This is a genomic window from Terrabacter sp. GCM10028922 (genome assembly GCF_042666095.1).
In the GTDB taxonomy this organism is placed as follows: Bacteria; Actinomycetota; Actinomycetes; order Actinomycetales; family Dermatophilaceae; genus Terrabacter.
The window spans coordinates 928-58,598 of record NZ_JBHTFG010000032.1; the positions used below are offsets into that span (position 1 = coordinate 928).

44 protein-coding genes and 1 pseudogene (1 of these 45 running past the window's edge) are annotated in these 57,671 nt (G+C 72.3%); 18 read left to right on the forward strand and 27 right to left on the reverse strand.

Translation table 11 applies throughout. The annotated features are described in order from the left end of the window. From ACFQU3_RS20415 to fdhD, 3 genes and pseudogenes are all read right to left on the reverse strand, one after another. A pseudogene (locus tag ACFQU3_RS20415) lies at window positions 1–354 on the reverse strand (HNH endonuclease); the annotation flags it as partial. Window positions 355–445: 91 nt separating this feature from the next. Further along, window positions 446–784: a YciI family protein gene (locus tag ACFQU3_RS20420; RefSeq protein ID WP_385913188.1), complete on the reverse strand. Its 339-nt coding sequence runs from the start codon at window positions 782–784 to the stop codon at window positions 446–448. Between the two features lie 25 nt (window positions 785–809). Then, a complete protein-coding gene (gene fdhD, locus ACFQU3_RS20425) occupies window positions 810–1,658 on the reverse strand; it encodes a formate dehydrogenase accessory sulfurtransferase FdhD (protein ID WP_385913190.1) in 849 nt (282 codons plus the stop codon). A 37-nt stretch (window positions 1,659–1,695) separates the two neighbouring features. Between fdhD and ACFQU3_RS20430 the strand changes: the two genes are divergently transcribed. Beyond that, window positions 1,696–2,319 carry a molybdenum cofactor guanylyltransferase gene (locus ACFQU3_RS20430; protein WP_385913192.1) on the forward strand — a complete coding sequence of 208 codons (624 nt, stop codon included), beginning with the start codon at window positions 1,696–1,698 and terminating at the stop codon, window positions 2,317–2,319. 222 nt (window positions 2,320–2,541) lie between these two features. Further along, on the forward strand, window positions 2,542–4,599 hold the full coding sequence (locus tag ACFQU3_RS20435; protein ID WP_385913194.1) for a M4 family metallopeptidase: 2,058 nt from the start codon (window positions 2,542–2,544) through the stop codon (window positions 4,597–4,599). A gap of 42 nt (window positions 4,600–4,641) precedes the next feature. On the opposite strand, the gene ACFQU3_RS20440 is transcribed toward ACFQU3_RS20435, so the two are convergent. Then, entirely contained in the window at window positions 4,642–5,235 is a 594-nt protein-coding gene (locus tag ACFQU3_RS20440; RefSeq protein ID WP_385913196.1) for a hypothetical protein, read from the reverse strand. A 328-nt stretch (window positions 5,236–5,563) separates the two neighbouring features. On the opposite strand from ACFQU3_RS20440, the gene ACFQU3_RS20445 reads away from it, so the two are divergent. Next, complete coding sequence (locus ACFQU3_RS20445) at window positions 5,564–7,474, forward strand: N-acetylmuramoyl-L-alanine amidase (RefSeq protein ID WP_385913198.1); 1,911 nt, start codon at window positions 5,564–5,566, stop codon at window positions 7,472–7,474. A gap of 155 nt (window positions 7,475–7,629) precedes the next feature. Here the strand turns inward: ACFQU3_RS20445 and ACFQU3_RS20450 are convergent, their stop codons facing one another. The 3 genes from ACFQU3_RS20450 to ACFQU3_RS20460 are packed head-to-tail and all read right to left on the reverse strand — an operon-like array spanning window position 7,630 to window position 11,218. Beyond that, window positions 7,630–9,555: a penicillin-binding transpeptidase domain-containing protein gene (locus ACFQU3_RS20450; RefSeq protein ID WP_385913200.1), complete on the reverse strand. Its 1,926-nt coding sequence runs from the start codon at window positions 9,553–9,555 to the stop codon at window positions 7,630–7,632. Window positions 9,556–9,590: 35 nt separating this feature from the next. Next, window positions 9,591–10,529, reverse strand: a complete 939-nt coding sequence (locus ACFQU3_RS20455; RefSeq protein WP_385913202.1) for a hypothetical protein — start codon at window positions 10,527–10,529, stop codon at window positions 9,591–9,593. Window positions 10,530–10,585: 56 nt separating this feature from the next. Then, window positions 10,586–11,218: an N-acetyltransferase gene (locus ACFQU3_RS20460; RefSeq protein WP_385913207.1), complete on the reverse strand. Its 633-nt coding sequence runs from the start codon at window positions 11,216–11,218 to the stop codon at window positions 10,586–10,588. Window positions 11,219–11,319: 101 nt separating this feature from the next. On the opposite strand from ACFQU3_RS20460, the gene ACFQU3_RS20465 reads away from it, so the two are divergent. From ACFQU3_RS20465 to ACFQU3_RS20475, 3 genes are read left to right on the forward strand one after another with little or no spacing between them, the layout of a single operon-like run. Then, on the forward strand, window positions 11,320–12,423 hold the full coding sequence (locus ACFQU3_RS20465) for an App1 family protein (protein ID WP_385913209.1): 1,104 nt from the start codon (window positions 11,320–11,322) through the stop codon (window positions 12,421–12,423). 12 nt (window positions 12,424–12,435) lie between these two features. Next, on the forward strand, window positions 12,436–13,296 hold the full coding sequence (locus tag ACFQU3_RS20470; RefSeq protein ID WP_385913211.1) for an Fpg/Nei family DNA glycosylase: 861 nt from the start codon (window positions 12,436–12,438) through the stop codon (window positions 13,294–13,296). A gap of 40 nt (window positions 13,297–13,336) precedes the next feature. Beyond that, window positions 13,337–14,140 carry a hypothetical protein gene (locus ACFQU3_RS20475; protein ID WP_385913213.1) on the forward strand — a complete coding sequence of 268 codons (804 nt, stop codon included), beginning with the start codon at window positions 13,337–13,339 and terminating at the stop codon, window positions 14,138–14,140. 32 nt (window positions 14,141–14,172) lie between these two features. Here ACFQU3_RS20475 and ACFQU3_RS20480 read toward each other — a convergent pair whose 3' ends face one another. Next, on the reverse strand, window positions 14,173–14,820 hold the full coding sequence (locus ACFQU3_RS20480; protein ID WP_385913215.1) for a GntR family transcriptional regulator: 648 nt from the start codon (window positions 14,818–14,820) through the stop codon (window positions 14,173–14,175). Between the two features lie 80 nt (window positions 14,821–14,900). Between ACFQU3_RS20480 and ACFQU3_RS20485 the strand changes: the two genes are divergently transcribed. Then, the gene (locus ACFQU3_RS20485; protein WP_385913217.1) at window positions 14,901–16,229 is read left to right on the forward strand and encodes an amidohydrolase family protein; all 1,329 of its coding nucleotides are present in this window, start codon (window positions 14,901–14,903) and stop codon (window positions 16,227–16,229) included. Between the two features lie 31 nt (window positions 16,230–16,260). Here ACFQU3_RS20485 and ACFQU3_RS20490 read toward each other — a convergent pair whose 3' ends face one another. Further along, window positions 16,261–16,590 carry a rhodanese-like domain-containing protein gene (locus ACFQU3_RS20490; RefSeq protein ID WP_385913952.1) on the reverse strand — a complete coding sequence of 110 codons (330 nt, stop codon included), beginning with the start codon at window positions 16,588–16,590 and terminating at the stop codon, window positions 16,261–16,263. Window positions 16,591–16,642: 52 nt separating this feature from the next. Between ACFQU3_RS20490 and pdxY the strand changes: the two genes are divergently transcribed. The 3 genes from pdxY to ACFQU3_RS20505 all read left to right on the forward strand — a co-directional run bounded on the left by pdxY (window position 16,643) and on the right by ACFQU3_RS20505 (window position 19,904). Beyond that, window positions 16,643–17,491, forward strand: a complete 849-nt coding sequence (pdxY, locus tag ACFQU3_RS20495) for a pyridoxal kinase PdxY (RefSeq protein WP_385913219.1) — start codon at window positions 16,643–16,645, stop codon at window positions 17,489–17,491. Between the two features lie 234 nt (window positions 17,492–17,725). After that, complete coding sequence (locus ACFQU3_RS20500; protein WP_385913221.1) at window positions 17,726–18,946, forward strand: ATP-binding protein; 1,221 nt, start codon at window positions 17,726–17,728, stop codon at window positions 18,944–18,946. A gap of 85 nt (window positions 18,947–19,031) precedes the next feature. Next, window positions 19,032–19,904, forward strand: coding sequence for a peptidoglycan DD-metalloendopeptidase family protein (locus ACFQU3_RS20505; protein ID WP_385913223.1), 873 nt, complete (start codon window positions 19,032–19,034; stop codon window positions 19,902–19,904). A 13-nt stretch (window positions 19,905–19,917) separates the two neighbouring features. Here ACFQU3_RS20505 and ACFQU3_RS20510 read toward each other — a convergent pair whose 3' ends face one another. Beyond that, entirely contained in the window at window positions 19,918–22,332 is a 2,415-nt protein-coding gene (locus ACFQU3_RS20510) for an ATP-binding cassette domain-containing protein (protein ID WP_385913225.1), read from the reverse strand. A 203-nt stretch (window positions 22,333–22,535) separates the two neighbouring features. Next, on the reverse strand, window positions 22,536–23,939 hold the full coding sequence (locus ACFQU3_RS20515) for an alanine--tRNA ligase-related protein (RefSeq protein ID WP_385913227.1): 1,404 nt from the start codon (window positions 23,937–23,939) through the stop codon (window positions 22,536–22,538). 49 nt (window positions 23,940–23,988) lie between these two features. Between ACFQU3_RS20515 and ACFQU3_RS20520 the strand changes: the two genes are divergently transcribed. Then, window positions 23,989–25,014, forward strand: coding sequence for a YdcF family protein (locus ACFQU3_RS20520; RefSeq protein WP_385913229.1), 1,026 nt, complete (start codon window positions 23,989–23,991; stop codon window positions 25,012–25,014). 203 nt (window positions 25,015–25,217) lie between these two features. On the opposite strand, the gene ACFQU3_RS20525 is transcribed toward ACFQU3_RS20520, so the two are convergent. From ACFQU3_RS20525 to ACFQU3_RS20555, 7 genes are all read right to left on the reverse strand, one after another. After that, window positions 25,218–30,755, reverse strand: a complete 5,538-nt coding sequence (locus tag ACFQU3_RS20525) for a carboxyl transferase domain-containing protein (RefSeq protein ID WP_385913231.1) — start codon at window positions 30,753–30,755, stop codon at window positions 25,218–25,220. Window positions 30,756–31,062: 307 nt separating this feature from the next. Further along, window positions 31,063–32,262: a VWA domain-containing protein gene (locus ACFQU3_RS20530; RefSeq protein WP_385913235.1), complete on the reverse strand. Its 1,200-nt coding sequence runs from the start codon at window positions 32,260–32,262 to the stop codon at window positions 31,063–31,065. Then, a complete protein-coding gene (locus ACFQU3_RS20535; protein ID WP_385913237.1) occupies window positions 32,259–34,511 on the reverse strand; it encodes a DUF5682 family protein in 2,253 nt (750 codons plus the stop codon). Before ACFQU3_RS20535 ends, ACFQU3_RS20530 begins: the two co-directional genes overlap by 4 nt. Before the next feature lie 3 nt (window positions 34,512–34,514). Next, window positions 34,515–35,612: an AAA family ATPase gene (locus ACFQU3_RS20540; protein ID WP_385913239.1), complete on the reverse strand. Its 1,098-nt coding sequence runs from the start codon at window positions 35,610–35,612 to the stop codon at window positions 34,515–34,517. Then, window positions 35,609–37,129, reverse strand: a complete 1,521-nt coding sequence (locus ACFQU3_RS20545; protein WP_385913241.1) for a DUF5691 domain-containing protein — start codon at window positions 37,127–37,129, stop codon at window positions 35,609–35,611. The genes ACFQU3_RS20540 and ACFQU3_RS20545 overlap by 4 nt, the downstream gene beginning before the upstream one ends. Beyond that, on the reverse strand, window positions 37,126–38,433 hold the full coding sequence (locus ACFQU3_RS20550) for an SWIM zinc finger domain-containing protein (protein WP_385913243.1): 1,308 nt from the start codon (window positions 38,431–38,433) through the stop codon (window positions 37,126–37,128). The genes ACFQU3_RS20545 and ACFQU3_RS20550 overlap by 4 nt, the downstream gene beginning before the upstream one ends. Before the next feature lie 51 nt (window positions 38,434–38,484). Then, window positions 38,485–39,717 (reverse strand): MFS transporter, encoded by a 1,233-nt coding sequence (locus tag ACFQU3_RS20555; RefSeq protein ID WP_385913245.1) that lies wholly within the window; start codon window positions 39,715–39,717, stop codon window positions 38,485–38,487. Between the two features lie 72 nt (window positions 39,718–39,789). Here ACFQU3_RS20555 and ACFQU3_RS20560 point away from each other — a divergent pair, with 72 nt between their 5' ends. Continuing rightward, window positions 39,790–40,863 carry a LysR family transcriptional regulator gene (locus ACFQU3_RS20560; RefSeq protein ID WP_385913247.1) on the forward strand — a complete coding sequence of 358 codons (1,074 nt, stop codon included), beginning with the start codon at window positions 39,790–39,792 and terminating at the stop codon, window positions 40,861–40,863. Between the two features lie 512 nt (window positions 40,864–41,375). Beyond that, on the forward strand, window positions 41,376–42,341 hold the full coding sequence (locus tag ACFQU3_RS20565) for a hypothetical protein (protein WP_385913249.1): 966 nt from the start codon (window positions 41,376–41,378) through the stop codon (window positions 42,339–42,341). On the opposite strand, the gene ACFQU3_RS20570 is transcribed toward ACFQU3_RS20565, so the two are convergent. The 4 genes from ACFQU3_RS20570 to ACFQU3_RS20585 form a co-directional block, all read right to left on the reverse strand. Then, window positions 42,338–42,580 carry a hypothetical protein gene (locus ACFQU3_RS20570; protein WP_385913251.1) on the reverse strand — a complete coding sequence of 81 codons (243 nt, stop codon included), beginning with the start codon at window positions 42,578–42,580 and terminating at the stop codon, window positions 42,338–42,340. The two genes, ACFQU3_RS20565 and ACFQU3_RS20570, sit on opposite strands and share 4 nt — an antisense overlap. A gap of 91 nt (window positions 42,581–42,671) precedes the next feature. Beyond that, window positions 42,672–43,673, reverse strand: a complete 1,002-nt coding sequence (locus tag ACFQU3_RS20575) for a hypothetical protein (protein ID WP_385913253.1) — start codon at window positions 43,671–43,673, stop codon at window positions 42,672–42,674. Between the two features lie 65 nt (window positions 43,674–43,738). Beyond that, a complete protein-coding gene (locus tag ACFQU3_RS20580) occupies window positions 43,739–44,737 on the reverse strand; it encodes a peptidoglycan-binding protein (RefSeq protein ID WP_385913255.1) in 999 nt (332 codons plus the stop codon). Between the two features lie 105 nt (window positions 44,738–44,842). Beyond that, window positions 44,843–45,814: an ArsR/SmtB family transcription factor gene (locus tag ACFQU3_RS20585; RefSeq protein ID WP_385913257.1), complete on the reverse strand. Its 972-nt coding sequence runs from the start codon at window positions 45,812–45,814 to the stop codon at window positions 44,843–44,845. A 58-nt stretch (window positions 45,815–45,872) separates the two neighbouring features. Between ACFQU3_RS20585 and ACFQU3_RS20590 the strand changes: the two genes are divergently transcribed. Further along, complete coding sequence (locus tag ACFQU3_RS20590; protein WP_385913259.1) at window positions 45,873–47,093, forward strand: MFS transporter; 1,221 nt, start codon at window positions 45,873–45,875, stop codon at window positions 47,091–47,093. Here ACFQU3_RS20590 and ACFQU3_RS20595 read toward each other — a convergent pair. The 3 genes from ACFQU3_RS20595 to ACFQU3_RS20605 all read right to left on the reverse strand — a co-directional run bounded on the left by ACFQU3_RS20595 (window position 47,090) and on the right by ACFQU3_RS20605 (window position 50,997). Continuing rightward, window positions 47,090–50,101 carry an AAA family ATPase gene (locus ACFQU3_RS20595; RefSeq protein WP_385913261.1) on the reverse strand — a complete coding sequence of 1,004 codons (3,012 nt, stop codon included), beginning with the start codon at window positions 50,099–50,101 and terminating at the stop codon, window positions 47,090–47,092. The genes ACFQU3_RS20590 and ACFQU3_RS20595 overlap by 4 nt on opposite strands. Before the next feature lie 17 nt (window positions 50,102–50,118). Continuing rightward, window positions 50,119–50,277: a hypothetical protein gene (locus tag ACFQU3_RS20600; protein ID WP_385913263.1), complete on the reverse strand. Its 159-nt coding sequence runs from the start codon at window positions 50,275–50,277 to the stop codon at window positions 50,119–50,121. A 123-nt stretch (window positions 50,278–50,400) separates the two neighbouring features. Continuing rightward, window positions 50,401–50,997, reverse strand: coding sequence for a LysE/ArgO family amino acid transporter (locus ACFQU3_RS20605; protein WP_385913265.1), 597 nt, complete (start codon window positions 50,995–50,997; stop codon window positions 50,401–50,403). Between the two features lie 70 nt (window positions 50,998–51,067). Between ACFQU3_RS20605 and ACFQU3_RS20610 the strand changes: the two genes are divergently transcribed. Continuing rightward, complete coding sequence (locus ACFQU3_RS20610) at window positions 51,068–52,006, forward strand: LysR family transcriptional regulator ArgP (RefSeq protein ID WP_385913267.1); 939 nt, start codon at window positions 51,068–51,070, stop codon at window positions 52,004–52,006. Here ACFQU3_RS20610 and ACFQU3_RS20615 read toward each other — a convergent pair. After that, window positions 51,912–52,337 (reverse strand): rhodanese-like domain-containing protein, encoded by a 426-nt coding sequence (locus tag ACFQU3_RS20615; RefSeq protein WP_385913269.1) that lies wholly within the window; start codon window positions 52,335–52,337, stop codon window positions 51,912–51,914. The genes ACFQU3_RS20610 and ACFQU3_RS20615 overlap by 95 nt on opposite strands. After that, window positions 52,334–52,831, reverse strand: a complete 498-nt coding sequence (locus tag ACFQU3_RS20620; RefSeq protein WP_385913271.1) for a cysteine dioxygenase — start codon at window positions 52,829–52,831, stop codon at window positions 52,334–52,336. Before ACFQU3_RS20620 ends, ACFQU3_RS20615 begins: the two co-directional genes overlap by 4 nt. Window positions 52,832–53,106: 275 nt before the next feature. Between ACFQU3_RS20620 and ACFQU3_RS20625 the strand changes: the two genes are divergently transcribed. The 3 genes from ACFQU3_RS20625 to ACFQU3_RS20635 form a co-directional block, all read left to right on the forward strand. Then, on the forward strand, window positions 53,107–55,764 hold the full coding sequence (locus ACFQU3_RS20625) for an AMP-binding protein (RefSeq protein ID WP_385913273.1): 2,658 nt from the start codon (window positions 53,107–53,109) through the stop codon (window positions 55,762–55,764). Continuing rightward, window positions 55,761–56,690 carry a DMT family transporter gene (locus ACFQU3_RS20630; RefSeq protein ID WP_385913275.1) on the forward strand — a complete coding sequence of 310 codons (930 nt, stop codon included), beginning with the start codon at window positions 55,761–55,763 and terminating at the stop codon, window positions 56,688–56,690. The genes ACFQU3_RS20625 and ACFQU3_RS20630 overlap by 4 nt, the downstream gene beginning before the upstream one ends. 128 nt (window positions 56,691–56,818) lie before the next feature. Further along, window positions 56,819–57,671, forward strand: the 5' portion of a protein-coding gene (locus tag ACFQU3_RS20635; protein ID WP_385913277.1) for an HNH endonuclease. Its footprint extends 644 nt past the window's final position; the window shows 853 of its 1,497 coding nt (coding positions 1–853); it begins with the start codon at window positions 56,819–56,821; its stop codon lies off the right edge, out of view.

Genomic DNA, 57,671 nt, shown 5'->3' on the forward strand with positions numbered 1-57,671 from the left:
CCGCGACCCGGCGCCGGCCGGGGACTGGGCGTCATCCGGCCCGTCGTCGGTAGCAACAGAGGCCGCGCGGGCCCGCTCCCGGGCGGCCCGCCAACCCTCGAAGTCACCGGCGTCCGAGCACTCCCGGGCCCGCTCCCGCCACGCCTGCGCCACCTGCTCCTGCGAGTCCACGAACGCCGCCGTCACCCGCACCTGCGCCGCCGCAGCCGCCGCCTTGACCCGCTCCAACGCCGCCAGCTGCTCGATCCGCACCGCGTCATCGTCGGCCACGTCACCCGAGCCGCCGACCCGCGACAGCGCGGACACGAGAGCCTCCAGGCCCTCGGTCGCCACCACTGCAGATCGCTCGAACATGTGTTCGACACTATGGCAAAAGGCGCGAAACGGGAATGGCTCCTCCACAGCCGAGCGGCTGCGAGACAGGCGAATTGCCGACGGGTTCCAGCTATCCCGGAGAGTTGGTCGGGTCGGCGACCCACGGCCCGAGCTGCGGGTCCCAGCCTCGCACGACGCGCCGCAGGATGTAGCCGCCGAGCCAGTACGGGTCCTGGTCGAAGGTCTGCGTGACGTCCTCGACGGACTCGCCGGAGTAGACGATGAGCGCTGCGTTGGCGGGCTCCTGGTCGGTCGGCTCGCCCTCGCTCACCTCGTCGATGCCGTCCTGGTACATCCCCGCGACGAGCAGCCCCGGCAGGCCGGTGAGCCACTCGCGGTGCTCGGGCCGGATCGTCAACATCTCGGTGTTGTCGTCGGGGTAGGTGTAGTGGATCGCGAAGATCGCCACGGTGCGGCTCCAGTCGGTCGAGTGGTCAGGTGGTCGTGATCCGGTGCCCACCGGCATACACGTTGAGGCGGCTGTCGCGCACGAAGCCGAGCAGCGTCATCCCGGCGTCGTCCGCGCACTCGACGGCGAGGGACGATGGTGCGGAAACGGCTGCAAGACAGGGGATTCCGGCCATGATCGACTTCTGCGTGAGCTCGAACGACGCCCGCCCGGACACGACGAGCACGCAACCTGCTCCTGGCAGCCGGCCGTTGAGCAGGGCCCACCCCACGACCTTGTCGACGGCGTTGTGCCGGCCGACGTCCTCGCGTGCGACGAGCAGCCCTCCGTCGGCGGTGAAGAGCCCCGCGGCGTGCAGCCCGCCCGTCTTGTCGAACGAGCGCTGCTCGGCCCGGAGGGCGTCGGGCAGCTCGACGACGACCTTGGCGGCGAACTCGGTCGCGTCCGCACGGACGTCGTACGCCGACTGCGCCCTCAGCTGCTCGATGCTCGCCTTGCCGCAGACACCGCACGACGAGCTCGTCAGGAACGACCGCGTGGCCGAGGCGGCGGGAGGGGTGACGCCGGGCGCAAGGGTCACGTCGATGACGTTGTACGTGTTCTCGTCGAAGCCGGTCTCGCCCGAGACGACCGCGCCCTCGCAGTACCGCGCGAGCGCCACGTCGTCGGCGGTGCGGATGAGGCCTTCCGAGAGGAGGAAGCCGTGGACCAGCTCGATGTCGTGCCCGGGCGTACGCATCGTCACGGTCAGCGGGGAACCGCCCACCCGCAGCTCGAGCGGCTCCTCCACGGTGAGCGTGTCGGGTCGCGTCGCGGCCGACGAGGTCGCGACGTCGATCGTCGTGACCTTGCGCCGCACGGTGACCCGTCCCATGGCCTCAGCCTGCCAGAGTCCGTGCCAGACTCCGAGAGTGCAGCCCCGACCGTATGCCGTCGACCCCCTCGTGGTCGTGCTGACCGGTGGAGGGTCGCGGCGCATGGGCTCGCACAAGCCCGCGCTCGACGTCGGTGGGCGGCCGCTCGTGGCCCGGGTGCTGGCGGCCGCCGGCTCGTGGCCGACCCTGGTCGTGGGCGCTGGTGAGGGCGTCCCGGACGGTGTGCAGGTCGCGGTTGAACGCGAGCCCGGTGGGGGACCCGTCGGCGGCCTCGCCGCTGCCGTCACCACCCTTGACACGGACATGTTCCCTCGCGAGACGCCCGAGGTCGTCGTGGTCCTTGCCGCCGACCTGCCGTTCGTCACGCACGCGCACCTCGACCGCCTCGTGCGCGCGCTCAGGACCGCCGACCCCGCAGACGCGCCAGACCTCGCCGTCACCGTCGACCGCGAGGGTCGCACCAACTGGCTCTGCGCGGCCTGGCGCGCGACCGCCCTCCGGGCCCGGCTGGTGGCCCTGGGCGACGCGTACGGCCGCAGCATGCGCGACCTGTGTGACGGCATACGCGCGGTGCGGGTCGACGACCCGCTCGACGTCTCGCTCGACGTCGACACACCCGCCGACCTCGAGCGCGCGCGCCGCCGCGCCGGCGGCGACTGACGCAGTCCGGGGATCGGACAGGCGGCCCCCCGCGGCGAATCCGCCTGCCGCCAAGCGTTACTCATGGTTTGGGACGCATTTGGCAAAGACTTGGTATTCCCCGTTGACCGGCCTTCCGGGCTACTGCGAGCGTCTCGCTGGTTCCGGCCACATCTCAATGGGTGAGATGGCGGGACTCCCCTCCAGGCGGCCCACGCGCCGCATCCTGACAAGGAGTAACCAGTGAATCGACTGAAGTCTGGGCTGGCGACCGGAGGGCTGCTCGCCCTCGCGCTCGCCATCTCGCCGGCGATCCCGGCGGGCGCAGCGACCGGTGCGGGACGCGACACGGCGCCCGCCCCCGAGTCGCAGAGCCTCAAGGCGACTGAGCAGTCCCGAGCGGCATCCGCCGCGAGCGCCCTTGGCCTGGCCAGCGGCGAGAAGCTCACCGTGAAGTCCGTCGTCACGGACCCGAACGGTGCGACCCACGTCCGCTACGAGCGCACCATCGACGGTCTGCGCGTCATCGGCGGCGACTTCGTCAGCCACAAGAACGCGGCCGGCGACGTCAAGAGCGTCACGTGGAACATTCGCAAGAGCGTCAAGCCCTCGACGATGACCCCGACCATCGGCAAGGCGACGGCCCAGAAGGCCGGCCTCGCCGCTGCGAAGGCCGACGACGAGAAGGCCTCAGCGGGCGAGCTCGTCGTCTTCCAGTCGGCCACCGGCCCCACCCTTGCGTACGAGGTGATCACGGAGGGGATCAAGGCCGACCAGACCCCGACCCGCCTGCACACCATCGTCGACGCCACCACGGGCAAGACCCTCACGAGCTGGGACGACATCAAGCACGGCACGGGCAACAGCATCTTCGTCGGCTCGGTGACGATCGGCACGACGGCCGGCACGAGCTACACGATGAAGGACACGCACGGCAACTACGCCACCGACATGAACCAGGGCACGAGCGGCACGGGGACGACCTTCACCGACGCCGACGACGTCTGGGGCAACGGCACGCAGAGCAACCGCCAGTCGGCCGCCGTCGACGCGCACTACGGCGCCGGCAAGACGTACGACTACTACAACACGCAGCTCGGCCGCGCCGGCATCTGGAACAACGGCACCGGTGCCCGCAGCCGCGTCCACTACGGCCAGAACTACGTCAACGCCTTCTGGGACGGCACGCAGATGACGTACGGCGACGGCTCGAGCAACGCGAACCCGCTCGTCGAGCTCGACGTCGCCGGCCACGAGATGAGCCACGGCGTCACCGAGAACACAGCGAACCTCAACTACTCCGGCGACGCCGGTGGTCTCAACGAGGCGACGTCCGACATCTTCGGCACCGGTGTCGAGTGGTACACCAACAACCCGAGCGACGTGCCCGACTACCTCATCGGCGAAGAGATCAACATCAACGGCAACGGCACGCCGCTGCGCTACATGGACAAGCCGAGCAAGGACGGCGCATCGAAGGACTGCTGGAGCTCCAGCGTCGGTGGCCTGGACCCGCACTACTCGTCGGGCCCGCTGAACCACTGGTACTACATGGCGTCAGAGGGCACCGGTAGCAAGACCATCAACGGCGTCACGTACAACACGACGTCCTGCAACGGCACGACCTTCACGGGCATCGGGCACCTCAAGGTCGAGAAGATCTGGTACCGCACCCTGTCGACCTACCTCACGTCCGGCAGCAACTACGCGGCGGCCCGCACGGGCGCCATCAAGGCGGCCAAGGACCTCTACGGCGCCGGCAGCGCCGAGTGCGTCGGTGTCGAGAAGGCCTTCTCCGGCATCTCCGTCCCGGCCGGCACCGAGACGTGCGGTGGCACGACCCCGCCGCCCACCGGTGGCTCGCTGACCAACGGTGGCTTCGAGTCCGGCCAGACCGGCTGGATCGGCACGTCCGGCCCGATCACCAGCAGCACGGGCCGTCCGGCCCACAGCGGCTCGTGGAAGCTCTGGCTCGGCGGCAACGGTACGACGGCCTCCGAGAACGAGTCCCAGACCTTCGCCGTCCCGTCGACGGCCACGGCGCCCACGCTGACCTACTGGATCCGGATCGACACCGCCGAGACGACGACGACCACCCAGTACGACAAGGCGACCGTGCAGCTCAACGGCGTCACGAAGCACAGCTACTCGAACCTGTCGACCCCGAAGGCGTCCTACGTCCAGAAGTCGATCGACCTCACGGCCTACAAGGGCACCAACGTCACGCTGAAGTTCGCCGCGACCGAGGACTCCTCGCTCCAGACGAGCTTCGTCATCGACGACGTCGCGACGAACTTCTGACCGAGTCCGTCCCGTACGTCAACAGGTCGGTGTGCCGCCGGGTCAGCCCGGCGGCACACCGGCTTCGTGCGTGCACCGCGTCAGGGCGGGCACGGAGAGCGTGACGTCGCTGACCAGGGTCCCGACGAGGCCGGCGACCTCCCCGAGCGACGGGTCGCCGAGCGCGAGCTCGCGGGCCAGGTCGTCGGTCACCGAGATCGTGATCGGCTCGCTCTCGGCCTGGTCGGGATCGAGCGGCGGAACGTCGTCGGTCGGCAGGTCCGAGGCAGGGCTGAGCCGCAACGTCGCGAGCAGCGTCAGGAGCTGGCCCTGCTGCGCTGCCGTCAGGGTGCAGACGCGACCGTGGACCGACAGGGTGTCGACCCGGATGCGCCCGTCGGCCTCGAGCACGACGCGGTCGTCGAAGCCCGCGATGCCGCCGGTACGCCGCAGCGTGAGGGGGAACTCGGGGCTGGAGGAGGGGGAAGCGGAGTCTCCGCCGGCAACCAGCCTCTGGGGTGCGCTCGTCGTCGTCGTGGCGACAGGGCCGGAGCCGTCGCCGGACGCATCGGCCGAGGCGGCGGGGGCGGCCGCACCGCACCCACCGACGACGATTGTTGCGATGGCCAGCCCCACCCATCGGCCTGCGCGCCCCATGCCGACCATGCTGACCATGCTGCGCCGTCGCGGTCGCCGATGCACGTGCGACGCGGCGGGGGCGACGCAACTCGTGGATGCAGGTTTCAAGTGGCGGGCCTCCGGGGGCGCGGCAATGCTCGGTGTCAGAGGTGTGTCCGGGCTCGGGGCCGGCCGCACCCGAAACCACAGCGAGGTCGGAGCCGACGCACACGTGTCGGCGCGGATCGCCCTGTGGCCACAGGGAGACGAAAGGGACAAGCGAGTGACATCCAACACCACAGGACACCGAGTACGGGGGGCCCGCCGGGTGCGGCAGTCCGTCGCCGTACTCGCCACCGTGGCCGCCGTGACGGCGGGACTGGCGATGGCCGGCCCCACCGCGCAGGCGGCCGGCCCCGCGACCGCGGGCGTCGGCACCGATACCGGAACCGCCGGTACCGATGCCGGCAGCCGGGAGCGCGCCTTTGCCGCCGCGTCGGCCGAGTATGGCGTTCCGCGCACCGTCCTCGAGGCCGTGTCGTACGCGCAGACGCGCTGGGACTTCAACCCCGGGCACAGCACGTCGGGCGGTTACGGCCCGATGCACCTCGTCGACGCCGATCTCGGCTCGCGTGACGAGGCCAAGGGCCTCGGCGAGGCTCAGGGCGCCTCCGCGGCTCACGGGTCGACCCCGGTCGCCGACACGCTCGGCCGGGCGGCCGGGCTCACCGGCCTCGACGAGAAGGCGCTGCGCACCGACGAGCTCGCGAACATCCGCGGCGGCGCGGCGCTGCTCACCGCCACGCAGCGCAGGCTCGGCCTGCCCTCGGGCGCCGGCACCGACCCGGGCCAGTGGTATGCCGCCGTGGCCGACGCCTCGGGGTCCGCGCAGGAGGACGTCGCGGCCGCGTTCGCCGACGACACCTACTCCGTCATCGCCTCGGGCGCCTCGCGCCACACCGTCGACGGGAAGGACGTGTCGCTCCTGCCGTCGACGACGACGCCGGACCGGGCCCAGATCGGCAGGCTCGGCCTCGTCAAGAAGGCGACGAACCCAGCGGTCGACTGCCCGCCGGGGCTCGAGTGCGACTGGGTGCCGGCGCCCTACCAGGACCTCGGCGGCGGCGACTACGGCAACCACGACCTCGCGAACCGGCCGGCCTCACCGACGATCACGAACATCGTCATCCACAACACCGAGGCGAGCTACGCGACCACGCTCAAGCTCGTCACCGACCCGACGTACGTCTCGTGGCAGTACAGCCTGCGCAGCTCCGACGGCCTCATCGCCCAGCACCTCGAGCCGAAGGACGTCGGCTGGCACGCCGGCAACTGGTACGTCAACAGCCACTCGATCGGCCTCGAGCACGAGGGCTTCGCGGCGACCGGGGCCGCGTGGTTCAGCGAGCCGATGTACCGCTCGTCCGCGCGCCTCGTGCGCTACCTCGCGACGAAGTACGACATCCCGCTCGACATGCAGCACGTCTTCGGCCACGACCAGATCCCCGGCGTCACGCCGGCGAACGTCGCGGGCATGCACTGGGACCCGGGTCCCTACTGGAACTGGGAGCACTACTTCCAGCTGCTCGGCGCCCCGCTGTCGTCGCAGGAGGCCGAGGGCGCGAAGGACCTCGTACGCATCCTGCCCGGCTTCGAGACCAACGTGCAGCCGCTCACCTTCTGCACGACCGGCGTCGCCGACAGCTGTGGCGAGCAGGGCACGAACTTCGTCTACCTGCACACGGCCCCGTCCGAGTCGGCCCCGCTCGTCAACGACATCGGGCTGCGGCCCGGTGGGGCGCCGTCGTCCACCCGGGTCTCCGACATCGGCGCTCGCGCGCAGGCCGGGCTGACGTTCGCCGTGGCGGAGCGCCAGGGTGACTGGACGGCGATCTGGTTCAACGGCGTCAAGGGCTGGTTCCTCAACCCGGCGTCCGCGCCGACGGCGATCCCGGTCGCCGGCTCGTACGTCGTGCCGAAGGCGGGCCTCGCCAAGGCCCCCGTCTACGGCCGCGCGTACCCGGAGGCGGCGGCCTACCCGGCCGGCATCCCCGTGCAGCCGCTCGCGCCGCTCCAGTACACCTTCGCTGCGGGCCAGAGGTATGCCGTCGGGGACCTCACGATCCCCACGAACTACTACCGCGCGGTGACGTACTCGCTCGACACCCCGAACGACCACGTCGACGTCGTCGGGCAGGACCGCTACTACCAGATCTCGTTGGGCCACCGGTTCGCCTACGTGCGCGCCGCGGACGTCGACGTGGTCCCCGCCCAGTAGCCCACCCCCAACCGTCGAGAGGCCAGATTTCGTGGCCTCGCCGACGTCGAAAGGCCACTTCTCGTCAACGAGAAGTGGCCCTTCGACTGTCCCGGACCCGCAGTTAGTGGCCTTTCGACGGTTGAGAGGCCGCAGATGGTGGCCTTTCGACGGTGCTAGCGCAGGTCGTACGCCTTGAGGAAGCTGAGGATGAACGGTGCGGACCCGGTCACGCCGTTCTCGCCGACCTCGTTGTAGGCCGCGATCGCGATGTCGCCGCGGCCGGCGACCATCCAGGTGTGGGTGTCGGGCGGGCTCTTCGTGCCGAACTCGGCCGTGCCGGTCTTGGCGAACTCGACCCCGACCTGCTTGAGGATCTTGCCGGAACCCTCGTTGACGACGGCCCGCATCTCCTGGCGCAGGACCCCGGCCTCGGTGGGGTCGAGCGGCGTCGCGGGGGCCGGCAGCGACTCGTCGCCCGCGATGAGCCGTGGGCGCACCGTCTGGCCCTTCATGACCGAGGCGACGACGACGGCCATCGTCAGCGGCGAGGCCTGGACGCGGCCCTGCCCGATGAAGGACGCCGCGTGCTCGACGACGTCGTCGGTCGCCGGCACCGAGCCGGTGAAACCGGTGAACGGCAGGTCGAGCTTCTCCCCCATGCCGAGGGACTGCGCGGCCGTGACGAGGTCGGCCTGACTGACCTTCTTGTACTGGCTGATGAAGGCCGTGTTGCACGAGTACGCGAGGGCGGTCTGGAGCGGGATGTCGCCGAGCTTGTCGGACGGGTAGGTCGTGTAGTTGCTGAAGCGGCGCCCGTTGACCGAGAGGGTCGGCGTGCAGGGCAGCTTCGTGTCGGCCGTCGCGCCCTTGCGCACGAGCGCCAGCGAGCTGACGATCTTGAACGTCGAGCCGGGCGCCTCCTTGCCGGCGAGGGCGAGCGTGGAGCCGTCCGCCCCGGGTCCCACTGCGGCGGCGAGGATCTCGCCGGTCGACACCCGCACGGCGACCAGCGCGGTCGGATGCTTCGTCTGCCTGGCGAGGGCGGCCTCGGCGGCGCTCTGGGCCCTCGGGTCGAGGGTGACCGTGAGGGGCTGGCCCTCGGTCGAGACCTCGGCGAAGAGCTCGCGCTTCTCGAGGGCACTGCCGTCGGCGCCGCGCTTGACCGCGTGGACGGCGAGCCCGGCAGTGCCTCGTAGCTGCGCGTCGTAGCGGTACTGCAGGCCGTTCTTGCCGACGGTGTCCCCCGCCTCGAGCGCACCCTTCGACGCCTGGATCTGCTCGGCCGTGGCCTCGCCGACAGTGCCGAGGATCGGGGCAGCCCAGGTCCGGCTCGGCCCGAGCACCTGGAGGGCCGGCACCGCGAGCGCACCCTTGACCTTCTCGATGGCCGCGCCGTTCTTCTCGAGGACCGGGTCGGTCTGGCGCAGCGTCAGGCCCTCGACGAACGCCTTCGACCCCGCGGCGGCCACCTTCGCGGCATACCTCGTGGCATCGATGTCGAGGAGCGCGGCGAGCCGCTTCGCCGACGCGGCGACCTCACCGCCCGACACCTTCGTCTTGTCGATGCCGACGACCGACACCTCGCGCTCGGTCATGATCTTGGCGCCCGACGCGTCGACGACGTCGGCACGCTTGGGCCACTTGCGGGCGATGTCGAGCGTCTCGTCAGCGGCGAGCTGCGGGGCGACGAGCCCGGGGCTCCACGTGACCTGCCACCGGTCGTCGACGAGTGCGAGGTTGACCTGGGTCTCGTACGTCCAGTCTGTCGAGGACTTCGACACGTCCCAGCGGCTGAACAGCGTCGCGGTGGCGTGGTCGGAGCCCTCGTTGTGGCTGAGGTCGCTGAGCGACACCTGGGGCCTCAGGGTGCCGAGGTCCTTGTAGGCCGTCCTGACGAAGGCGGTCGCCTTGGCCGGCGTCGTGCCTTTGAACGTCACCGCGCCGAGGTCGGCCTTGACGAGCCCTGCCGCGAGGGCCCGGGCCGTGTCGTCCGGCGCCGGCGGCGACTCGAAGAGCGAGCACCCGGCGCCGAGGGTGCCGACGAGCACCCCCGACAGCGTGACGGCGACCAATGACCTGAGCCGGGATCCCCTGAGCATGCCCCCACGGTACGTGGCCCGGGTCGCCGGCCCAGTCATCGCCCAGCCCGCCACAGCACGGCCGAGCCGAACGCGCCGACGAGGACGGCGACGGCGTACAGGGGCCAGGACTGGTTCTCCGGGCGCAGGGCGAGCAGGAAGACGTCTCGCCCCGCCTCGACGTGCTCACGCAGCCCGTGGGGCAGGCCGGAGCGCGGTCGCAGCAGCGAGGCGAGGTGACCGAACGCGGTCTGGCCGGCGGTGCACACGGCGACGACCGCGAGCGCGACCGACCACGCGACGGCGCGTCCGACGGACCGCAGCCCGAGCCCGGCCAGGGCCAGCCCCACGACCACGGCGCCGACGAGTGGGGTCCACGGGAGCAGCTCGCGGGACCGCTCCGAGCCCCGCAGGGCGACGAGCAGGGCGCCGACCCAGCCGCTGAGGGCGACCGCGAGCGGCGCGGCGGCGACGGCGCGCAGCACGGGACCGGCCCGGACCACGACGAGGCCGAGCGCGAGTCCGAGGAACGTGCCCGCGACCGCGACGGCGAAGACCCCGATGAGCACCCGGTCGTCACGGTCGAACTCGGTGCCGAGCTGGCGGGTGGCTCCGGCCGACTGGGAGATCGTGTACGCGGCCGCGCCCAGGGCCCCCAGGACGGCAAGAGCGCTGGACGCGAGTCGGCGGCCCCCGAGTGGATGTACCCACAGGGTGGCGGAGGCCGCGACGGCGCCCCCGACGAGGGTGAGGGTCAGCAGCAGCCCGAGCCGTGAGGTCGTGAACGGGAGCAGGCTGAGGTAGCCGTCGGTCACCGACCCCGTCACGACGTCGGCCGGCCAGGTGCGCGGCGACCGGGCGCCGAGGCCGTCGACGATCCAGGGCAGCGCGCCGACGACCCACCAGCCCACCGCCGCGAGCGGCAGCACCGGCCAGACGAGGGTGCGGGCCCGCCGTCGATGTGCCTCACTGCCGAAGCCAACGCCGTTGTCCACGCGCAGATCCCAGCACGTCGGTCCGACAGGCGCCAATCGTGGGGCCCTCGTGACCGCTACCGTTCGGGACGCCAGAGCTGCACGGACGCAACGGGCTCGAACCCCGCCGACAGGAACGCGCGCAGGGCCCGCGCGTTGCCCGGCGCGCATGCCGCGACGACGACGTCGCCCTCCGGAACGAGGGTCAGCGCGTCACGGACGAGGTGGCCGCCGCCGTGGTCCTTCGCCGGGTCCGTCTCGACGCCGACCTCAGGCAGACCACCCAGCCCCGTCGAGAGGGTCACGAGCGTGTGGTCGTCGGGGGCGGCATACCCGAACGTCGCGACGTCGCTGCGGACCGATGTCGCGTGCTGGGCACGCGGGTGGTTGCGCAGGTCGCTGCGTGGGACGAGGGTCGGCTCGCCGCCGGCGCCCCGCGCGACGAGGACGATGTCGAGGGCGTCGATCCAGCCGCGACCGGCCAGCCGCGACACGACCCGGGGGTTGCTGGCGCCGCCGTAGCCGTCGGGGCCGAGCGAGACGAGCGTGCCGTCCGAGACGCTGTCGTCGACGGCGAGGTAGGCGTGCCCCGTGAAGGCGACGACGCCCTCGACCCCGGGACGCCACGGCTCGATGCGCTGCCAGCTGCCGTCGACGGCGGGGAAGTCGCCGCCTGCGGCCTTGCTGAGGACTTCGGCAATGGGGTGCACGGCGTCCATACAACCCGCCGGCCGTCGCGCACGCCCGCCGAGGTCCACCTGTTGGCACGCCGCCTGCCCCTCGTCGCCGCGTCGGCGGGTAGGTTGTGGCCATGTCACGACCGCACGCGGCCGCCATCGTCGAGGACGCCTTCAACCAGCAGGTCGAGCGCGTCCTCCGCCGCCGGGGGTGGAGCAACAAGGTCGTCACGCACATCGGCTACGGGTCGTCGTCGTTCGTCCGCGTCTTCGCCCGGATCCTCTTGCAGCGCAAGGGCCAAGAGGGCCCGCCGAGCCGGCAGGACGCCACCGGCGCGCTTGCGCCCCCGCGCTACGACCGCGGCTGGCGCGTCTTCGTCAGCGCCCACGCGAGCGGGGTCCCGGTGACGGTGACCATCGGCGACCGCGAGGTCTTCGGCCGCTCCGACCGCAGCGGCCACATCGACCTCGTCGCGCACGACCACGGCCTCGAGCCCGGCTGGCAGCAGGTCGTCGTCAAGGCGCAGGGCGCCGACCCGGTGCCGGCCGACGTCTTCATCGTCGCCGACGACGTGACGCACGGGATCATCAGCGACATCGACGACACCGTCATCACCACGATGCTGCCGCGCCCCATGATCGCCGCCTGGAACACCTTCGTGCTGCGGGGGAAGACCCGTCGCGCCGTCGCGGGCATGGCCCCGATGTACCGCCGCATCCTCTCGGCCCACCCGGGCGCGCCGATCGTCTACGTCTCGACCGGTGCCTGGAACACGACGCCGACGCTGACCCGCTTCCTCCTCGAGAACGGCTTCCCGCTCGGGCCCCTCCTCATGACCGACTGGGGCCCGACCAACACCGGGTGGTTCCGCAGCGGCCAGGACCACAAACGCACGTGCCTGCACCGCCTGGCGCGCGACTTCCCACGCATCACGTGGCTGCTCGTCGGCGACGACGGCCAGCACGACCCGGCGCTCTACTCGGAGTTCGCCGAGGCCCGACCCGACCACGTCGACGCGGTCTGCATCCGCCACCTCTCACCGACCGAGCAGGTGCTGTCCAACCCGATCAAGCTCGACCCTCCGCTTCGGCCCTGGGCCGCGCGGTCGGTGCCGACCTTCTCGGCGCCCGACGGGTACGGCCTGCTGCGGGTGCTCGAGGAGGCGGGCCGGGTCGGCGACCCGGTGGCGCCCGAGGAGCAGCCGTCGCGACCCGGCCGTCCGGTGGGCGCTGGATGACACACTGAGGCCATGCCTGAGCTGCCGGAGGTGCAGGCGCTCGTCGACTTCCTCGCCGCGCGGACGGACGGTCTTGCCATCACGAGTGTCGAGCTCGCGTCGTTCAGCGTGCTCAAGACGTTCAACCCGCCGCCCCAGGCGCTCGAGGGGGTCCCGGTCGACGGCGTCCATCGGCACGGCAAGTTCCTCGACATCGACGCCGACGGCACGCACCTCGTCTTCCACCTCGCCCGGGCCGGCTGGCTGCGGTGGTCCGACCAGCTGCCGTCGACGGTCCTGCGCCCCGGCAAGTCGCCGATCGCCTTGCGGGTGCGGCTCTCCGACGGCTCCGGCTTCGACCTGACCGAGGCGGGCACGAAGAAGTCACTCGCCGCCTACATCGTGACCGACCCGGCGCAGGTGCCGGGCATCGCGCGCCTCGGCCCCGACCCGCTGGCCGACGACTTCACCCTCGACCGCTTCAGGGCGATGCTCGACGGCCGGCGGACCCAGATCAAGGGCCTGCTGCGTGACCAGGAGTTCATCGCGGGCGTCGGCAACGCCTACTCCGACGAGATCCTGCACGTCGCGAAGATCAGCCCGTTCGCCATCGCCGCCACCCTCGCACCCGAGGTCGTCGACCGGTTGTACGCCGCCCTGCGCGAGACGCTCGCGAGTGCCGTCGCGACGGCGTCCGGCAAGCCGGCGAAGGAGCTCAAGGACGCCAAACGGGCGGGCATGCGCGTGCACGCCCGCACCGGCGAGACATGTCCCGAGTGCGGCGACATCGTGCGTGAGGTGTCCTTCGCCGACACGTCGCTGCAGTACTGCGCGACCTGCCAGACGGGCGGCAAGCCGCTCGCCGACCGCCGGATGTCCAAGCTGCTCAAGTGAGCGGCAGCGAATTCGTCCGGAATGCAACGGTTCCGGCGTCGTGGTTGTCTTCCCCATCATGAAGTCGTTGACGCGCCGCGCCCCGCGCGGTCCCCTCCACCCGGTCCCTCCCGTTGTCGCACGCGCCGCCGTGGTCGCCGCCGCGGCCGTCCTCGCCACGAGCGGGTGCGGTCAGGCGTCGTCCCCGTCGGGCACCTCCACCCCGGCCGGCGACGCCAGCGCGAGCAGCGCCACGAGCAGCGCCACGAGCAGCGCCCCGGCGGTCGAGCAGACCGTCACCTCCGCCGGCGTGCGCCTCGAGGCGTCGATGGCCGTCGGGCTGCCGCAGCACCCGGCTGGCAACGGCATCCGCCGGATGCCGGGCCTCGTCGTCGAGTACACGCTGACCAACATCGGGGCCAGACCGCTGGTGGCCCACGACGTCGTGCCGGAGGACCTCGGCAGCGCCACCGTGCCTCAGGACGTCAACCCCGAGCACGCCTGGGTCTATGTCGAGTCCGGCGTCCTGCGTCTCAGCAAGCAGGGCTTCGCACCGGCTCGGGGTGTCCGTTTCGCTGCAGCGCCGGTGACCGGTGCCCGTGCGCTCGACGCGGGGTCGAGCCTCACCGGCCGGGCGTATGCCGTGTCGCCGCCGACGCTCGACGTGCCCGGCGACTCGTTCGAGGCCCCGCGTGCCGCGGTGGACGCAGGAGTCAAGCAGTGGCAGTTCTGCGTGCAGGTCGGCGAGCGCACCGGACCGCTACGCGCCGCCCCCGTGGGTGGCGACGTGCTGCAGGCACCGACTGCCGCGCCGACGGGTGGAGACCTGGTCTGCACGGAGCCGGGGACGATCCCCGTGGCCTGAGACCCGGCACCTCCGCACCGGCCTCACTGGCCTCACTGGCCCGGGTCGAGGCGCGCGACCGCGGCCCTGCTGCTCGCGAGGTGCTGGGCGAAGACCGCCGCCGCCCGGTCGGCGTCACGCGAGCGCAGGGCCTCGACGATCGACCGGTGCTCGGCCACCATGGCTGCCGGCTCGGTGTGCTGGTTGAGCAGCCAGGCCATGCGGCCCGCGACGGGCTCGATGATCGAGCTGAGCACGCGGCTGCGGGCGAGGTCGACGAGGGCGGTGTGGAACTCGGCGTTGGCCCGGACCGCCTCGCTGTGCCGCCCGGCGCGGTCGTGGGCGTCCGCGCTCGCGACGAGCCCGTCGAGGGTCGCGAGCCCGGTGTCGTCGAGGACGTCGACGAGGCGCCGCGACAGCACGGCCTCGAGCGACTCGCGCACGGCGAAGAGCATCTCGACGTCGTCCGAGTCGAGCCGTCGCACGACCATGCCGCGGGTCGCGCGCTCCTCGAGGAAGCCCTCGCGCTCCAGCATGCGCAGCGCCTCACGCACGGGCACGCGTGACACACCGAGCTGGTCGGCGACCTGACGCTCGACGACCCGGCTGCCGGGTGCGAGGTCGCCGGAGACGATGCGCTCGCGCAGGGTGTGCGTGACGGAGTCGCGCAACGAGCCGACATGTTCCTCACCAGTAGGCATTGACCCCTCCCTTCAATTTGGTATACCAAGTTGGTATACCAAATCTGGCTCAGGCCGAGCCTAACCCAGGAGGACCCCCCATGTGCCTGCACGACCACGACGCCACGCCGACCCTGCCGCCGTCGGCGCTCTCCCGCCGCAACGTCCTCGCCGGGGCGGCCGTGCTCGCCGGCGTCACGGCGAGCGGAGTCGCCATGGCGGGCGCGGCCCACGCCGCTGACGACGGTGCCTCGGGGCAGGCCGGCTCGGTCCGGCCGAGCACGGCCGCCCCCCTCGTCATCGAGGGCGGGTCCGTCGTCGACCCCCTGACCGGTCACGTCGTCGAGGACGGCGTCGTCGTCCTCCGCGACGGTCGCGTCCTGGCCGTTGGCTCACGCGACACGACTCGGTACGCGGTGGCCTCCGTCGGTGCGGCCGCGCGCCGCATCGACGCGTCAGGCCGCTGGGTCGTGCCCGGCCTCGTCGACGTCCACGTGCACGCCAACGCGCTCGCCGACGCCCGCGCGATCGTCCGTGCGGGTGCCACGTCGGTGCGCAGCGGGTCGTCGACGTTCTACCAGGACGTCGCGATGCGCTCCCTGCCCGGCTGGGCGCCCGGGCTCGCGCCGCGGATGCGTGCCGCCGGCCTCTTCGTCTCGCCGCAGCTCGGCGACTCGGTGCTCGCCGACCCCGACCTCGCCCCTCTCGCGGCCCTGCCCGGAGGCGTGACGTCGACGACCGACATCGCCCATGTCACCAAGGTCAACGTCTCCCGCGGCGTCGACGTCGTGAAGACGCGCGCCAACCCGCGCGCCGGTCTCGCCGAGCAGGACCCGACGGAGCTCGTGTACGACCGCGAGCAGCTGTCGGCAGTCGTGCGCGCCGCGAGCGGGCGACCCGTCCTCTGCCACGCGTACAGCGAGGAGGGCATCGACGGCGCCGTGCGAGCCGGGGTCCGCAGCATCGAGCACGGTGTCTTCGTCGGGGACGCGACGATCTCGGAGATGGCCCGCCGCGACACCCACTTCACGCCGACCCTTGCCGCGATCACCGGCATGATCGGCTCCAGCAACCCGGTGCTCGACGCCCGCGGTCGCGAGTACGCCCCGATCCTCATGGCGGCCGTGCGCGAGGCCCACGAGCGCGGCGTGACCATCGTCGCCGGCACCGACTCGTTCGGCACCGACGTCGACCCGATCGGCTCGGAGGTGCGCCTGCTCGTCGAGGCCGGCCTCAGCCACCTCGAGGCGCTCCGCGCGGCGACGACGTATGCCGCTCGCCTCCTCGGCTGGTCCCGCGAGGCCGGGCGGCTGGTGGCGGGCGCCTTCGCCGACGTCGTCGTCGTCGACGCGAACCCGCTCGAGGTCGCCGACGCGCTGGAGCAGGTGCGCGTCGTCATCGCCCAGGGAGCAGTCGTGCGCGAGGCCTGACCCGCCGCGCGCGTTGCTCGACGCGGCTGGCTCAGATGATGTCCGGGTCGCCGTCCGCGGCGAGCTGCTTGCCGGCGCGCTGCCACTCGAGCATCCCGCCCTCGACGTTCGCGACGTCGTAGCCCTGGTGCACGAGCCACTGCACGGCGCGGGCCGAGCGCCCGCCCATCCGGCACACGACCGCGACCGTGTCGTCGGTCTCGGGCAGCTCGTCGAGACGCGACGGCAGCTCGCCCAGCGGGATGTGGATGGCGTTGGGCGCGTGGCCCGCAGCCCATTCGTCGGCCTCCCGGACGTCGACGAGGACGGCGTCGTCGGGCAGCTCTGACACGGTCGTCGTGGGGATGCTCATGCCCTCCATCTTGTCAGCCCACCTCGGTCGAGCCGCCACGGCATGGTTCTAGGGTGGCGGGGTGAAGATCCTGTCGATCCAGTCCCACGTCGCCTACGGTCACGCCGGCAACTCGGCCGCAGTCTTCCCGCTCCAGCGCCTCGGGCACGACGTGTACCCCGTGCTCACGGTGACCTTCTCCAACCACACCGGCTACGGCTCGACGCGCGGGCCGCTCATCGCGCCCGCCGACGTCGCGGCCGTCATCGACGGCGTGGAGGAGCGTGGCGTCTTCCCGGCCATCGACGCCGTCCTGTCGGGCTACCAGGGCGCCGAGGCCGTCGGCGAGGTCGTGCTCGACGCCGTCGCCAGGGTCAAGGAGGCCAACCGCGCGGCGGTCTACTGCTGCGACCCCGTCATGGGTGACGTGGGCCGTGGCTTCTTCGTCCGCGAGGGCATCCCGGAGTACCTGCGTGACCACGTCGTCCCGCAGGCTGACATCGTCACGCCGAACCAGTTCGAGCTGGCGTTCCTCGTCGGCCGAGAGGTGGCCACGCAGGCCGAGCTCGTCGCGGCGGCTCGCGAGCTGCTCTCCCGGGGTCCGAGCGTCGTGCTCGTCACGAGTGCCCTGACCGCCGACACGCCGCAGGGCTCGATCCAGATGGTCTGCGTCACGGCCGACGACGCCTGGGTCGTGACGACCCCGCTGCTGCCCATGACAGTGCGCGGAGGCGGTGACGTGACCGCTGCGGTCTTCCTCGCGCACTACCTCACCGACGGTCCGCAGGTGGCGCTGAGCCGGACGGCCGCCACCATGTACGCCGTGCTGGAGCGCACGCACGCGAACGGGGCCGAGGAGATGCGGCTCGTCGCCGAGCAGGACGCGATCGCGAGCCCCGACGAGGTTTTCGAAATCTCGTCGATCACTTGACCGTTTCTCGGGCCGGAGCGTTATAGTCGCAAGGCGCCGTTCCGCATGACCACCCCTGACCGTGCGGAACGGCGCTTTTTCATGTCCACTTTCAATGGAATTCGCCTCAAATGACTGGGGATTCGGTCGAGCGTCTGAGGTGGGCTCTTCCATCGGTCCCCTGCAGGCGACGCGCCGATGGCGCCCTATGTGGATGTCTCAGGTTTCCGGTAGAGACACGTATACCCTCCGAGCGTGGACCCGATCACGAATCCGTACGCGCCGGGCGCGGGCCAGCGCCCACCTGAGCTCGCCGGTCGCGACGAGCAGCTGCGCACCTTCGACGTCGTGCTCGAACGCATCGCGCGCGGCCGCGCCGAGCGCTCGATCGTCCTCACCGGGCTGCGCGGCGTCGGCAAGACCGTCCTGCTCAACGCCCTGCGCAGCTCCGCGGTGCGGGCCGACTGGGGCACCGGCAAGTTCGAGGCGCGCCCGGACCAGCGCCTCCGGCGTCCGCTCGCCGCCGCAGCCCACCAGGCCGTGCGCGAGCTCGGCCACCCCCGCGCAGACGACGTCGACCAGGTGCTCGGCATCATCAAGTCCTTCGCCCTGCGCGACGCGCCCTCCGGCGCGAAGCTGCGCGACAAGTGGCAGCCGGGCATCGACGTGCCGGCCGTGTCGGGTCGCGCCGACTCGGGCGACATCGAGATCGACCTCGTCGAGCTCTTCACCGACATCGGCGGCCTCGCGGCCGACGTCGGCAAGGGTGTCGCCTTCTTCATCGACGAGATGCAGGACCTCGACCCGGAGGACGTCTCGGCCCTCTGCGCGGCGTGTCACGAGATCTCCCAGTCGGGCCTGCCGGTCATCGTCGTCGGCGCCGGTCTGCCGCACCTGCCTGCCGTCCTGTCAGCCTCGAAGTCCTACTCCGAGAGGCTCTTTCGCTACTCCCGCATCGACCGGCTGCCACGCGAGGCCGCCGACCAGGCCCTCGTCGGCCCTGCCTCGGAGGAGGAGTGCGAGTTCACTCCCGAGGCCCTCGACGAGATGTATGCCGTCACCGCGGGATACCCCTACTTCATCCAGGCGTACGGCAAGGTCGTCTGGGACGTCGCCCCCACGTCACCCGTCACGGCCCAGGACATCCGGGTCGCCGTGCCCGAGGCGGAGTCGGAGCTCGCTGTCGGCTTCTTCGGCTCGCGCTTCGAGCGGGCGACGCCGGCCGAGCGGGAGTACCTCCGCGCGATGGCCGACGCTGCTCTCGTGAGCTCCCAAGAGGAACAAGGGGACTCGGCGGCTGAGGAGCGCGAGGCGGTCCCGACCTCAGCCGTGGCGGACGTCCTCGGGCGCAAGCCTCAGTCGCTCTCACCGGCGCGCGACGCGCTCATCAAGAAGGGGCTCATCTACTCCGGCGAGCGAGGGCTCATCGCCTTCACCGTGCCGCACTTCGGGCGCTACCTCCGCACCCAGTCCTGAGCCTCGGCGGGGTGACACGCGATGGGGAGTGCTCCCCATCGCCTGTCACCCCATGGACGCTGCTCGTGCCCTAGCGTGACGCGCCATGAAGAAGAAGACCTTTGCGCTGGTCGCAGCTGCAACCACTGTCGTCGGTGCGCTGTTGGCGCCCGTGCCGACCGCGCAGGCGGCCACGGCGAAGAACGGCGTCTGCGAGGCGGGCGAGTTCTGTCTCTACTACAACTCCGACAACCAGGGGTCGCTCGTCGACCTCGCCAACAGCCAGTCCGACTACGGGACGGGCGCAGGCTGTGTCGCGTTCGTCTCCGCCGGCAGCGGCAGCGGGCAGTGCGTCAAGAACAACGCGGCCTCCGTATGGAACCGGGAGGGCGCCGTCGCGACGGTGTTCTACCGGAGCGGCTGGTCCGGGGCCATCGACTCCATCGAGCCGGGCGTCAAGGCGAACCTGCGTCCGGAGCTGAAGAACGAGAACGCCGGCCACCTCGTCGGCGTCGCCACCAACGACGACTTCGAGTACGGCGTCTACCACTCGGGGTCCGCCCGGGTCACCGCGTGGTTCGACGGGTACCTGAACACCGCGGGTCGGCACGAGGGCATCGACGTCGCGTACCAGTCGGGCGCCGACGTCTACGCCGTGCTCGGTGGCACGGTGACCCGCGTGACCGAGGGGAGCGACGCGACCGACGCCCTGTCCACTCTCGCGGTCTACAACGCGACGTACGACAAGACCGTGGTCTATCTGCATCTCAATCCCCTGAGCTTCTCTGTGGGACAGGCGATCTCGCGGGGTCAGAAGATCGGCGACGAGGCGGCGCGCGGCGCCGCCGGCTCGCACACCCACGTCGAGATGCGGCCAGGGCGCCAGACGGCCGCAACGTTCAGCAGCGACACGACGCTCGTGAACCCCGTGCCCACCCAGTTCTGGATGGACCGCGGCTTCAACGCCTGCTGCCAGTGAGCGCGCCCCCGGTTCAGGCCCCGACGTACTCGGCGAGATGCTTCCCGGTCAGCGTCGCGCGGAGGGTGACGAGCTCGGCGGGCGTGCCCTCGAAGACCACCTTGCCGCCGTCGTGCCCGGCCCCGGGTCCGAGGTCGATGATCCAGTCGGCGTGCGCCATGACGGCCTGGTGGTGCTCGATGACGATGACCGACTTGCCCGAGTCGACGAGGCGGTCGAGCAGACCGAGGAGCTGCTCGACGTCGGCGAGGTGCAGGCCGCTGGTCGGCTCGTCGAGGACGTAGACGTCGCCCTTCTCGGCCATCTGGGTGGCCAGCTTGAGCCGCTGGCGCTCCCCTCCGGACAGTGTCGTCAGCGGTTGTCCCAGGCTGACGTACCCGAGCCCGACGTCGGCGAGTCGGCGCAGGATCGTGTGCGCGGCCGGCGTGGCCGCGTCACCGCCACCGAAGAACTCCTCGGCCTCGGTCACGGGCATCGCCAGCACCTCGGCGATGTTCCGGCCGCCGAACGTGTACTCCAGCACCGACGCCTGGAACCGCTGGCCCTCGCACTCCTCGCAGACGGACTCGACCGTCGCCATCACACCGAGCTCCGTGTAGATCACGCCGGCGCCGTTGCAGGCGGGGCAGGCACCCTCGGAGTTGGAGCTGAAGAGTGCCGGCTTCACGCCGTTGGCCTTCGCGAACGCCTTGCGGATCGGGTCGAGCAGTCCCGTGTACGTCGCAGGGTTGCTGCGCCGCGAACCGCGGATCGCAGCCTGGTCGATCACCACGACGCCGTCACGGCCGGCCACCGAGCCCTGGACGAGCGAGCTCTTGCCGGAGCCGGCGACCCCCGTGAGCACGCACAGCACGCCGAGCGGGAGGTCGACGTCCACGTCCCGGAGGTTGTGCGTCGACGCGCCGCGCACCTCCAGCGCACCGGAGGGCGAGCGAACCGATTCCTTGAGCCTGGCCCGGTCGTCGAGATGGCGACCGGTCGTGGTGTCACTCGCCCGCAGCCCGTCCACCGTGCCCTCGAAGCAGATGGTGCCGCCCCCCGTCCCGGCGCCGGGGCCGAGGTCGACGACGTGGTCGGCGATCGAGATGGTCTCGGGCTTGTGCTCCACGACGAGCACGGTGTTGCCCTTGTCCCGCAGCTGCAGCAGCAGCGCGTTCATCCGCTCGATGTCATGGGGGTGCATGCCGATCGTCGGCTCGTCGAAGACGTAGGTGACGTCGGTGAGCGAGGAGCCGAGGTGGCGGATCATCTTGGTGCGCTGGGCCTCTCCCCCGGAGAGCGTGCCCGACGGGCGGTCCAGCGAGAGGTAGCCCAACCCGATCTGCGCGAACGCGTCGAGGAGGTGCTGCAGGCCGGTGACGAGCGGAGCCACCGACGGTTCGTCGAGGCCGCGGACCCAGTCGGCCAGGTCGGTGATCTGCAGCGCGCAGAGATCCGCGATGTTCTTCCCGCGGATCTTGGAGGCCAGGACCTCCTTGGTGAGCCGGGTGCCGTCGCACTCGGGACAGGTCGTGAACGTCACCGCTCGCTCCACGAAGGCGCGGATGTGCGGCTGCATCGCGTCGACGTCCTTGGAGAGCATCGACTTCTGGATCTTCGGGATGATGCCCTCGTAGGTCAGGTTGATGCCCTCGACCTTGATCTTCGTGGGCTCCTTGTAGAGCAGGTCGTGCAGCTCCCTCTTGGTGTACTTGCTGATCGGCTTGTCCATGTCGAAGAAGCCGGAGCCGCTGAAGATGCGGCCGTACCAGCCCTCCATGCTGTAGCCGGGGATCGTGAGGGCTCCCTGGCTGAGCGCGAGGCTGTCGTCGTACAGCGCGGACAGGTCGAAGTCGGTGACCGCGCCCATGCCCTCGCAGCGCGGGCACATTCCGCCCAGGTAGACGGCGTCACGCACCACGCTCTTCTCGACGCGGCCGCCCTTGTCGGTGCTCATGACCCCGCTCGCCTTGCGCGTCGGGACGTTGAACGAGAAGGCCGTGGGCGGCCCCACGTGCGGCCTGCCCAGGCGGCTGAACAGGATCCGCAGCATCGCGTTGGCGTCGGTCACCGTGCCGACCGTCGAGCGGGGGTTCGCGCCCATGCGCTCCTGGTCGACGAGGATCGCGGTGGTCAGCCCTTCGAGCACGTCGACCTCGGGCCGCGCCAGCGTCGGCATGAAGCCCTGCAGAAAGGCGCTGTAGGTCTCGTTGATCATCCGCTGGGACTCGGCGGCGATCGTGTCGAACACCAGCGAGCTCTTGCCCGAGCCGGAGATGCCGGTGAACACCGTCAGCCGGCGCTTCGGGATCTCGACGCTGACGTCCTTGAGGTTGTTCACGCGAGCACCCTGCACGCGGATCAGGTCGTGGCTGTCGGCGACGTGCAGGGCAGCTGACGCCGTCTCGGTCCTCGGGGCCATGGTTCTCGTGTCTCCGTTCCTGGACATGGCACTCACGCTAGAGCGGCGGCGCCGTCGGGGCTTCTCCATTCCTGACGGGGTCCGGGCATGGCGAAAGGGCCGGGCCCCACCTGACCGCCAAGCCGTGAGGGAGGGGTGGAGTGGCAGTCATCCCGGCCCTTCCAGCGCGAACGCTACGGGATGCCCACGTCGCGCGGGGTCATAGGGTCCGACGAGTCGGGCGTTTCGCGTCATTCGACCTGATTCTCCCGCGAAGCCAGTTGCGAGCGGGCGCGTTGCGCAGCCATCCGCTTGTCGAACTCCTCGCGCCAGGTGCCGCTGACGGCGATGCCCTGGGCGAGGGCCTCCTCGGTGGCCAGCTCGACCGGGAAGCCGTAGGTGTCGTAGAGGATGAAGAGCTCGGCCCCGGTGACGCCGGTGTCGCGGTAGGTCTCGAGCTGACGCAGTCCCTTGCTCAGGGTCCGCCGAAACGCCCGTTCCCCCTTGGAGAGGACGGCCACGACGAAGTCGACATGCTCCTTCACCTCTGGATAGTGGACGTCGTAGATGCCGACGACCGTCGGGATGACCTGCGGGAGAAGGCTTTCCTCGAAGCCGAGCCCCAGCGCGAAGCGGACGGCACGCCGGATGAGCCGGCGCAGGACGTAGCCCTGCGCCTTGTTGCCGGGTCGCACGCCATCGACGGCGAGGAACGTCGCGCCCTTCAGGTGGTCGGCGATGACACGCATGGCCACCGTCTCGTCGTCGTAGCTGCGCCCTGACAGCTCCTCGAGCTTCTCGATGATCGGCCACAGCAGCCCGATCCGGAACACGTCGGGGGTGTCGAGTGCCGCCGCTGCGATCCGGGCGAGCCCACCGCCGTAGTCGACGTTGCGGCGCGGCAGCGGCTCGAAGCCGGTGACTGTGCGGCGGTACTCCATGAAGACGGAGTTGCCGAGCTCGATGAACCGCCCGCAGTCACAGTTCTGGTGGCAGTGCTCGCCGTAGGAGGGGTCGTGCTCGACGTGGGGAAAGAGGTAGAACACCTCGGTGTCGGGCCCGCCCGGCTCGCCGACGGGCATGTCGTCGGCACTGCCGCCCCGGCACCACCAGTTCTTCTTGCCGTAGAAGGCTATTCGGGCGCCACCGGTCCCGACAGTGGCTGCGTGCTCTTCAGTGTCGAGCTCGACCTGGCCGGCCGTGAGGCCCGCGCTCGTGAAGAGCCCGGCCCAGATCGCTGCCGACTCCTCGTCCCTGGGTATGCCGTTCGCCGCGTCCCCGATGAAGCACGAGACGTAGAGCCGGGCGGGGTCGAGCCCGACCCGCTCCGTGAGGAACGTCCAGAGCTGCGGGATCTGCTGCTCCTTGAAGTAGTGCCCGAGGCTCCAGCTGCCGAGCATCTCGAAGAAGGTCGTGTGACGGTTGTCGCCCACCTCCTCGATGTCCTGGACGCGCAGACAGGTCTGGCTGTCGGCGAGTCGCGCACCGGCCGGGTGCTCTGCGCCCAGGAGGTAGGGCAGCAGCGGCTGCATGCCGCTGCCGGTGAAGAGCGTGGTCGGGTCGTCCCGAGGCACGAGCGGCGCTCGCGGGATGACGACGTGCCCCTGCTCCCTCATGTACGTGAGGAAGGCGCTCCGGATCTCGTCCGCGTCCATCACCCGATTGGACACCGCGACCCCGACCCTGTCGAGGCATGCTCGGGGCATGGTCCCGATCGTGCTCGCCGCCGTCGCGCTCGTCGCGGGGGCCGCCTTCGTCCGCGCGTCGCGCACCGAGCCCCGGCGCTGGCGCAACGGCGTGCTGCTCCTCGTCGCGGTGTGGACCGGCCTGGCGGCCGTCGAGGTCCTCGTCGAGCCGGACCTCGTCGACCTCGCCGACGGGATGGTGGCCCTCGTCGTCGTCCCGTGGGCCCTGGCCGCGGTCCTCGGCCTGCTCTGCGTCGGCAACGGGCTGCGCGTGCTGACCCGCGAGGGGCGCGGTGTCGGTACCGTGATCTCGCTCGTGCTCGGCCTGGGCATGCTCGTTGCGACCGCGGTCGGGTTCGGGCTCGTCCGTGCCGGTGAGCCCGCCCTGTCGGTCGTGGGTCTCGTGGTGCTCCTGCTGCCCGGCTACCCGGCACTCGCCTTCCTCAGCTACCTCCTCTACTGCCTGCTGTACCGCCGGCACCGGCCACGCCGCGCGCCCGTCGCCATCATCGTGCTGGGCTCAGGGCTCGTGCAGGGCACCGTGCCACGCCTCCTCGCCCGCCGCCTCGACGCCGGCCTCACCGTATGGCGCGCCGAGCACTCACGGGGCCACTCGCCGCTCCTCGTCCCGAGTGGCGGCCAGGGCGCGGACGAGCCGGTGGCCGAGGGCGTGGCCATGACGGCATACCTCGTGGAGCGGGGGATGGCACCCGGCGACGTCCTGACCGAGGACCGCGCGAGGACGACCGAGGAGAACCTCCGGCTCGCCCGTGAGCTCCTCCGGGGGCGGGACGTCCCGGTCGACGGGCGGCACGTGCGCGTCGTGACGAGCGGCTACCACGTCGGCCGAGCGGCCCTCATCACCCGGCGGCTGGGCCTCGACGCGGACGTCACCGGCGCCTGGACCGCGTGGTACCTCGTGCCGAGCGCGTTCCTGCGTGAGTTCGTCGCGGCGGTGACGCTCCACCCGTGGACCGTCCTCGTCGGACTCGCGGCCTGGGTCGTGTGGACGGCCCTCGTCACGTATGCCGTGGTCGTGCGGTGACGGGCGCGAGGCCGGGCACGTCCGCTGAGCAGCCTTGACCGAAAAAACGCGCAACTCGGTCACACAACCCGGTTCCTGGGTCCACACTGGAAGAACGGAGCCAGGTCGCGTTCATGCACCGGCTCCCGGGGCCTTTGACCCCGACTCGGGGGAGAACCGAGGGCGTATGCCGCTGGGTGGGCTCCCGGCATACGCCCTCGGTTTCACCCCTGCAGGCCCGCCTCCACCGCCGCGATGATGCGCGGCCGCAGCTCGTGCGCACCGATGACGGCGTCGACCGAGCCGACCGACACGGCACGGTGGATGCTGTGCACGGCATCGAACTCGGAGGCCACCTGGCTCAGTTTCTCCGAGCGCACGGAGGTCCGCAGCTCGGCGAGCTCGGTCGCGAGCCGGGCCCGCTCGACGCCGGACGCCGCGGCGACCCGGCCCTCGAGCTCGGTGACGCGCGGGTCGGAGGCCGTCCGGGCGTCGACGTCGCGCGAGAACACGACGGCCGCGGCGGGGGCGCCGCCGAGCACGGACGCGAACGAGCCCTCGACGGCGAGCACGGTCAGGCGCGGGTTGAGCGTCTTGGAGAACACGACGAACGCACCGCCGTGGTACCGCGAGACCACCGTGAAGACGATCGGGCCGTCGAAGTTGACGATGGCCCGGCCGATCTCGGCGCCGTACTCAAGCTGGAGCGCGCGCATCGACTCGGGTGAGCCGTCGAAGCCCGACAGGTTTGCGAGCACCACGACCGGGCGGTTGCCGCTCGCCGCGTTGAGCGCGCGCGCCACCTTCTTGCTCGACCGCGGGAAGAGCGTGCCCGCCGTGTAGGTGTCGGGACCATCGGTGGGCGGGAAGCCGCGTCGCGGCACCGACTTGCTCTCAATGCCGATGAGGCACACCGGGATGCCGCCGAGGTGCGCGTCCTGGACGACGGCGGTCTCGGCGTCGGCCATGCCGGCCCACCGTTCGAGCGGCTCGTGGTCCTGGTCGCTCACCGCGCGCATCAGGGTGCGGATGTCGAACGGCTTCTTGCGGTCGGGGTTGGTCAGCGACGAGAAGATCTCGCCGACGGTCTTGAAGTCCGAACCGGCGGCGTCGTGCGGGTGCAGCGTCACGTCGCGGTGTGCCGGGTCGGTCGTCGGGGCCCGGCGCGGGCCGGTCTCGCCGGGGGCGACGTACGCGTGGTCGTAGTGCCGCATCAGGATCTCGCGGGCGCCCGCGAGATCCTTGGCCCAGTACTGGGCCTGGCCGTTGGGGCCCATGACGCGGTCGTAGCCGCCGATGCCGAAGTTGTCCTCGGCCGAGACGCCGCCGGAGAAGTCGAGCGACTGCTTGCCCGTCAGCACCATGGCGCTGTCGGGAGTCATGACGAGGATGCCCTTGGTGTGCATGAGCATCGTCGCCTCGGCGTTCCAGTAGGGCTGGGCGCCGACGTTGATCCCCGCGACGACGATGTTGATCTCGCCGCCGGCCTGGGTGAACTCGATGATCCGCTTGAGCGCCCGGGCGACCCAGTCCATGTTCTCGGTGCCGGAGTCCATCGAGATGCGCGCGCCTGCCGAGAGCGAGTACCACTCGAGCGGCACCTGCATCTGCTGCGCGAGGTCGATGGCCGCGATGACGCGGGCGCACTCGGCCTCCGCGACGGACCCGAGCGAGCGGAGCGGGTCGCCGGACAGCACGACGCGGGTCACTCCCTCGGGGTGGCGCTCGGTCGGGGTCGTGACGACCGCGACGATGATGCCGGCCTTGTTGAGCCCCTGCGGCCGGTCGACCGGCACGAGCACGCCCGTGTCGTCGAGGTCGTGCTCGACGACGGTGCCGCCGGTGCCCGCGATCATCGACTGGAGCTCGTAGGGGTACACGAGCCCGCGGCGGCGCGCGCGGACCACCTTCGACGCGTAGTCGTCGAGCGGCTTGAGCCGCTCGGTCGGTGGCGCGCCGACGGAGCCGACGACCCCCGAGCCGGGCTGGAAGTGGAAGCGCCCCGTGATCGCCATCGCCGCCTCACCGGGGGCGACCGCGACGTTGGCCTGCACGAGGACCTCCTCGATGCCGGCACCGGCCGTGACGGGGGCGATCTTGCTCTGCAGCGCCGTGAGCTGGCCGAGGTCGGCCTCGATGGTCGGCCAGATCTGGACCCACACGTGGTTCATGTCGAGCTTGGAGGCCTTCGTGCCGCGGCTCGCACGCACGCGGCGGATGGCCTCGAGGCAGTTGGCGATGGCGCGCTCGACGTGCGGCAGGCCCGACACCTGGCCCGACTCGTCGCGCACGACGACGATCTGGCGCACCTGGGCGAGCGCGACGAGGCGGTGGTCCTCGGGGTTGTCCTTGGCCACGCACTCGTAGAGCAGGACGTCCTCGGGGGCGTCGAGGCGGGTCACGTCGAACGACGTGAGGCGCCACAGGTTGAGGCGCCGGCCCACCATCGGGTGAACGCCGCGGACCAGTCGGTCCTCAACGAGCCGGCCCTCGACGGGGCGGAAGGTGAAGTAGCCGACCGGGCGGCCCTGCCCGGCACTGACGGCCACGGCCACGCGGCGTACGTCCTGGGTGAAGGGCAGCTGCTGCATCATCGCGACGAGCTGGTCGCTGGCGTCGTCGGGCGACTCCGGCTCCTGGCTCCAGCGCAGGTACAGGTCGACGACGGACTGGTGCTGCTCGGGCCGGGCCCAGACGTCGTTGGACACGGCCTCGTCGAGCGGGCTGCCCGGCGCGAGCTCGTCGACCGACCCGATCGTCGACGTGAGGTGGGTGGGACGGCCGTCCAGGGTGTAGTCGGCCGTCGCGAACGGACGGCCGCCCTCGGTGAAGGTGTGCAGGCCGTGCAGCTCGTGCTCGCGGTAGTGCCGCTTGATGAGGACCTCGAGCATCGGCTCGTGCTCGGGAAGCCGCTCGGGCGCCGCCTCGTGGAGCCGCTCGGCGAGGAACCGCACGATCTGCTCGGGGATCGCGGCGAGCTCGTCGACCCGCTCGGTGTGGTCGGGTGCATCGGGCTCGGCCGCGAGGGCCGCGAGCTGGTCGCGCACGCCGGCGAGCACGCTCTCGCGCTCCTCGTCGACGAGCGGCTGGTCGAACCAGCGGAAGCGGACGCTGCGGGCGAGGTCACCGATGACGGGGAACCGCAGCTGCGTGGCGACGACGAGGCGGTCGAGGGCCTCGCGGGCAGCGGTGTCGAGCGGCGGCGCGGGGATCGGCTCGGCGAGCCACCTCTGCAGGAGCGAGGTCGCGAGCTGCACCTCGGGCGCCGAGCGCTGCTGTGCCAGGAAGATCCGGAAGACGGCCTCCTCCAGGTCGGGCGTGCGCTCGAAGTCGGTGACGCCGTAGTGGCGCAGCACCCGGGCGAGCTTGTCGCGGAAGTCCGCCGACAGCCCCGCGCGCTCGACGTCGAGGCTCTGGAGGTAGGAGTGGAAGTGCTCACGCGGGCTGTGCACGAGCAGCTCGGTGTGGCGCTCCTCGGCGGCCGGGCGGTTGCGGCTCAGCTCGGCGAAGTCGGTGAGCAGGTCGAGGATCTCGATCTCCTCGGCGAGCGGGATGGTGCCCTCGGAGGCCAGCGCGTCGCGGGCGTCGAGGTAGCTGCCGAGCACCCGCCGGTCGCCTCTCGGGTCGCCGTCGAAGCCGAGGACGCTCGCCGACAGGTCCGCGATGCCGCGGTCGACGCGTTCGCGCACCGTCGCGCTCCCGGCGCTCGAGTCGGGCAGGTCGAGGTCGACGCCCTCGGTCGCAGCCGTGTCGGCGACCTCGGCCTCGTCGCCCGTCGGCTCGAGGCGGACGAGCGGCGCACCGGTCTCGACCTGGCTGCCGACGGCGACGAGCAGCTCGCGCACGCGTGCCGAGAACGGCGCCGGCAGGACGGTCTCCATCTTCATCGACTCGAGCACGAGGACGGGGGCACCGGCGGCGACCTCGGCGCCGACCTCGACCGGCGTCGCGACGACGAGCGCGGGCGCGGGCGAGCGGACGACGCCGCCCTCGTCGCGCGTCACGCGGTGCGTCACGCCGTCGACCTCGACGAGGTGTACGGGGCCGTGCGTGGCGGTGATGAGTCGGTGGGGGCGTCCCTCGACGACGATGCGGCCGGCATACTCGTCGACGCGGTCGAGCGTGGCGTCGACGACGTGCTCGTCGCCGCCGTTGGTGATCGTCGCGCGATAGCGGTGCGAGGCGGTGCGCAGCACCAGCACCTTGTAGGCCGTGCCGCGCAGCTTGAGGTCGATGGCGCGACCCACGGCGTGCTGGACCTGCGGACGGCCGCCGCGGGCGGACTCGAGCAGGCGCGCGCGCTCGATGGCCTCGGCGTCCTCATAGGCCTCGATGCCGGCGGCGACGAGCGCGACGCCCGAGTGGCGGTGCGACACGAGGCGGCCCTCGGCGCGGACGCGGTCGATCCAGCCGGTGTCGGCCGAGCCGTCGATGACCTCGGGCTGGTCGAGCAGGTCGAGGATGAACGACTTGTTCGTCGAGCCCCCGTCGATGACGACGGTCGTCTCGGCCAGGGCGCGGCGCAGGCGGGCGAGGGCCTCGTCGCGGTCGCGGCCGTGGGCGATGATCTTGGCGATCATCGAGTCGAAGTCGGCGGGGATCGAGTCGCCCTCGCCCACGCCGGTGTCGACGCGGATGCCCGGCCCGGCAGGGAACTGCAGAAGGCTGATGCGCCCGGGGGACGGGGCGAAGTCGCGGTCGGGGTCCTCGGCGTTGAGGCGCGCCTCGACGGCGTGGCCGCGCTGCGTGGGACGGCCGCCGTCGAGGTTGTCGAGCCGCCCGCCGTTCGCGACGTGGATCTGGAGCTTGACGAGGTCGGTGTCGGTGACGACCTCGGTGATCGGGTGCTCGACCTGCAGACGCGTGTTGACCTCGAGGAACGCGAAGAAGCGCTCGCCCGGGTGGTAGAGGAACTCGACCGTGCCCGCGCCGGCATAGCCGACGGCGACGGCGAGGCGCTCGGCGCTCGTCTTGACCTCGTCGGCCTGCTCGGCGGTGAGGACCGGTGACGCGGACTCCTCGATGACCTTCTGGTTGCGCCGCTGCACGGAGCAGTCGCGCACGCCGATGGCCCAGGCGGTGCCCTGGCCGTCGGCGATGACCTGGACCTCGATGTGGCGCGCGCCGGTGACGAGCTTCTCGAGGAAGACGACACCGGAGCCGAACGCGCGCTGGGCCTCGTCACGCGTGCGCTCGTAGGCGTCCGTGAGGTCGGCGTCCGAGTCGACGCGGCGGATGCCGCGCCCGCCACCACCGGCTGTGGCCTTGAGCATGAGCGGGTAGCCGATCCGTGCCGCGGCCGCCTTGGCGTCCTCGAGGGTGTCGACGCCGCCGCGGCTCCACGGGGCGACGGGCACGCCGACCTCCTCGGCGATGAGCTTGCTGCCGATCTTGTCGCCCAGCTTGCGCATGGCCTCCGGGCTCGGGCCGATGAACGTGACACCGATGCGTTCGCACAGCTCGGCGAACGCCGGGTCCTCGGCGACGAAGCCCCAGCCGACCCACGCCGCGTCCGCCTGCGTCTCGCGTAGCGCCTGCTCGAGGACGGCGAGGTCGAGGTAGGGGCGTGCCGACGCCGGCCCGAGGTCGTACGCGTGGTCGCTCTCCCGGACGAACATGGCCCGCCGCTCGCCCTCGGTGTGGAGCGCGATCGTCTCGATGCGGTGGCCTCCGGGTCCGGTGCCGGCGTTGAGGTCACGTACGGCGTGGATGAGGCGCATGGCGGCCTCGCCGCGGTTGACGATCGCGATCCGCGAGATCATCGAGCAGGTCTCCTTGGTCGTCCCGCCGCCCGGTGGGGCGCATGGCGCTCGTCACGCCACACCCGCAGCCTTCCACTCATCGGTGGCGACCCGCGAGTAGACATCCGTCCGATTGGCCCCGAGTGCTCCTCGGGCCGCCTCGAGGTGCTCGGACCGCACCGCGATTTCCCGCTCCATGTGCGGGCCGGCGCGGTGGTCCGCTACGTCACTGTTGCGCCCGGCGGAGCAGTGACGTGGCCGAGGACCACGATGCCGGTCGGGCCCGCGGTCTTCCGCGTGCCGGGGCGCTGAGCAGCCCGTCGCCAGTTCACGCGTCAGGCTCGTGGGCGGTGACGATGTCGTTGGCTGCCGCCCACGCCGCGATGTCGCGCTTCTCGATGGCCGTGGCCATGAGGTCGGGGAACCGGTCTGGCGTGCACGCGAACGCCGGCACCCCGACCGCCGCCAGCGCAGCCGCGTGGTTCGCGTCGAAGCTCGGACGCCCCGAGTCGCTGAGGGCGAGCAGGGCGACCATCGTGGCCCCGGACGCGACGATCGACGAGGCCCGCCGCACCATCTCCTCGGCGATGCCGCCCTCGTAGAGGTCGCTGATGAGCACGAGGATCGTCTCGCCCGGCTGCTCGATCAGTCCCTCGCAGTAGGCGAGCGCCTGGTTGATGTCCGTGCCGCCGCCGAGCTGCACCGCGAAGAGCACGTCGACGGGGTCGTCGAGCTGGTCGGTGAGGTCCACGACGGCGGTGTCGAAGACGACGAGCCTCGTCTCGACGGACCGCAGCGACGCGAGCACCGCACCGAACACGCTCGAGTAGACGATCGACTCGGCCATCGAGCCCGACTGGTCGATGCAGAGGACGATCCGCCGTTCGACGCGGTTCGCGCGTCGCGCGTAGCCGACGAGGCGCTCGGGCACGACCGTGCGGTGCTCCGGCTGGTAGTGCTTGAGGTTGGCCGCCACGGTGCGGTTCCAGTCGATGTCCGAGTGCCGCGGCCGGCGGGTCCGGGCGGCCCGGTTGAGGGCCCCCGTCACGGCCTGCACCGTCTCGGACCGCAGCCGCTCCTCCAGCTCGTCGGTGACGACCCGCACCACGGCGCGGGCCGTCGCTCGTGACCGCTCCGGGATGACGCGGCCGAGACCGACCAACGTCGTGACGAGGTTGATGTCGGGCTGCACGGCCTCCATGAGCTCGGGCTCGAGTAGCAGCTGCGTCAGCCCGAGCCGGTCCATCGCGTCGGCCTGCATGACCTGGACGACGGACGACGGGAAGTAGCCACGGATGTCGCCGAGCCACCGAGCGACCTTGGGTGCCGACGCACCGAGCCCGCTCCGGCGCTCTCCGTCGTAGAGGTCGCGCAGCGTCTCGTCGCGCTTGAGGTCGTCGGCGTCGAGCGCCGCCGCCTCGCCGATGCCGTCCGACTGCTCGCCGCCCAGGACGAGCCGCCACCGGGTGAGCCGGTCGCGTGCCGTCGGGGCAGCACCGATGTCCCCGTATGCCGTGTGGTCCGTCACGAGGCCACCTCCAGTCCCAGCAGTCGGGCCACTGCGGCTATGGCCGGTGCGGCGCGGTCGAGGTCGAGCGAGTCCGCCGCCGTGGCTGTCGGCCGCGTGCCCGATCCGAGCTCGCGCAGGTGCTGCCCGATGAGGCGACGCTCGGCCGGCTGGTAACGCGAGAAGGTGCGCCGGACCAGCGGCAGGAGGTCCTCGAAGGACTCCTCTGACGCCTCGACGAGCCACTCGTCGATGATCGGGAGCAGGTCGTCGCCGTGGACGAGCAGCAGGGCCTCACCGGTGAGGAAGCCGTCGAGCCACGCCGCTGCCGCAGGGCCACCGGTTCCGGGCGACAGCCGTCGGCTGAGCCTCGCGGCCGCCTCGTCCTGGTCGTGCGGGCCGCCGTCGAGCAGCAGCCGGGTGACCCGGCCGGACACCGCGCCGTGGATGCCCTCGTCGCGACCGACGGCGACGAGCGCCTCGTGCCACGGGTCGCGCAGGTCGTCGCGGTCGACGAGCGCGACACCGCGGTGTGCCGCCTCGATGGCCGTGCGCATCGCGGCCGCACTGTCGTCGTCGAGGCTCGAGCACGCGGCCCGCAGGCCGACAGCCGCCCGCACGACCACGGTCTGGAGCACGTGCGTCACGTCCGCGACGTCGACACCGCGCACGTCGCCGTAGCGGCACGTCCGCGCCAGCGGCTCCACGGTCCCGAGAAGGGCCTGTGTGTCGTGCTGCTTCGCCGTCCGGTCGGCCAGCGCCGCGACGACGGCCCGGAGCCCGTCGGGCAGGTCGGCGAGCAGGCACTGCTCGATGAGGGTGCCGAGCACCCCGAGGTCCGCAGCCTCCTCGGACTCCTCGGCCACCTTCGCCTCGGCCGCGCTGCGCACCGTCGTGCCGTAGAGGCTCGCCTCGATGACCGCGACCGCGAGCTCGGGCGTCCACTCGAGCTCCCAGGCCTCCTTGAAGGTGCCCAAGGAGCGACCGGCCTCCACCTGCGTGCCCCACGGCACGTCGAGGAGCGCCAGCCGGTGCAGGAGCACCGACCGCGCGAGCTGCGACTCGCGGCGCAGGTCGAGCTGCACGACGGTCGAGGTGGCAGAGGCCTTGAGTCGCAACGACTTCTGCTGCTTCGCGAGGTCGCTGGCCAGGGGCACCATGGGCGTGGACTCGGGGACGCGCCCGAGCTCCTCGCCGATGACGAGCGTCCGGTCGATGAGCCGGAGCGGCAGGTCGGTGCCCTCCGCGAGCACGGCGCGGGCGGCATCCGTGAGCTCGCTGAGGCCGACCGACGGACGGCCACGTACGGCGGCGAGGGCGCCCGCCAGCCGGGTTGCCTCGACGGCGGATGCCGTTGACGCGTCGAGGTTCTCGTCGCGCAGTGCCCGGGCCACCCTGACGAACCACGAGGGAACGACCTCGTCGTCGGGTGTGACGAAGAGGTGCTGGTACCACCCCGGCGAGCGGACTCCGGCGCCGTACCCACTCGCGTACGACAGCCGCTCGGAGCTCCACGGGGCCCACGTCGCGGCCACCTTGATCCTCGGCAGCTTGCTGAGGAGGGCGTTGTCACGGCTCACGGGCGGGAAGGAGGCCGGGTCGAGCACGGGCGCGTGGTAGGCGCCGCACACCACCGCGATCCGTTCCCGACCGTTGCGCATCTCAGCCCGGATCACCTTGCGCATGAAGGCTTCTCGGCGTCCGTCGTCGTCCACCTCGAGGCTGCCTCGGACGCCCTCCATGGCCTCCCGCAGGTGGGCGAAGTGCGTGAGCGACGACGTGCGCCGGTGCTCGACGGCGTCCTCCCACCAGCGCTCCGGGTCGTCGTAGCCGGCTGCCGTGGCCAGGGCGGTGATCGGGTCCGGTCGTCGGGATGCCCGCCCGGCCTGTCTTCCCGCGTCGTCGCGACTCGCGTCGTCGGTGTCGGGACCGGCGAGGTAGTGCGTCGCAGGCAGGTCGGCGAAGCGCACGTCGACCCCGTGGGCAATCGCCCACTGCAGCGCCACCCACTCCGGCGAGAACACCGCGAACGGGTAGAAGGCCGAACGCTTCGGCTCGTCGACGGCATACACGAGCCCTGCCACGGGAGGGACGAGGTCGGGGTCCGCTGCCAGCGGAATGAGCGCGTCGAGCTCGGGCGGACCCTCGATGACGACGACGTGGGGCTGCAGCTCGTCGAGCGCCAGCGCGACGGACCGCGCGGAGCCGGGACCGTGGTGGCGGACCCCGAGGACCTCCACCTGCGGTGTCACCGACGTCGCAGCGGTCACGGGTCAGCCCAGCTCGCGGCAGGCGCGGTAGAGGTCGGTCCACTCGGTGCGGTCCTTGACGACCGTCTCGAGGTACTCCTGCCAGATGATCCGGTCCTGGACGGGGTCCTTGACGACGGCGCCGACGAGCCCGGCCGCGACGTCGTCGGCGCGCACGACGCCGTCGCCGAAGTGGGCCGCGAGCGAGAGCCCGTTCGTCATGACCGAGATCGCCTCGGCCGTCGACAGGGTGGCCGAGGGCGACTTGATCGTCGTGCGCTGGTCGGCCGTGACACCTGACCGCAGCTCGCGGAAGACGGTGACGACCCGCTCGATCTCGGCGAGCGACTCGAGCCCCGCCGGCAGCTCCAGCGACCGTCCGAGCGAGCCGACGCGCGTCCGGACGATCTCGACCTCCTGCGCGAGCGTGTCGGGCAGCGGCAGCACGACCGTGTTGAACCGTCGTTTGAGGGCCGACGACAGGTCGTTGACGCCCTTGTCGCGGTTGTTGGCCGTTGCGATGACGTTGAACCCCTGGATCGCCTGCACCTGCTCGTCGAGCTCGGGCACCGGCAGGGTCTTCTCCGACAGGATCGTGATGAGCGCGTCCTGCACGTCGGCCGGGATGCGGGTCAGCTCCTCGATGCGCACGAGGGCCCCGGTCTCCATGGCTCGCATGACCGGGCTCGGCACCAGAGCGGCACGCGTCGGCCCCTCGGCGAGCAGCCGCGCGTAGTTCCAGCCGTAGCGCAGCGACTCCTCGGGGGTGCCGGCCGTGCCCTGGACGACGAGCTTCGACGACCCGCTGATCGCCGCGGCGAGGTGCTCGCCCACCCACGTCTTCGCCGTGCCCGGTACGCCCAGCAGCAGGAGCGCCCGGTCGGTCGCGAGCGATGCGACCGCGACCTCCATGAGCCGGCGCGACCCGAGGTACTTCGGCGTGATCTCCGTGCCGTCGTCGAGCATGCCGCCGAGGAGGTACGTCGTGACCGCCCACGGTGACAGCCGCCACCGCGGCGGGCGCGGACGGTCGTCCGAGGCCGCCAGCGCGGCGAGCTCGGCGGCATACGCGTCCTCGGCGTGGGCCCGCAGAATCGTGGTGGAAGAAGGGGATTCGCTCATCTGAAGGCCTCGGTGATCGATCGCTTGACGGAGTGGAACTGCAACAGGTTGCGCAGGTTGTTGGTCAGGGTCTGGTCGGCGCCGCCGGACTCGATCCAGCGCTCGAGGGCGTCGAGGGCTGCAGGGTGCAGGCCCGCGACGAGGTGCGGCATGGTCGCGAGGACCATGGCCGACCCGACCTTGGACGCGCGCAGCCGCGACACGAGGGCGACGCTGAAGTCGGCCGACCACGGAGGGTCGACCGAGCCGACGACCGCGGCCACCTCGTGCACCCGGTCCGTCGTGGCGTCGACCCGCGTCAGCGCGACCCGTTCGCGGCTCTCCCGGGGAAGGGATGGCACGAGGGTCACGTCCCAGGCCCGCTCGAGCAGCGCCGCCGCCCACCGCGCGTCACGCCGCGCCCGCACGGCCCGGCGTACGCCGCCCAGCGCGTCCTGCTGCTGGGCGTCCCAGAGCCGCTTGACCGTCGTCGAAGGGTCGGTGCCGGCCAGCTCTGACCAGACCTCGAGCGGTGCTCCGGCGCAGATCTGCTCGAGCCACCAGCCGCGCGCGGAGCGGCGCGGCGGCGGCTTGCCCAGCCCGTCACGCACCGCCGCAGGGTCGGGCTCGTCGGGAAGGATGATGTCGAGCCCGCGACCGAGCAGCCCGGTGCGCCGCACGAGCGGGCGCAGCCGCTCGGCCATGCGCGCCGCCCGGGCCGATCCGGGCAGCGCGTCGAGCAGCTCGGCCGCGACCTCGCGCACCGTGCCGGCCCGGTCGTCGAGGGCGCGCTCGAGCAGTGGCTCGTCGTGGGGTCCGAGCCCGACGCGGAGCGTCTCGAGGTGCGCCCGGCGGTCGCGCGCCGAGTCCGACTCCCACGTGGCGACGACGAGTGCCCGCGCGGTCGCCGGGTCGTGCGCCCGCATCGTGCCGAGGACCGCGACCCGGTCGGTGGAGGGCAGACGCGCCCACTCGTCCGTCGAGGGCGCTGCACCCGCGACCCGCGAGGCGGTGCGCGCCTCGGCGCCGGCGGCCGCGTCGGCAACCCACTGCCACTCCTCGCGCAGGGCCGCCAGCCAGCGCCCGCGCTCGCCCAGCACCGCGGCTGCCGGCCGGCGCAGCTCGCGCGTGCCGGTGGCGAGCCCGAGCAGGGTCGGGAGCAGCACGTGCGGCACGCGTCGGCCGGCGTCGTCGGCGGTGCGGAGCCAGTGGGTGAGCAGGCTCGCGCGCTGTTGGGCCCCGGCCGGGGGCTGGGTCATGACGAGCTCGAGCAGCTGCACCGCCCGCCGGGGCGCTTCGGGCCTGCGCTCTGTGGGCGCCTCGTCGGGCGGCTCCGCGTGGTCGAGCCGTCGCCCGGCGCGCAGCGCCGCACCACCGAGGGCGGCGGCGTCGAGCAGGGCCTCCTCCCGTGGCGTCGCCCCCTCGCGTGGGCGCACCCCCGCCGCCCCGAGGTCGGCCAGCGGCGGCACGGGCCGGCGGGCCGTGCCGACGAGCGCGGCGTTGCCGACCTCGCGCCACCAGCTGTCGACGTCGGTCACAGGCCCACCACCTCTCCGTCGACGACGACGGTCAGAGGGCGCAGCCTCGACTCCTCGAGCTCGCCGAACACCTGCGTCGGCCCGCCGCCCGTGAGGGCGAGCAGTGACCACACGTCGGCGTCCTCGGCCAGGGCGACGCTGGCGCCTTCGGCGTCGACGACGCGGTCGAGCCCGACCCGCACGTCGTCGAGGACGACCGGCACGCGCCGCGCCCAGGGGTTGAGGCCCCAGGCCCGGGCCGCCACGGACCGCGCGGACTCGAGGGTCGAGCCGGACGGCATACGCCCGCGCTCGTCGGCGACCGAGGGCTCGTCCACGAACAGCGCGCGCCGCACCGCCGCGCCCGGGTAGCGCGCGAGCGTCGCGTCGAGGCTCGACCCGACCACCCGCGCGACGGGCAGCACCTGCCCGCCCGCGGCGAAGTCGAGCACCTGCACCGTCTCACCGGTCGCGGCCCCGCGCAGCCAGGTGCGCTGCTGCTGGAGGCGTCCGTCATCGGTGCGGTGCGCGCCGAGGACGAGCCAGCGGTCCGTCACGGCGTCGCGGCGGCGCACCGACTCGGTGCTCGTCGACCAGCCGAGATAGGCCCGGAGGTCACCCATCTGGTGCTCGTCGAGCGACTCACGGGCGGCCCACGCACGCGTCGCGGTCCACCAGCGGCCGAGTGCGACGAGGAGCCGCTCGGCCCAGTCGGCCCGGCCGCTCACCGCACCGCCGACCGAGCGGACGTCGTCGGCGAGCCCCGGCAGCTGCGCGTCGACGAGCCGGGCGGCCGTGCCGTCCCACCAGGCGTACGACTGCTGCCGCGCGGATGCCGTGCCGCTGCGCACGAGGTCGGTGAGCCAGCGCGCGAAGTCGTCCATGCCCCCGTCCATGAGCGCGAGCCGCTCCTCGAGGCGTCGTGCCGCGGCAGCGGGGTCGGGCGTACGCGTGGGACGGGCAGCCTCGCCCGCCACCCGGGCCTCGGCGCGGGCCGAGCGCTCGGCCGCCCACTCCTGCGCGAAGCCGGCCGCTTCGGCCGTGTCGGCCACGGAGCCGGCGCCGTCGACCCACAGGAGCAGCAGCGCGAGGCCGTGTTTGCACGGGAACTTGCGGCTCGGGCACGAGCAGCGGAACGCCGGTCCCGTGAGGTCGATGCTCACCTGGTAGGGCGCCTTGCCCGAGCCCTGGCACTTGCCCCAGAGCAGCGTGTCCGTCGACCCGGTGTCTGACCACGGGCCCGGCCGCGCCAGCCTGCGCGCAGCCGTCAGTGACGCGGCGTCGGGGGCCAAGCCGGCGACCTGGGCTGGAGTCCATCGGGTCATGACTGGCACATCATGACCGACTCCTCCCACAGTCGGGGGCGATGTCACGACCTAGCCTCGAAGGGCCAACCCACGTCGGTGAGCGCGACGAGGCTCAGGTCTGCCGGTGGGCAGCACCGCGAGCCCGACGACGAGCGCGCCGAGCGCGAGCGCGACGACGGCCCCCACCACGCCGACCCAGCCCGGTCCCGACCACGCGTAGCCCAGCACCCAGCCGACGAGGGCCGAGCCGCTGTAGTACGCGACGTTGTAGAGGGCCGTCGCCTGCGCCCGGCCGGTCGTCGCCCGAGCTCCCACCCATGCCGACGCCGTCGCGTGCGCGGCGAAGAAGCCGGCGGTGAGCACGAGCAACCCCGCCACGACGAGCACGAGGGCGCTCGACAGGGTCAACAGCGTGCCGGCCACCATCGCCGCCGTGCCCGCGACGAGCACCCGTCGACGCCCGAGACGCGGCACCCAGCGGCCGGTCAGGCGGGAGCTGACGGTCCCGGCGGCATACGCGGCGAAGATGAGCGACCCGACCGTTGCGGGGAGCGCGAAGCCCGGCCCCTCGAGCCGGAAGGCGAGATAGTTGTACACCGCGACGAAGCCGCCCATCAGCAGGGCGCCCTGGGCGTACAGGGCCACCAGCCCCGGGTCGCGCAGGCTCGCCCGGATGCCGTCGACGACCGTCCGCGCCGACGCTGCGGTCGGTCGGTAGCCCCGCGCGCGCGGCATGAGCCGCAGGAAGACGACCGAGGCGACGCCGCACACGACCGCCACGGTGAGCAGGGCCGGGCGCCAGCCGAACAGCCCGGCGAGGGGGCCCGCGATCAGGCGCCCGGCCGCCCCGCCGATGGTCGTTCCGGAGATGTACGCCGCCGCGGCCGCCGCGGTGTGCCGGTGGTGCACCTCCTCGTGCAGGTAGGTGACCGCGAGCGCGGGGAGGCCCCCGAGGGCCATCCCCTCGACGAGGCGCAGGGCCAGGAGAACCTCGATGCCCGGGGCGAGGGCCACGAGGACCCCCAGCACCGTCGAGGCGACGACGGCGACCTGCATCGCCCGGAGCCGTCCGACACGGTCGGCGACCCACGACCACGGGAGCACCGCGAGGGCCACGCCCAGCGTCGCGAGCGAGACGGAGAGCGCGGCGTCCGCGGGGCTCACGTGCAGGCCCCGAGCCAGGGTCGGCAGCAGCCCCTGCGGGGAGTAGAGCTGCGCGAACGTCGCGATCCCGGCGGCGCCGAGGCCGACGAGGATGCGTCGGTACTCCCGGCTCGCGGGGAGGTGGCCGTCCCAGGTCATGACGCCGACGCTAGGGCGACACGACGCATTGCACCAATGCATGCGCCCGGCGCTGACTCATACGATCCAGGCATGACACCGTCGGAGTTCCGGTCCGTCGTGCGGCTGCTGCCGGTCTTCGTCGTGGCCGACGTCGGCCAGGTGACGACGGCGGCCGCCGTGCTCGGGATGCCGCAGCCGACGGTGAGCCGGGCGCTCGCCCGGCTCGGCGTCCTGCTCGGCACCCCGGTGGTCGAGCGCGACGGACGCGGCATCACGCTCACGGCCGCCGGACGAGCCCTGCTGCCCTACGCGCAGGAAGGGGTCGGGGCGCTCGAGCGTGGCGTCGACGTCGTCACGCGCTCGAGCGTCGTCGGCCACGGCACCGTGGGGCTCTCGTTCCAGACCCTCCTCGGCGAGACCGTCGTGCCTGCCCTGATCCGGCGCTTCCGGGACCGGTTCCCCGGCGTGAGGTTCGAGCTCGCGCAGGGTTCGCGGCAGAAGGCCCTCGACGACTTCGAGGCCGGCCGGTGCTCGGTCGCGCTCGTGGCATCGCCGCCCGACCTGCCCGGCGCGTCGACGACGGTGCTCTACGACGAACCGCTCGTCGTCGCCGTCCACCGGTCCCACCCGGCCGCCGGCGCGGCCTCCCTGTCGGTCGAGCGCCTGGCCCGTGACGACGGCGACGAGCTCATCGTGCTCAAGACCGGCTTCGGACTGAGGGGCCGGGTCGAGGAGATCTATGCGGACGCGGGTGTGCCGCTCCGGATCGGCTTCGAGGCCGAGGACGTCCACACCGCAAGGGGACTCGTGGGGGCGGGACTCGGCGTGGCGATCCTGCCCGCCTTCGCGCCGGAGGGTGACGTCGTGCCCGTCGGCCTCGACCACCCGCGGGCCATGCGGACCATCGGGGCCATCGTGCGCCACTCGGCGCGCACGACCCGACCGTGGCAGCCTTCGAGGAGTTCGTGGTCCGGTCGGGCCGGTCGGTGGCCCTCGCGGCGCTCAGCGGGAAAGCTGGATGACGAGCGCGACGAGGCCCGCGACGACGAGCACGGCGATCGTGAGGAGGCCGAAGACGAGCGCGCCCCGCTGCTCGCGGCCCATCTTCTCGCGCCAGCCGGCCCGCTCGGCGGCCTCGCGCACGAGCGTGCGGCCCTCCCCTGACGAGAACGTGTAGTCCACGACAGCCCCGACCTCACCCGTGTCGGCGTCGACGCCGAACTCCTTGTGGAATGACCACGAGTAGATGCGGCCGCGCTGCACCGATCGCTCGGCGTGCAGGCTGAGCCCGCCGTTCGTGGTCGACCCGGCGCCCCAGCGCACCCGGTTCTCGACGTCGGTGATGGCGATGGTGTGGTCGGCCTCGTCGACGCGCACCTCGTGCGTGAAGACACGCTTGAGGCGGTTCTTGCGGATGAGGGTGTACCAGCGCGCGTCGGCGATGTCGATCGTCAGGTCGAAGCCGTACGGTCGTTCGGCCACGACGTACGGTCCGCCGGCCGCGTCCGACCTGACCTGGTCGATGAGCTGCTGTGTGCCGGTCGGTCCTGCGGTCATGAGGGCTCCATCGGTCGTGGGCGGGCAACGGCAGACGAGCCTAGCGCCGGCGGCCATGTTCGCCGCCTCGGGCGGCCAGGTCGGTTGGCGTGAGTGCGTTGCACGCACAAGATGGGGGTATGCCGCCCTCCGCCCCAGCGCGCACCCGGACCCTCCTCGAGGTGGCGTGCGACGAGTCCGGTTCGGAGGGCGAGAAACTCGTCCGCGGCAGCACGCACGTGTTCGCCCACGCGAGCATCGACGTCACGACGGAGCGCGCGCTCGAGACGATCGAGCGGGTGCGGGTCGAGGCCCGTTCACCGGCCACCGAGGTCAAGGCCAGTGTGGTGCTGCGGCCCCAGAACTGGCGTCTGCTCGAGTGGCTGCTCGGTGAGGACGGGCCGTTCCTCGGGCACGCGCAGGTCCACCTGACCGACAAGGCGCTGCACCTGACCGGCCGGATGGTCGCGCTCCTCGATGGGCCGGCACCGTCTCTGGACGCCCACAGGCGAGCGGTCTTCCTGTACGAGGTGGCGCGGCGCCGCCTCGGTCCAGGCCGCTGGGAGGCGGTGCTCGCCGACTTCAACGACATCGTCCGGGCGCGGTCACCCGAGGAGGCGGCAGCGAGCGCCCACTCCCTGTGGGCAGGGCTGCTCGAGCTCGACGACCTCGGGGCGCCGGTCGAGGGGCTGGTGGCGGGAGTGCCTCTCGACGACGCGGGGCTCGACCGGCTCGTCGGTCACGGCCGCACCGTGCTCGACCCGATCGTGCCGGCGCTCGCCGACGTGCTGCGCCACTGGGGTGCGGAGGGCCGCCCGCTCTGGGTCGTCCACGACGTGCAGGCCACACTGACCGACGCCGCGATCCGCACGGCGGTCGGCTCCAGCCCCGGCGGGCCGTCGAACGCGTTGGAGGGCATCACCTTCGTCGACTCGCAGGACGACGCCCGCGTCCAGCTCGCCGACTTCCTCGCGGGCGCGGCCCGGCGCATCGCGGCGCACGTCCTCGAGGGCCGGGCCGATCCCGCCCTCGTCGACCTCATCGCGCCCTACGTCAGCCCGCGCTCGACGTGGCTGGGCGCCTGGCCGTCAGACGGTTCGGCCTAGAGCAGGTCCATCATCTCCACGTCGCACGACCCGGCCCGCATGACCCGGGTCGTGTGGTCGGCAGGCGAGGGCAGCCGGAGGTCGGCCAGCGACGGCGTCACGACGGTCGACGCGGGAGCGGACGTCCGAGGCGCAGCCACGGCCGACGAGCCGGCGAGGGCCGTGACCCCCACGAGCACCGCGGCCGCCGTGGCGGTCAGGGCGCTGCGTCGGGTCAACCGCGTGCGGCGCGTCTCCATCCACCCAGTGTGCGCCCGCCCGGCGAGGGCGTCCATAGCCGGACGAGCGCATCGTTCCGAGGGTCGTGGACGGTCCGTCGGGCAAGCCCCGTCAGGCAGCGGGGAGCCGGGTGATCCAGTACGGCGCCGTGGCCGGTGAGGCGACGCCGAAACGGGCGTTCACGGCCCAGAGCCAGCCACCCGCGAGCGTCGCGGTCGATGGCACCTCGAGCGTGTCGTCGGTGCGTGCGCCGCGCCACTGTGCGGCCCATCCGGTGCTCGTGGGCGTCAGGCGGAGCACCGAGACCTCGTGCTGGCCGCTGCCGCGGACGTTGTAGAGCACGGAGCCGTCGGTCTCGATGCCGTCGCCGCCGATGATGCCGGGACCGCCGCTGACCGGGATCCCGTGCGCCTGGCCGCTGGCGGGCTCGACGTGCCACAGCCCGCCGAACCGGCTGTTGTTGAGGATGATGTCGCCGTCGGGCAGCAGCCGGATCCCGTTGGCGTTGTTGAAGCTTCCGTCGCCCTTCGGCCAGGCCCCGCCCAGCGGCACGAAAGTCGGGCCGCTCGCCGACATCGTCGCGTGGTCATGGGCGATGACGGTGAGGCGGTCGACGCGCGAGTCGGTGACCCAGACGCGGTCGTCGGTGACGACGAGGTCGTTGAGGAAGCCGGCGCCCTCGACGACGACGTCGTGCATGACGGCGCCGGTCGAGGCGTCGACGCACCAGACGTGGCCGACGGTCTTGTCGTCGGTCGTGACGCCACCGACGGCCCAGACCACACCGCAGTGGTCGTCATGGAAGAGGCCACGGAGCGCCCGACCGGGTGCGCCCGGCAGCAGCGTGTCGACGCTGCCGGTGAGCAGGTCGCCGGTGACGATCCGGCCGTCGGCGAGCGACCCGCCGTAGTACGTGGTGCCGGGTCCTGACGTGATGCCTTCCGGGCGCATGCCGGACGGCAGGGCGATCGTCTCGGGCGCGGGAGACAGCGGCGCGGAGACGGCTGCGGCCGACGCAGGCGAGCCTGCGGAGCCGGTGAGGGCGACGAACGCGGAGGCGGCGGCTGTTGTCAGCACCGCTCTGCGTGAGGGGGAGGGCAGGTGAGCGTCCATCACCCATCCTGTGCACAAGAAGTGCCTCTGCGTAAGAGGCGGTGGTGCGATGCCGGCGCCGCGCGTCAGGCCGTCAGCTTCGCCCAGGTGCGGGGGCCGACGATGCCGTCGGCGGTGAGGCCGCGGGACTGCTGGAACGCCTGCGTCTTCGTCGCGGTCATCGAGCCGAACACGCCGTCGGCCGTGAGGCTGTAGCCGCGGTGGGTGAGCAGCTTCTGCGCCGCCACGACCGCCTGACCCTGCGAGCCGCGCTGCACGGTCACGACCAGAGCCGTCCAGGTCCTCGGGCCCACGATGCCATCGGCGACCAGGCCCCTCGAGCGCTGGAAGGAGATGACCCTGCTCTCGGTGATGGCACCGAACGAGCCGTCGACGGTGAGCGAGTATCCGCGCTGGCGCAGCAGGTGCTGGATCGCCGTGGTGCGGAAGCCGTTCGCGCCGCGACGCACCGTCGTCCAGGCGATCGGGGTCGGCGTCGGCGCGCCGCCACGACCGCCGATGCGACGGGCGAGGGCGGCGAGTCTCGCGTCGCCCGGGCGCACGTTGATCTCGAAGTGCATCTCGTCCTTGCGGCCCGAGTAGTCGCCGCCCCACCGCACCACCCCGTCGCAGGCACTGAGGATCGACCGGATGTGCGACCGCTGCGTCGAGCTGAACGTGCCGGAGGCGCCGAGCGGGTGGCGGGGGGCGTTGATGTCGATCGCGGTGCCGCTGGAGTGGTTCGACAGGGACGTGCTGCCCGAGATGACGCGGTAGCTGTGGCCCCAGCACCACCCCTTGACGAGGGCCTCGACCTCGTTGTCGAAACGGCGGGCGACGTAGCCGAGGACCGTGTGGACGTCTCCGCTGCGGACGCCGGCGGGGAAGGTCGCGGCCCCGACCGAGAGGCCGCTGACCGGGATGGCGGAGGTCGACCCGGCGGGCCAGCCGTTCTGCGAGGTCGCGGCCTGCGCGGCGGTCGCGGTGGTCGCGACGAGGCCGCCGCCGAGGAGGAGGCCTCCGGCGCCGCGGATGAGCGTGCGACGCCCGACGGCCGGAGTGGTTGGTTCGTGGAGCTCACACATGACTACCCCTGATCGGTCCGGTGGCGCGGGCGCGGTCGCGTCCGCAGCGCCGACGCTAGGGGCGAGCAGCCTTGGGGTACATGGGGAGAACTCCCCGTCGGCTCGTCAACGCCCGGCCTCCGCGCCCGACGCGACGAGGGCGTCGCCGAGCGACGTGCGCCAGTAGAGCACCTCGCGTCCCGAGCGGCGCCGCAGCACGGTGCCCGCCGCGAGCAGGACCCTGAGGTGGTCCCCGACGCTGCCCAACGGCATACCGGTGCGCGCGACGAGCGCGCTGGTGCTGGAGGGGCCGTCGAGGGTCCGCAGCAGCCGGGCGCGAGCCGACCCGACGAGCCGCTCGAGCCCGTCGTCGGCCTGCCCGTCGACCTCGGCGAGCGCCCCCGTGACGGGGTAGTAGATGGCGTACCGCTTCGGCAGGTCCCAGCCGACGTACGTCGCCGTGCCGTGGGCCGGGACGAAGTAGAGCTCGGCGTCGTCGTCGAGCACCCGGGAGGGCAGGTCGTACCGGTTGATCCGGAGCCGGCCGTCACCGAGCCACTCGCGGTCGCGGCCGAGGTCGCGAAGCACGGCCGCCCAGCCGTGGCTGGCGAGCCGCGCCGTACGCGAGACGATGTCGGCGCGGAGGATGCGTTCGCGCCTCGCCCAGTCGGTCGCGAGGGCATGCGTCCAGACCCACTCGAGCAGCGCCGCCGCGTGCTCCGCCGTGCCGGGCCGGCTGAGCACGCGGGGAAGGTCACGCGTCGGCGAGCTCTCCCGCAGGTGGGCGCGAACTCGCTTGTCCGCCAAGGCCCTCACGTCGTCGAGCTCGTCGGCGAAGCTGCGGCCGGAGCCGGGCGGCGGAAGAGCGAGCCAGTCGGAGATCCAGCCGCGTCGCCAGCTGTGGTCGAGCACGGCCCGGCGCACGGGATGCTCGTCGAGCATCGCCTCGAACGACTCGCGGTGGGCCGCCGAGAACGCCCGGCCCGCCGCGTCGCTGGGGCGCACGATGTCGTTGAGCGCGGCCACGGTCTCGGTGCGCGGCGACAAGACGAACCGGCTCCTGGCCAGCAGGTCGGCCGAGATCTGCCAGGTCCCCATGTTTCGCCTCCATCCGAAAGGTTAGCGACGACCGGCGTCGCGAGGCACGGTGGAGCGTGTGAAGACGTACCGCCAACTGTTCGCCGTTCCCGAGTTCCGCGTCCTCTTCCTCGTCCAGTGCCTCAACATCGGGTCGTATGCCGTCGCGTCCCTCGCGCTCGGCACGATCACCTTCGCAGCCACCGGGTCGCCGGTCCTGACAGCGCTCGCGATGTTCGGCGCGCCCCTCATGCGCATCGCGGGCCAGGCGCTCTTCGGCTCTGGCTCGGACCTCGTCCGCCCGCGCACGGCCCTGCTGCTCATCTTCACGACGACCCTCGTCACCGACCTGCTCCAGGCCGTCCCCGGACTCCCGTGGGGCTGGCGCTTCGTCCTGCTCGCCGTCGGTCCGCTGATCACGTCCGCCCTCGGCGGGAGCATGATCGCGCTCGTCTCCGACATCCTCCCGCCCGACGGCTTCGTCCTCGGCCGGGCGACGATGAACATCGCGGTCGGCGGGATGCAGATCGTCGGCTTCGGCATCGGCGGCCTGCTCCTCATCAGCTTCACGACGACGCAGCTCTTCCTCGGCTCGGCCGCGGCGCTTCTCGTCGCCCTCGTCCTGCTGCGCCTGGGCCTGTCGGACCATCCCCCGCGCGACGCGGGCGCCTCCGTGGTGCGGCGCACGCGCGAGGTGAACCGTCGCCTGCTCGGATCGCCCGTCGTCCGTCCGATCTACCTCACCCTGTGGGTGCCGAACGGCCTCATCGTCGGCTGCGAGGCGCTCTTCGTCCCCTTCGCCGGCGAACGGGCCGGCTACCTCTTCGCCGTCACGGCCGCGGGCATGCTGCTCGGTGACGTCGTCGTCGGACGCTTCCTCTCGATCCCGGTGCGCGACCGGCTCATCGGCCCGCTGCGGCTGCTGCTCGCCGTGCCGTACCTCGCCTTCTTCCTCGTCCCGTCGCTCCCGTATGCCGCCGCGCTGGCCTTCGTGGCGTCCGTGGGCTACTCGGCGAGCCTTCCCCTGCAGGAGCGGCTCGTGACGCACACGGACGGGCAGGCCCGCGGCCAGGTGTTCGGCCTCCAGGGGACGGGCCTCATGGTCGGACAGGCGGTGGGTGCCCTGCTCGGCGGCGCGGTGGCGAGCGGCCTCGGCATGGGTCCGGTGGCGGCGGCACACGCCATGGGTGTCATGGCGGCCGCGTCCGTCCTCGTGTCGGTCGCCCTGACCCCCGGTCTGCGACGGTCGCGTCCCGAGCCCGTTCGCGCCGACTCGAACGCGGTCGCCGGGTCGCGTTAGGGCACGAGGCCGCGGCGGCGCGCGATCGCGGCCGCCTGGGTGCGACCGGCCGCACCCAGCTTGGCGAGCAGGTTGGAGACGTGCACGCTCACGGTCTTGGTGCTGATGTAGAGCTGCTTGCCGATCTGGCCGTTGGTGAGACCACGGGCGAGCAGAGCCAGCACCTCGAGCTCGCGCGGAGTCAGGTCGTGCGTCGCGTTCGCAGTGCCCGACGCGGAGGACCCGGGCCGCACCTCGTCGAGCTCGGTGAGCAGCGGCTTGGCCTCGAGCCGGACGGCCGTCTCGCGGGCCTGCTCGGCGACCTCGCGCGAGCCGGCGTCGTCGCCGGCGGCTCGGAGGGCCGATGCCAGACGGGCCTGCGACCGGGCGGTCTCGAAGACGTGCCCGTAGCGCTCGAACGCACGCACGCTGACCCGCCACGCCTCGACGAGGTCGGCAGCCGCAGGAGGATGGTCGAGGTCGGCCACGCGGCGCAGGCGCAGCACCTCGGCCTCGAGCCGAGCGGTCCACGCCCACGTCTCGCGGCTCGTGTCCTCGAGCGACGCGCCCGCCGAGCGCTCGAACTTCGGGCGGCTCGCCTTCTCCACGGCCGGCCTCAGCTCGCTGATCCGGCGCCCCCGAGACGCCAGCTCGTCGACGAGTGCCACCGCACGGTCGCGTAGCACAGGGTCGGCGTCGGGCACGAGGTCTGCGGCCTGCCCGGCAACGAGTGCTGCGAGCCGCACCACCGCGTGGTAGTCGCCCCAGGCCGCGTCGAGGCTGCGGACGGCGGCCTCGGCGATGTCGAGCACGCCGGCGAGGTCGCCCGCCTGACCGAGGACGTCGACCGCCGGCATGACCGTCAGCACGACGCACAGGCCGTCGACGGGCCACCACTCGCGCATGGCCGCGAAGAGGTGGGGGTCGACGGGCTCGCCCCGGCCGGCCTGAACCAGCAGCATCGCCCCGGTGAAGATCGTGCGACCGGGTTGCGGCGCCGGCGCGCCCTCGAGGTCGAGGCGGCGCACCGCGCCGTCCCAGTCGCCGAGCTCGTAGGCCGTCATGCCGCCGAGCAGTCGGCACTCCTGGCCCCATGGTGCCCACTCGCGGTGGAGCCGTCGGGCCACCGCGGCGCCACGGTCGTAGACGGCGAGGGCGCCCGGCAGATCACCGCGGCGGTGCGAGAGCGACGCGAGCTGGTGCAGGGCACGCAGGAGCAGAGGGTCGTCCGGGTCGATGTCGTCGACGACGCCGCGCAGGTGCAGCTCGACCGACTCGAGGTCCTCCTGCGCCTCGAGGACGCGGGCCATGATCGTGCGCACCTCGGCCAGCGCCCCTCCGAGGCCGAGGCGCTCGGCGAGCAGCGACACCTCGTTGCCGACGACCGCGGCCTCGACGAACGACCCGTTGTCGACGAGCGCCTGCACCCGCGCGACGAGCACCCGCACGCGCCGCTCGTCGGCCTCCTCGCCGATGAGCGAGAGGGCCTCGTCGGTCAGGGCGATCGAGTCGACGGGCAGGTCGAGGATGCGCGAACGCACGACGAGCGTCGCGAGCAGGTCGGCGCGAGCACCCGGCTCCTGCGCCGTGCCCGGGTGGTCGAGCCGGTCGCGGAGCAGGTCGATCGCGCGGATCGGGTCGCCGGCGACCATCGCCGCCCGCGAGGCCCGCAACGTGACCTCGTCGCGCTCGGGGTCGTTCTCGTCGAGCCACGACAGCGCGCGCTCGAAGTGGAGCAGTGCCTCCTGCGGACCACCGACGGCCATCGCGGCCTCGGCGGCGTCGCGGCTCGCCCGCACCGCCGTCGGGAGGTCGCCCATGGCAGCGGCGTGGCGGGCCAGCTCGGACGCGGGAGCGAGGTCGGGGCGCTCGGCGAGCACGGCGGCATACGCCCGGTGGAGCCGCAGGCGCTCGCCCGGCAGGAGGCCGTCGGCCACCGTCTCGCCGAGCAGGGCGTGCCGGAAGGTGTAGGCCGGGGGCCAGCGGGTCTCGAGGACGTGGTGCTCGACGGCGGCCGCGAGGGCGGCCTCGAGGGCCTCGTCGGGCAGGTCGAGGACGCGGGAGAGCAGGTCGTGCCCGATGAACTGGCCACCCTTGAGGGCGACGGCGCGGAGCACGCGTTGGGCGGTGTCGTCGAGCTGCTCGACGCGGGCGCGGAGCACGCGGCTCAGGCCACCGGTGAGCGCCTGGCCGGCTGCGGCGCTCGCGACGAGCTCCTCGGCGAAGAACGGGTTGCCCTGGGCGCGACGCGCGATCTCGGCGGCGGTGCTCGCGTCGGTGGGCGCACCCTCGATGCCGGTGACGAGCTCACGGACGGCGTCGTCGGGCAGCGGGGCGAGCTCGACGTGCTCGAGCCCCGCGATGCGCGCCCACACGGCGAGGGTCTCGTGGAGGGGATGGCGACGGTAGAGGTCGTCGGAGCGGTAGGTCACGACGAGGCCGACGGGCCCGGCGAAGCCGCGGGTCAGCAGCAAGGTGATGAGGTCACGCGAGGAGTGGTCGGCCCAGTGGACGTCCTCGATGACGAGGAGCGAGTGCTGGGAGTCGCCCAGCGCGGAGAGCAGGGCGTGGACGGCCTCGGCCACCTGGCCAGGGTCTGTGGTGCGGCCGGACCGCGCCGGGTCGTGCGCTTCGGGACGCCCCGGAAGGAGGTGGCCGAGGCTGGGGTGCAGGTCGAGCACGCGCTCGACGACCTCCGGGTGGCCGGCGTCGACCGCACCGACGAGCTCGACGAACGGCAGGTACGCCAGGCTGCTGCCTGCCTGGCCGACGCAGTGCCCGACCGCCGTGAACCAGTCGGCGTCGCCCGCCTCGGTGACGAGCTGACCGACGAGGCGCGACTTGCCGATGCCGGCGTCACCGGACAGCACGACGACGCCACCGGGCCGGGCCCCCGGGGTGGGGCGCAGTCCGATGGCGTCGGTGAGACGGGACAGGTCGCTGTCCCTCCCGATGAGAGGGCCGGTGCTGATCGGCATACGCGGAATCATCGCGTACTCCGCCGACAGCAGCGGGACGGTGGGCGACATCGGTCGCGTCGCCGTCGTCACCGTGTGCGGCCCGGGTTGTTCTCCTCTCGGGAGATCCGCGCGAACGTGCGGCGCATGATCTCGAGCGACGAGTCGCGACGGACGCGACGGCGTTGCGGGTAGCGGGCCTCGATCTCGAGCTGGATGGTGCGGAAGTCGACGTGCTGGGTGGTCATGGCCGATCCTCTGTGAGTGCCGTTCTGGACTCCTCCAGACTCGGCCGCTGAGGTAGGACCCCACATCGGACGACCTCCCTATACCTGCGGCCGGGCTACCTCAGATCTGCCTGGCGCACTACCTCAGGCGAGGACGAGGGTGGCGGCGATCGCGAACATGACGAGCGCGATGACGACGTCGAGCACGCGCCACGTGGCGGGCCGGGCGAACAGTGGTGCGAGCAGGCGTGCGCCGTAGCCGAGAGCCGTGAACCAGCCGACGCTCGCGGTCGCCGCCCCGGCCGTGAACCACCAGCGGCCGTCGGGGCCGTGCTGGTTGGCGAGCGACCCGACGAGCAGGACCGTGTCGAGGTAGACGTGCGGGTTGAGCCAGGTCAGGGCGAGGACGGTCGTCAGGACGCCGCTGCGAGACGGGACCGTGCCCTCCGCCTCGAGACCCTTGGGACGGCGAGCGTTGCGGAGGCACAGCAGTCCGTAGCCGACGAGGTATGCCGCCCCGATCCACCGCACCGCCGTGAGCACTCCCGGCTGGGCCGTCACCAGGCCGCCGATGCCGAGGACACCCGCGACGACGAGGACCGCGTCGCTGACGGCGCACACGAGCACGACGAGACCGACGTGCCGACGGGTGAGGCCGGTGCGCAGGACGTAGGCGTTCTGCGCACCGATGGCGACGATGAGGGAGGCCATGGTGAGGAAGCCGGGCACGAGGGAGGTCACGTCTTCGACGGTAGGGCTCTGGCACTCATCAGTGAAGCGAAGGTTCCTTCAGCATCATTAGCATGGCTGCATGCGCCTGCAGCCCGAGCACCTGGCCACGTTGCTCGCCATCGTCGACACGGGGACGTTCGACGCGGCAGCGCGGAGGCTGCACGTCACGCCCTCGGCGGTGAGTCAGCGCGTCAAGGCGCTCGAGGTCGAGGTGGGGCAGGTCGTCATCGTGCGCTCGGCCCCGTGTCGAGCCACGTCGGCGGGGGAGGTGCTCGTGCGCCTGGCCCGCCAGCAGGCCCTGCTCGAGTCGGAGGCGCTCGCCGGACTGACTGCCGTAGCCGGCGAGCGCGTCGACCTGCCCATCGCCGTCAACGCCGACTCGATGTCGACGTGGTTCGGAGCGGTGCTCGGTGAGGTCGCGGCGTGGGACGACGTCGTGCTGCGGGTGCACGTCGAGGACCAGGACCACTCGGCGCGGCTGCTGCGCTCCGGCGAGGTCCTCGGCGCCGTGACGTCCGACCCGACACCGGTGCAGGGCTGTTCGACCGAGCCGCTGGTGACGCTGCGCTACGTGCCCGCGGCCACGCCAGGCATCGTCGAGCGACACCGGAGTAGGCGTGGGATCGACTGGGCCACCATGCCGCTCGTCCGGTTCAACGACAAGGATGACATCCAGCAACGGATCCTCGACCGGCACGGCGTCACGAACGTGCCACCGACCCATCAGGTGCCCGACGGTGGCGGCTTCGTCGCGGCCGTACGCGCCGGGCTGGGCTGGGGCGCGCTGCTGACCACCCAGCTCGCCCCCGGTCTCGAGTCCGGCGATCTCGTCCGGCTGGGCAGCCGCGACCACGTCGACGTGCCCCTCTACTGGCAGCGGTGGCGGCTGCCCTCCGAGCGTCTCGACCGGCTCAGCACGGCGCTCAGGACGGCGGCAGAGGCGGCGGGTCCGACGGCCCGCCGGCGGACGACGCGTCCTGCTGCAGCCACGCCCGCCACGCGGCATACCCGCCGATGACGTCGGTCGCCCGGTGGATGCCGAGGTCCTGGAGCGCCGCAGCCGCGAGGCTGCTGCTGTAGCCCTCCTGGCAGAGGACGATGACCTCGAGGTCGTGGCTCGCGATGGGCAGGGCGGCGTCGCTGGCGGGGTCGAGCCGCCACTCGAGGACGTTGCGCTCGATCACGGTCGCGAAGGGCAGCTCGCCCTCGGCCTCCCGCTGGGCCGCCGGCCTCGTGTCGACGACGACCGCGCCCCGTGACCGTGCCGCGTCGGCCTCCTCGGGTGTGAGGCGGTGCAGACGCGCACGGGCGTCGGCGAGCACCTCGTCGATGGTGCGCGGCCGGCTCACCAGTCCACCCCCACCGCGGCGTGCTCGTCGACCTCGAGGATGCCGTCGACGTTGCGGTAGTTGGTCATGGCGGTCAGCTTGGGGGCATAGACGTGCAGGCTCACGGCGGGGTCGGATCCGGCGTTGGTGACCCGGTGCAGATGGCGAGTGCCGAAGGTGCGCTGTTCACCGGGACTGAGCTGCACGCCGGGACCGGTCGCTCGGCGCAGGTCGTCGAGGTCGACGGCCGTCCGATAGCCCGCGACCTCCTCCGTGAGCGTGCCCTGCAGGACGACGAAGGAGCCGGCGCTGCCGCCGTGGTCGTGCCACGGCGTGCCCTGGCCGGGGAGCCACGTCAGCAGCCATGCCTCGTGGTCGTGGTCGGCGTGCAGGCGCGCGTAGTAGCGCGTGATGGGGTCGAAGTCGACGAGCCCGGACCAGAGGGTGCGCTGGCGGGCGAGGCGACGGGCGGTGTCTGCGAGGTTGACGGAGGTGCGCTGGGCGCCGCGGGACATGGTGATGCCTTTCGAGTCGAGCAGAGTGGGGAGGAGGATCGCTCGGGAGGGTGCCCGGAGCCAGTGGCTCAGCGGGTCGTGTCACTCCCGAGCGGGCGACAGACGCGCATTCGCCGCACGCCTCGTCCCGGACACATGGCGGTCGTGAAGGCGGACTCGAGGCTCCTCCACCGACGTACATAACCATGCGTTCTCATAAGACAAACGTTAACTTATGGTGTTCGCATCGTGCAAGCGGCTTGCCTTTAGGTAAGGCTCACCTATCTAATGAGCGCGTGCTCGCGCCTTCCCTCGCGCCCGCGGTCGCGCCCACCGCGCCCGATGGGACGCGCCTGCCGTGGCTCGACCTCGCGGGTGACGCCGACGCCCCCGCGGTCGTGCTTCCCGGGCGGGTCGTGCGCCGTGGCGAGCTGCGCGCCCTGGTCGACTCGGCCGCCCGGCACCTGGCCGGCACTCGTCGCCTCGTGCTCGTCGCGATGGACAACCGTCTCGAGGCCCTCGTCGCCTACCTCGCTGCGCTGCGCGAGGGACATGCGGTCCTGGTCACCCCCGGCGACCGGCCTGATACGCGCGACGCGCTCCGGGCGGCGTGGGACCCCGATGTCGAGGTGGCCCCCGACGGGACGGTGCTCGTGCACCGCGACGCGCCGGCGACCGACCTGCACCCCGACCTGGCTCTGCTCCTCAGCACGAGCGGGTCCACCGGCTCGCCCAAGCTCGTGCGCCTGTCCTGGGACAACGTCGCCGCGAACGCGGAGCAGATCGCCGGCTTCCTCCAGATCCGCGAGTCCGACTGTGCCGTGACGTCCCTGCCCCTGCACTACTGCTACGGACTGTCGGTCCTGCACAGCCACCTGGCCCGCGGCGCGAGCATCGCGCTGACCGACCTCTCGGTCGTCGACCCATGCTTCTGGGACCTCGCCCGTGCGGCCGGAGCCACGTCCTTCGCCGGTGTGCCGTGGACCTTCGAGATGTTGGAGCGGTCCGGCTTCGCCGACCTCGACCTCCCGACCCTGCGCTACGTCACGCAGGCCGGCGGCCGCCTCGACCCCGACCGGGTGCGGCACTGGGCCGAGCTCGGGCGCGCGCGCGGCTGGGACCTCTTCGTCATGTACGGCCAGACCGAGGCGACCGCGCGGATGGCGTACCTGCCGCCCGACCTCGCCACCACGCACGCCGGGGCCATCGGCCGGCCGGTCCCGGGAGGCGAGTTCGAGATCGAGGACGGCGAGCTCGTCTACACCGGCCCGAACGTGATGCTCGGCTACGCGACGACGGCTGCCGACCTCGCGCTCGGTCGTACCGTGAGCCGGCTGCGCACGGGCGACCTCGGGCGTCGTCGCCCCGACGGTCTCTACGAGGTGACCGGGCGGTCGAGCCGGCACGTCAAGGTGCTCGGACACCGCGTCGACCTCGACGTCGTCGAGCAGCGCCTACGGGCCGGGGGTCGCGACGTGCGGGTGGCCGGCCGTGAGGGGCTCGTGGCCGTGACCGTCCGCGACTGCGGCGACCAGGGTGCCGTCAGGCGGGCCGTCAGCGACCTCGCGCACGTGCCGTTCGGGGGCGTACGCGTCGTCGAGGTCAGCGACCACCCCATGCTCCCGGGCGGCAAGGTCGACCAGCGCGGCATCGTCGCCCTCGCCGAGGCGGGGCTGGACAAGCCCCAGGGTTCCCCTGACTCGCTTGTGCCCCGGTCGGACTCGGTCGAGCGGCTGTATGCCGTCACCCTCCACCGTGACCGTGTGCCGCACGACGCCACCTTCGCCTCGCTCGGCGGCGACTCGCTCAGCTACGTCGAGGTGTCACTCCGACTCGAGTCGCTCATCGGTGACCTTCCTGCCGCGTGGCACGTCACGCCCGTGGCCCGGTTGCAGGAGCTCGCCGACGCGGCGGCCCGGGGCACGTCTCGCCCCGCCGGCGAGGGCACGGGTGACGCGACGACGCGGACGGCATCCGGCCTCGGGGGTCCTGACGGTCGGCTCGCCCGCGCGCTGCGGCGGCGCACGGTCGAGACGAGCGTATGGCTGCGCGCGCTCGCGATCCTGCTCATCGTCGGCACCCACGCAGACCTCTTCTCGCTCCAGGGCACGGCCCACGCGCTGCTCGTCCTCGTCGGCTACAACGTCGCGCGGTTCGCGCTCACCGCGCCCCAGCGGCGCGACCGTCTCACGGCTCTCGCGCGGGGGCTCGTCCGCGTCGTCGCTCCCACTCTTGCCGTCGTCGTCCCGGCCCACGTCGTCTGGGGCTACTACGAGCCGCGCAACCTGTTCCTCGCCAACTGGGTGTTCGGTGAGGAGCGGCTCGGTCCGCCGTGGCGGTTCTGGTTCATCGAGGCGATCGTCCTGGCCCTCGTCGTGGCGATCGCCCTCACTGCCGTGCCGGCCGTCGCCCGCGTCGAACGGCGCTGGCCCTTCGGCCTGCCGGTCGCGCTGACGCTGGCGGCTTTCACGGTGCGCCTCGAGCTCTTCGAGCTACCCGTTCCACGGATGCAGGGATCGGCGCTCGTCGTGCTCTTCCTCTTCTTCCTCGGCTGGGCCATCGCGCGCGTGTCGAGTCCGCGCGAGCGGTGGGTTGCGACGGCGGGGGCGGTCCTGCTCGTGGGCACGTTCTCCGGCAACCCGGCGCGCGACGCCCTCTCCCTGGCGGTCGTGCTCGCGCTCGTCTGGTGGCCCACGACGCGGGTTCCGAGCGGTCTGGTCCCGCTCGTGCAGGTGCTCGCGGCGAGCTCGCTCTTCGTCTATGTCATCCACTGGCAGGTGCTGGAGCACCTCTGGGGGAAGCCGCTGCTCGCGTTCCTGGGGTCGATGGCCGCCGGCGTCGCCTACTGGGTGGCGTGGACGCGTGTCCTGCCGTGGGCTGGCGGCAAATTGTCCACACCTGACCGGAAAAGGGGCGGCGCGCTGTCGGTGCCGGCGCCTACCGTCGTCGGGTGACCACGGACACCCGCACCGCATCCGAGCCGAGCACCTCGCGCCGCACGACGTTGCTCGTCGTCGCCGCCGTCGCGGTGACCCTGCTGCTGTGGGCGTCGGCGTTCGTCGCGATCCGTCACCTCGGCCGCGATGTGCCACCCGGAGCCCTGTCGCTCGGGCGGCTGCTCATCGCTGCAGCGGCGCTGGCCTTCTTCGTCTTCCGCCGCCCGCGCACCTGGCCCGCGCGCAGTGACTGGCCGTTGCTGCTGCTGTGCGGAGTCGGCTGGTTCGGCGTCTACAACCTCGCCCTCAACGAGGCCGAGCGGCGCATCGATGCCGGCACGTCGGCGCTCATCGTGCAGATCGGGCCGATCATCGTGGCCCTGCTCGCGACCGTCTTCCTCGGCGAGGCCATGTCGCGGTGGCTGCTCATCGGGATGGCGGTCGGCTTCGCCGGGGTCGTCGTCATCGCTCGCGGCTTCTCCTCGGGCGACTCGGGCGACATGGTCGGGGTGTGGCTGGCCGTCCTCGCCGCGGTGACGTATGCCGTCGGCGTCCTCGCGCAGAAGCCCCTCCTCGGGCGGCTGCCTGGCCCGGAGGTGACGTGGCTCGCCTGCGTCATCGGGGCGGTCGTGTGCCTGCCCTGGACCGGAGAGCTCGTGACGGTCGTGCGCGAGAGTGACGCGAGCACCCTGTGGTGGATCGCCTACCTCGGCATCTTCCCGACGGCCATCGCGTTCTCGACCTGGGCCTACGTGCTCGCTCGCAGCGATGCGGGCAAGCTGACGCTGACGACCTTCCTCGTGCCGTTCATCGCGACGCTCATCGCGTGGGCTTTGCTGTCCGAGGTGCCGCCGGGGCTCACGTTCGTCGGCGGTGCGCTGTGCATCGGCGGCGTGCTGCTGACCCGCCGCAAGCCGAAGAGCGCCGCGGCGTCCGTGGAATGAGCGACGTGCCGAATCCATCTGTGCGGTAGCCGGATTCGTGCGTCTCCTCTGTGGACAACTCTTGCCCCGGGAGTCGAACTGGTGTTCTACTGGAGGGGTAGGCAAGCCCGGGTGAGAGGAGTGAGTTCGTGCCATTCCTCGACACCTGGCGCTCGCCGTTCGAGCCGGTCATCCACCTGAGCTTCACGGGCACCGGGCTGGCGTTCCGGAGGCGGCAGGACGCTCGGGACGCTCTAGAAGGGCAGGAGGGGCAGGACGGGTGCGGCCCGTCCGCGGGTGATGGGGTGCGGAGCCCGTCGCTGGATGAGGCGGCGGATGCGGTGTTGGCGCAGATCGAGCGCCTCGAGGTGCAGAAGGCGCGCCTCGAGGCGGGGATCGTCGATGCGTATGCGGCGTTGCACACGATCGAGGAGCAGCAGCTGGCGCGGTTGGTGACGCGGGCGCCGGTGCCGTTGACGGCCGAGCAGGTCGTGACGCAGGAGATCGCGTGCGCGACCGGGGTCGGGGCGGCGGAGGTGTCGCGGCGGTTGGAGCTGGCGAGGGCGCCGCGGCGTCACCGGGTGCTGCGCGAGCGGCTGCGGGCCGGGTCGGTGAGCCTGTACCGGGCGTTGCAGGTCGTCGCCGAGACGCGGCTGCTGGCCGACGTGGTGCTGCCCGAGCTCGAAGTCACGGTGCTGGCCCCGGCGCCGGACGGTTCGGTGGCCTCGCAGCCGCTGTTCGCGACGCGGCTGCGCCGGTGTGTGCGGTCGGCGGACTCGCGCGGCGAGCAGCAGCGGCGGCGCTGGGCGGCCGGTCGGCGCACGGCCTACGGCCGCGTCGTCGAGGACGGTATGGGGACGTTCACCGTTGTCGCGACGGCCGAGCGGGTCGTTGGGGTCCTGGACCGGGTCGACGCGCTGGCCCGGTCGGCTCGCGCGGCCGGTGACGAGCGCACTCTGGAGCAGCTGCGTAGTGATGTCCTGTGCGACCTGGCCCTGTTCG

Excerpts from the sequence above, each read along its gene's own strand:
- ACFQU3_RS20525 (WP_385913231.1), bottom strand. The coding sequence starts at position 30,755 with ATGATCTCGCGGATCGCGATCGTCAACCGCGGCGAGGCCGCCATGCGC.
- ACFQU3_RS20595 (WP_385913261.1), bottom strand. The coding sequence starts at position 50,101 with ATGTCGCCCACCGTCCCGCTGCTGTCGGCGGAGTACGCGATGATTCCG.
- ACFQU3_RS20490 (WP_385913952.1), bottom strand. The coding sequence starts at position 16,590 with ATGGAGGGCATGAGCATCCCCACGACGACCGTGTCAGAGCTGCCCGAC.
- ACFQU3_RS20485 (WP_385913217.1), top strand. The coding sequence starts at position 14,901 with ATGTGCCTGCACGACCACGACGCCACGCCGACCCTGCCGCCGTCGGCG.
- ACFQU3_RS20585 (WP_385913257.1), bottom strand. The coding sequence starts at position 45,814 with ATGGGGACCTGGCAGATCTCGGCCGACCTGCTGGCCAGGAGCCGGTTC.
- ACFQU3_RS20560 (WP_385913247.1), top strand. The coding sequence starts at position 39,790 with ATGACACCGTCGGAGTTCCGGTCCGTCGTGCGGCTGCTGCCGGTCTTC.
- fdhD (WP_385913190.1), bottom strand. The coding sequence starts at position 1,658 with ATGGGACGGGTCACCGTGCGGCGCAAGGTCACGACGATCGACGTCGCG.
- ACFQU3_RS20600 (WP_385913263.1), bottom strand. The coding sequence starts at position 50,277 with ATGACCACCCAGCACGTCGACTTCCGCACCATCCAGCTCGAGATCGAG.
- ACFQU3_RS20565 (WP_385913249.1), top strand. The coding sequence starts at position 41,376 with ATGCCGCCCTCCGCCCCAGCGCGCACCCGGACCCTCCTCGAGGTGGCG.
- ACFQU3_RS20480 (WP_385913215.1), bottom strand. The coding sequence starts at position 14,820 with ATGCCTACTGGTGAGGAACATGTCGGCTCGTTGCGCGACTCCGTCACG.
- ACFQU3_RS20575 (WP_385913253.1), bottom strand. The coding sequence starts at position 43,673 with ATGGACGCTCACCTGCCCTCCCCCTCACGCAGAGCGGTGCTGACAACA.
- ACFQU3_RS20470 (WP_385913211.1), top strand. The coding sequence starts at position 12,436 with ATGCCTGAGCTGCCGGAGGTGCAGGCGCTCGTCGACTTCCTCGCCGCG.
- ACFQU3_RS20505 (WP_385913223.1), top strand. The coding sequence starts at position 19,032 with ATGAAGAAGAAGACCTTTGCGCTGGTCGCAGCTGCAACCACTGTCGTC.
- ACFQU3_RS20450 (WP_385913200.1), bottom strand. The coding sequence starts at position 9,555 with ATGCTCAGGGGATCCCGGCTCAGGTCATTGGTCGCCGTCACGCTGTCG.
- ACFQU3_RS20610 (WP_385913267.1), top strand. The coding sequence starts at position 51,068 with ATGCGCCTGCAGCCCGAGCACCTGGCCACGTTGCTCGCCATCGTCGAC.
- ACFQU3_RS20620 (WP_385913271.1), bottom strand. The coding sequence starts at position 52,831 with ATGTCCCGCGGCGCCCAGCGCACCTCCGTCAACCTCGCAGACACCGCC.
- ACFQU3_RS20440 (WP_385913196.1), bottom strand. The coding sequence starts at position 5,235 with ATGGGGCGCGCAGGCCGATGGGTGGGGCTGGCCATCGCAACAATCGTC.
- ACFQU3_RS20555 (WP_385913245.1), bottom strand. The coding sequence starts at position 39,717 with ATGACCTGGGACGGCCACCTCCCCGCGAGCCGGGAGTACCGACGCATC.
- ACFQU3_RS20515 (WP_385913227.1), bottom strand. The coding sequence starts at position 23,939 with ATGGACGCGGACGAGATCCGGAGCGCCTTCCTCACGTACATGAGGGAG.
- ACFQU3_RS20570 (WP_385913251.1), bottom strand. The coding sequence starts at position 42,580 with ATGGAGACGCGCCGCACGCGGTTGACCCGACGCAGCGCCCTGACCGCC.
- ACFQU3_RS20580 (WP_385913255.1), bottom strand. The coding sequence starts at position 44,737 with ATGTGTGAGCTCCACGAACCAACCACTCCGGCCGTCGGGCGTCGCACG.
- ACFQU3_RS20465 (WP_385913209.1), top strand. The coding sequence starts at position 11,320 with ATGTCACGACCGCACGCGGCCGCCATCGTCGAGGACGCCTTCAACCAG.
- ACFQU3_RS20540 (WP_385913239.1), bottom strand. The coding sequence starts at position 35,612 with ATGAGCGAATCCCCTTCTTCCACCACGATTCTGCGGGCCCACGCCGAG.
- ACFQU3_RS20550 (WP_385913243.1), bottom strand. The coding sequence starts at position 38,433 with ATGACCCGATGGACTCCAGCCCAGGTCGCCGGCTTGGCCCCCGACGCC.
- ACFQU3_RS20520 (WP_385913229.1), top strand. The coding sequence starts at position 23,989 with ATGGTCCCGATCGTGCTCGCCGCCGTCGCGCTCGTCGCGGGGGCCGCC.
- ACFQU3_RS20510 (WP_385913225.1), bottom strand. The coding sequence starts at position 22,332 with ATGTCCAGGAACGGAGACACGAGAACCATGGCCCCGAGGACCGAGACG.